This window comes from Nonomuraea sp. NPDC001636 (assembly GCF_040298265.1).
GTDB lineage: Bacteria > Actinomycetota > Actinomycetes > Streptosporangiales > Streptosporangiaceae > Nonomuraea.
This window is the reverse complement of sequence record NZ_JBEOZT010000010.1, coordinates 216169-270947: the sequence shown is the minus strand read 5'-3', so window position 1 is coordinate 270947 and position 54779 is coordinate 216169. Positions and strand designations below refer to the sequence as shown.

General features: G+C 71.3%; 57 protein-coding genes and 2 tRNA genes (2 of these 59 only partly in view). 36 read left to right on the top strand and 23 right to left on the bottom strand.

From position 1 onward, the window contains the following. A protein-coding gene (locus tag ABT158_RS21515; protein ID WP_352355841.1) for an immunity 53 family protein crosses the window boundary here: on the bottom strand, positions 1–105 show its 5' end (the start). 207 nt of this gene lie to the left of the window's left edge; only the first 105 of its 312 coding nucleotides appear in the window; it begins with the start codon at positions 103–105; its stop codon lies beyond the left edge, outside the window. A 283-nt stretch (positions 106–388) separates the two neighbouring features. Then, positions 389–1168, bottom strand: coding sequence for a hypothetical protein (locus ABT158_RS21510; RefSeq protein ID WP_352355840.1), 780 nt, complete (start codon positions 1166–1168; stop codon positions 389–391). A gap of 164 nt (positions 1169–1332) precedes the next feature. On the opposite strand from ABT158_RS21510, the gene ABT158_RS21505 reads away from it, so the two are divergent. Then, entirely contained in the window at positions 1333–1713 is a 381-nt protein-coding gene (locus ABT158_RS21505) for a hypothetical protein (protein WP_352355838.1), read from the top strand. Positions 1714–1916: 203 nt separating this feature from the next. Here the strand turns inward: ABT158_RS21505 and ABT158_RS21500 are convergent, their stop codons facing one another. Continuing rightward, complete coding sequence (locus ABT158_RS21500) at positions 1917–3107, bottom strand: serine hydrolase domain-containing protein (protein WP_352355836.1); 1191 nt, start codon at positions 3105–3107, stop codon at positions 1917–1919. A gap of 34 nt (positions 3108–3141) precedes the next feature. Next, positions 3142–4659, bottom strand: a complete 1518-nt coding sequence (locus tag ABT158_RS21495; protein ID WP_352355834.1) for a serine hydrolase domain-containing protein — start codon at positions 4657–4659, stop codon at positions 3142–3144. 237 nt (positions 4660–4896) lie between these two features. Between ABT158_RS21495 and ABT158_RS21490 the strand changes: the two genes are divergently transcribed. After that, positions 4897–6099, top strand: coding sequence for a helix-turn-helix domain-containing protein (locus tag ABT158_RS21490; protein ID WP_352355832.1), 1203 nt, complete (start codon positions 4897–4899; stop codon positions 6097–6099). 293 nt (positions 6100–6392) lie between these two features. Then, a complete protein-coding gene (locus ABT158_RS21485) occupies positions 6393–6989 on the top strand; it encodes a hypothetical protein (RefSeq protein WP_352355830.1) in 597 nt (198 codons plus the stop codon). 1000 nt (positions 6990–7989) lie between these two features. Here the strand turns inward: ABT158_RS21485 and ABT158_RS21480 are convergent. Further along, positions 7990–8694, bottom strand: coding sequence for a VOC family protein (locus ABT158_RS21480; RefSeq protein WP_352355828.1), 705 nt, complete (start codon positions 8692–8694; stop codon positions 7990–7992). Between the two features lie 1103 nt (positions 8695–9797). On the opposite strand from ABT158_RS21480, the gene ABT158_RS21475 reads away from it, so the two are divergent. Beyond that, the gene (locus tag ABT158_RS21475; RefSeq protein WP_352355826.1) at positions 9798–10097 is read left to right on the top strand and encodes a hypothetical protein; all 300 of its coding nucleotides are present in this window, start codon (positions 9798–9800) and stop codon (positions 10095–10097) included. Here ABT158_RS21475 and ABT158_RS21470 read toward each other — a convergent pair. Both ABT158_RS21470 and ABT158_RS21465 read right to left on the bottom strand, forming a co-directional pair. Then, positions 10031–11239, bottom strand: coding sequence for a DUF6461 domain-containing protein (locus tag ABT158_RS21470; protein ID WP_352355824.1), 1209 nt, complete (start codon positions 11237–11239; stop codon positions 10031–10033). The two genes, ABT158_RS21475 and ABT158_RS21470, sit on opposite strands and share 67 nt — an antisense overlap. A gap of 159 nt (positions 11240–11398) precedes the next feature. Then, positions 11399–11953 carry a DUF6461 domain-containing protein gene (locus ABT158_RS21465; RefSeq protein ID WP_352355822.1) on the bottom strand — a complete coding sequence of 185 codons (555 nt, stop codon included), beginning with the start codon at positions 11951–11953 and terminating at the stop codon, positions 11399–11401. 621 nt (positions 11954–12574) lie between these two features. Between ABT158_RS21465 and ABT158_RS21460 the strand changes: the two genes are divergently transcribed. Then, positions 12575–14842, top strand: a complete 2268-nt coding sequence (locus ABT158_RS21460) for an SCO7613 C-terminal domain-containing membrane protein (protein WP_352355820.1) — start codon at positions 12575–12577, stop codon at positions 14840–14842. A gap of 200 nt (positions 14843–15042) precedes the next feature. Next, the gene (locus ABT158_RS21455) at positions 15043–15705 is read left to right on the top strand and encodes a DUF4097 family beta strand repeat-containing protein (protein WP_352355818.1); all 663 of its coding nucleotides are present in this window, start codon (positions 15043–15045) and stop codon (positions 15703–15705) included. Positions 15706–15904: 199 nt separating this feature from the next. Here ABT158_RS21455 and ABT158_RS21450 read toward each other — a convergent pair whose 3' ends face one another. Both ABT158_RS21450 and ABT158_RS21445 read right to left on the bottom strand, forming a co-directional pair. Next, entirely contained in the window at positions 15905–16249 is a 345-nt protein-coding gene (locus tag ABT158_RS21450) for an ester cyclase (protein WP_352355817.1), read from the bottom strand. Then, a complete protein-coding gene (locus ABT158_RS21445; protein WP_352355815.1) occupies positions 16246–16683 on the bottom strand; it encodes a MarR family winged helix-turn-helix transcriptional regulator in 438 nt (145 codons plus the stop codon). Before ABT158_RS21445 ends, ABT158_RS21450 begins: the two co-directional genes overlap by 4 nt. Before the next feature lie 48 nt (positions 16684–16731). Between ABT158_RS21445 and ABT158_RS21440 the strand changes: the two genes are divergently transcribed. From ABT158_RS21440 to ABT158_RS21390, 11 genes are all read left to right on the top strand, one after another. Beyond that, the gene (locus ABT158_RS21440) at positions 16732–16974 is read left to right on the top strand and encodes a hypothetical protein (protein WP_352355813.1); all 243 of its coding nucleotides are present in this window, start codon (positions 16732–16734) and stop codon (positions 16972–16974) included. Between the two features lie 591 nt (positions 16975–17565). Then, positions 17566–18117 carry a hypothetical protein gene (locus ABT158_RS21435; protein WP_352355811.1) on the top strand — a complete coding sequence of 184 codons (552 nt, stop codon included), beginning with the start codon at positions 17566–17568 and terminating at the stop codon, positions 18115–18117. A 5-nt stretch (positions 18118–18122) separates the two neighbouring features. Continuing rightward, positions 18123–19571 (top strand): SRPBCC family protein, encoded by a 1449-nt coding sequence (locus ABT158_RS21430; protein ID WP_352355809.1) that lies wholly within the window; start codon positions 18123–18125, stop codon positions 19569–19571. Positions 19572–19627: 56 nt separating this feature from the next. Then, positions 19628–20047: a gas vesicle protein GvpJ gene (gene gvpJ, locus ABT158_RS51300; protein ID WP_452425652.1), complete on the top strand. Its 420-nt coding sequence runs from the start codon at positions 19628–19630 to the stop codon at positions 20045–20047. A 1-nt stretch (position 20048) separates the two neighbouring features. Beyond that, on the top strand, positions 20049–20852 hold the full coding sequence (locus tag ABT158_RS21420) for a GvpL/GvpF family gas vesicle protein (RefSeq protein WP_352355807.1): 804 nt from the start codon (positions 20049–20051) through the stop codon (positions 20850–20852). Positions 20853–20950: 98 nt separating this feature from the next. Next, positions 20951–21175 carry a gas vesicle protein GvpG gene (locus ABT158_RS21415; protein WP_397154368.1) on the top strand — a complete coding sequence of 75 codons (225 nt, stop codon included), beginning with the start codon at positions 20951–20953 and terminating at the stop codon, positions 21173–21175. Positions 21176–21219: 44 nt separating this feature from the next. Next, positions 21220–21582, top strand: coding sequence for a gas vesicle protein GvpO (locus ABT158_RS21410; protein WP_352355803.1), 363 nt, complete (start codon positions 21220–21222; stop codon positions 21580–21582). Between the two features lie 26 nt (positions 21583–21608). Further along, entirely contained in the window at positions 21609–21986 is a 378-nt protein-coding gene (gene gvpJ / locus ABT158_RS21405) for a gas vesicle protein GvpJ (protein ID WP_352355870.1), read from the top strand. Beyond that, positions 21976–22818, top strand: a complete 843-nt coding sequence (locus ABT158_RS21400) for a GvpL/GvpF family gas vesicle protein (protein WP_352355801.1) — start codon at positions 21976–21978, stop codon at positions 22816–22818. Before gvpJ (ABT158_RS21405) ends, ABT158_RS21400 begins: the two co-directional genes overlap by 11 nt. Then, positions 22805–23044: a gas vesicle protein gene (locus tag ABT158_RS21395; protein ID WP_352355799.1), complete on the top strand. Its 240-nt coding sequence runs from the start codon at positions 22805–22807 to the stop codon at positions 23042–23044. The genes ABT158_RS21400 and ABT158_RS21395 overlap by 14 nt, the downstream gene beginning before the upstream one ends. Then, positions 23028–23339, top strand: a complete 312-nt coding sequence (locus ABT158_RS21390) for a gas vesicle protein K (protein ID WP_352355797.1) — start codon at positions 23028–23030, stop codon at positions 23337–23339. Before ABT158_RS21395 ends, ABT158_RS21390 begins: the two co-directional genes overlap by 17 nt. Before the next feature lie 51 nt (positions 23340–23390). On the opposite strand, the gene ABT158_RS21385 is transcribed toward ABT158_RS21390, so the two are convergent. The 3 genes from ABT158_RS21385 to gad all read right to left on the bottom strand — a co-directional run bounded on the left by ABT158_RS21385 (position 23391) and on the right by gad (position 28011). Further along, a complete protein-coding gene (locus ABT158_RS21385) occupies positions 23391–25703 on the bottom strand; it encodes an FtsX-like permease family protein (RefSeq protein WP_352355868.1) in 2313 nt (770 codons plus the stop codon). Next, complete coding sequence (locus tag ABT158_RS21380; RefSeq protein WP_352355795.1) at positions 25700–26434, bottom strand: ABC transporter ATP-binding protein; 735 nt, start codon at positions 26432–26434, stop codon at positions 25700–25702. The genes ABT158_RS21385 and ABT158_RS21380 overlap by 4 nt, the downstream gene beginning before the upstream one ends. Before the next feature lie 179 nt (positions 26435–26613). After that, positions 26614–28011: a glutamate decarboxylase gene (gene gad, locus ABT158_RS21375; protein ID WP_352355793.1), complete on the bottom strand. Its 1398-nt coding sequence runs from the start codon at positions 28009–28011 to the stop codon at positions 26614–26616. A gap of 118 nt (positions 28012–28129) precedes the next feature. Between gad and ABT158_RS21370 the strand changes: the two genes are divergently transcribed. Then, a complete protein-coding gene (locus ABT158_RS21370) occupies positions 28130–28729 on the top strand; it encodes an FAD-dependent monooxygenase (protein ID WP_352355791.1) in 600 nt (199 codons plus the stop codon). On the opposite strand, the gene ABT158_RS21365 is transcribed toward ABT158_RS21370, so the two are convergent. Then, positions 28615–29184 carry a DinB family protein gene (locus tag ABT158_RS21365; RefSeq protein ID WP_352355789.1) on the bottom strand — a complete coding sequence of 190 codons (570 nt, stop codon included), beginning with the start codon at positions 29182–29184 and terminating at the stop codon, positions 28615–28617. The genes ABT158_RS21370 and ABT158_RS21365 overlap by 115 nt on opposite strands. 59 nt (positions 29185–29243) lie before the next feature. Here ABT158_RS21365 and ABT158_RS21360 point away from each other — a divergent pair, with 59 nt between their 5' ends. Continuing rightward, on the top strand, positions 29244–30224 hold the full coding sequence (locus tag ABT158_RS21360; protein ID WP_352355787.1) for a helix-turn-helix transcriptional regulator: 981 nt from the start codon (positions 29244–29246) through the stop codon (positions 30222–30224). Here ABT158_RS21360 and ABT158_RS21355 read toward each other — a convergent pair. Both ABT158_RS21355 and ABT158_RS21350 read right to left on the bottom strand, forming a co-directional pair. Further along, the gene (locus tag ABT158_RS21355) at positions 30208–32700 is read right to left on the bottom strand and encodes a bifunctional copper resistance protein CopD/cytochrome c oxidase assembly protein (protein ID WP_352355785.1); all 2493 of its coding nucleotides are present in this window, start codon (positions 32698–32700) and stop codon (positions 30208–30210) included. The two genes, ABT158_RS21360 and ABT158_RS21355, sit on opposite strands and share 17 nt — an antisense overlap. Positions 32701–32887: 187 nt before the next feature. Next, on the bottom strand, positions 32888–34504 hold the full coding sequence (locus ABT158_RS21350) for an AMP-binding protein (protein WP_352355783.1): 1617 nt from the start codon (positions 34502–34504) through the stop codon (positions 32888–32890). An 86-nt stretch (positions 34505–34590) separates the two neighbouring features. On the opposite strand from ABT158_RS21350, the gene ABT158_RS21345 reads away from it, so the two are divergent. The 3 genes from ABT158_RS21345 to ABT158_RS21335 all read left to right on the top strand — a co-directional run bounded on the left by ABT158_RS21345 (position 34591) and on the right by ABT158_RS21335 (position 36648). Continuing rightward, complete coding sequence (locus ABT158_RS21345; protein ID WP_352355781.1) at positions 34591–35466, top strand: LuxR C-terminal-related transcriptional regulator; 876 nt, start codon at positions 34591–34593, stop codon at positions 35464–35466. Positions 35467–35536: 70 nt separating this feature from the next. Beyond that, entirely contained in the window at positions 35537–35914 is a 378-nt protein-coding gene (locus ABT158_RS21340) for a DUF2255 family protein (RefSeq protein ID WP_352355779.1), read from the top strand. Positions 35915–35982: 68 nt separating this feature from the next. Next, entirely contained in the window at positions 35983–36648 is a 666-nt protein-coding gene (locus tag ABT158_RS21335) for a flavin reductase family protein (RefSeq protein WP_352355777.1), read from the top strand. Here ABT158_RS21335 and ABT158_RS21330 read toward each other — a convergent pair. The 3 genes from ABT158_RS21330 to ABT158_RS21320 are packed head-to-tail and all read right to left on the bottom strand — an operon-like array spanning position 36645 to position 38826. Continuing rightward, complete coding sequence (locus ABT158_RS21330; RefSeq protein ID WP_352355775.1) at positions 36645–37151, bottom strand: NUDIX hydrolase; 507 nt, start codon at positions 37149–37151, stop codon at positions 36645–36647. The two genes, ABT158_RS21335 and ABT158_RS21330, sit on opposite strands and share 4 nt — an antisense overlap. 9 nt (positions 37152–37160) lie before the next feature. Further along, positions 37161–37904 carry an ABC transporter permease gene (locus tag ABT158_RS21325; protein ID WP_352355773.1) on the bottom strand — a complete coding sequence of 248 codons (744 nt, stop codon included), beginning with the start codon at positions 37902–37904 and terminating at the stop codon, positions 37161–37163. Beyond that, the gene (locus ABT158_RS21320) at positions 37885–38826 is read right to left on the bottom strand and encodes an ATP-binding cassette domain-containing protein (RefSeq protein ID WP_352355771.1); all 942 of its coding nucleotides are present in this window, start codon (positions 38824–38826) and stop codon (positions 37885–37887) included. Before ABT158_RS21320 ends, ABT158_RS21325 begins: the two co-directional genes overlap by 20 nt. A 305-nt stretch (positions 38827–39131) precedes the next feature. On the opposite strand from ABT158_RS21320, the gene ABT158_RS21315 reads away from it, so the two are divergent. From ABT158_RS21315 to ABT158_RS21305, 3 genes are read left to right on the top strand one after another with little or no spacing between them, the layout of a single operon-like run. Further along, positions 39132–40088, top strand: coding sequence for a lysozyme (locus tag ABT158_RS21315; protein WP_352355769.1), 957 nt, complete (start codon positions 39132–39134; stop codon positions 40086–40088). Positions 40089–40141: 53 nt separating this feature from the next. Beyond that, positions 40142–40672: a C40 family peptidase gene (locus ABT158_RS21310; RefSeq protein WP_352355767.1), complete on the top strand. Its 531-nt coding sequence runs from the start codon at positions 40142–40144 to the stop codon at positions 40670–40672. 34 nt (positions 40673–40706) lie between these two features. Continuing rightward, the gene (locus ABT158_RS21305) at positions 40707–43916 is read left to right on the top strand and encodes an ATP-binding protein (RefSeq protein WP_352355765.1); all 3210 of its coding nucleotides are present in this window, start codon (positions 40707–40709) and stop codon (positions 43914–43916) included. Positions 43917–43931: 15 nt separating this feature from the next. On the opposite strand, the gene ABT158_RS21300 is transcribed toward ABT158_RS21305, so the two are convergent. Beyond that, the gene (locus tag ABT158_RS21300) at positions 43932–44567 is read right to left on the bottom strand and encodes a hemerythrin domain-containing protein (protein WP_352355763.1); all 636 of its coding nucleotides are present in this window, start codon (positions 44565–44567) and stop codon (positions 43932–43934) included. 133 nt (positions 44568–44700) lie between these two features. Between ABT158_RS21300 and ABT158_RS21295 the strand changes: the two genes are divergently transcribed. The 3 genes from ABT158_RS21295 to ABT158_RS21285 all read left to right on the top strand — a co-directional run bounded on the left by ABT158_RS21295 (position 44701) and on the right by ABT158_RS21285 (position 45363). Beyond that, positions 44701–44931, top strand: a complete 231-nt coding sequence (locus ABT158_RS21295) for a transposase (protein ID WP_352355761.1) — start codon at positions 44701–44703, stop codon at positions 44929–44931. A 40-nt stretch (positions 44932–44971) separates the two neighbouring features. Then, positions 44972–45044: transfer RNA gene (locus tag ABT158_RS21290), tRNA-Thr, on the top strand. A 139-nt stretch (positions 45045–45183) separates the two neighbouring features. Further along, positions 45184–45363, top strand: a complete 180-nt coding sequence (locus ABT158_RS21285) for a hypothetical protein (protein WP_352355759.1) — start codon at positions 45184–45186, stop codon at positions 45361–45363. Between the two features lie 64 nt (positions 45364–45427). On the opposite strand, the gene ABT158_RS21280 is transcribed toward ABT158_RS21285, so the two are convergent. Then, positions 45428–45640: a hypothetical protein gene (locus ABT158_RS21280; RefSeq protein WP_352355757.1), complete on the bottom strand. Its 213-nt coding sequence runs from the start codon at positions 45638–45640 to the stop codon at positions 45428–45430. A 193-nt stretch (positions 45641–45833) separates the two neighbouring features. Then, positions 45834–46361 (bottom strand): hypothetical protein, encoded by a 528-nt coding sequence (locus tag ABT158_RS21275; RefSeq protein WP_352355755.1) that lies wholly within the window; start codon positions 46359–46361, stop codon positions 45834–45836. 1642 nt (positions 46362–48003) lie between these two features. On the opposite strand from ABT158_RS21275, the gene ABT158_RS21270 reads away from it, so the two are divergent. From ABT158_RS21270 to ABT158_RS21235, 8 genes are all read left to right on the top strand, one after another. Then, a complete protein-coding gene (locus ABT158_RS21270; protein ID WP_352355753.1) occupies positions 48004–48324 on the top strand; it encodes a hypothetical protein in 321 nt (106 codons plus the stop codon). Positions 48325–49205: 881 nt separating this feature from the next. Beyond that, positions 49206–49279 (top strand) — tRNA-Met (locus ABT158_RS21265). Positions 49280–49350: 71 nt separating this feature from the next. Continuing rightward, on the top strand, positions 49351–49515 hold the full coding sequence (rpmG, locus tag ABT158_RS21260; protein ID WP_019632658.1) for a 50S ribosomal protein L33: 165 nt from the start codon (positions 49351–49353) through the stop codon (positions 49513–49515). A gap of 198 nt (positions 49516–49713) precedes the next feature. Beyond that, positions 49714–50163 carry a MaoC family dehydratase N-terminal domain-containing protein gene (locus tag ABT158_RS21255; protein ID WP_352320994.1) on the top strand — a complete coding sequence of 150 codons (450 nt, stop codon included), beginning with the start codon at positions 49714–49716 and terminating at the stop codon, positions 50161–50163. A gap of 1 nt (position 50164) precedes the next feature. Next, the gene (locus ABT158_RS21250; RefSeq protein WP_352355751.1) at positions 50165–50593 is read left to right on the top strand and encodes a MaoC family dehydratase; all 429 of its coding nucleotides are present in this window, start codon (positions 50165–50167) and stop codon (positions 50591–50593) included. 150 nt (positions 50594–50743) lie between these two features. Then, the gene (locus ABT158_RS21245) at positions 50744–51595 is read left to right on the top strand and encodes a hypothetical protein (RefSeq protein WP_352355749.1); all 852 of its coding nucleotides are present in this window, start codon (positions 50744–50746) and stop codon (positions 51593–51595) included. A gap of 189 nt (positions 51596–51784) precedes the next feature. Then, positions 51785–52933: a UDP-N-acetylmuramate dehydrogenase gene (locus ABT158_RS21240; RefSeq protein WP_352355747.1), complete on the top strand. Its 1149-nt coding sequence runs from the start codon at positions 51785–51787 to the stop codon at positions 52931–52933. A gap of 226 nt (positions 52934–53159) precedes the next feature. After that, positions 53160–53726 carry a TMEM165/GDT1 family protein gene (locus tag ABT158_RS21235; RefSeq protein WP_352355745.1) on the top strand — a complete coding sequence of 189 codons (567 nt, stop codon included), beginning with the start codon at positions 53160–53162 and terminating at the stop codon, positions 53724–53726. On the opposite strand, the gene ABT158_RS21230 is transcribed toward ABT158_RS21235, so the two are convergent. Together ABT158_RS21230 and deoC are read right to left on the bottom strand one after the other, a co-directional pair. After that, complete coding sequence (locus ABT158_RS21230) at positions 53723–54388, bottom strand: hypothetical protein (protein WP_352355743.1); 666 nt, start codon at positions 54386–54388, stop codon at positions 53723–53725. The two genes, ABT158_RS21235 and ABT158_RS21230, sit on opposite strands and share 4 nt — an antisense overlap. 29 nt (positions 54389–54417) lie before the next feature. Then, positions 54418–54779: the final stretch of a deoxyribose-phosphate aldolase gene (deoC, locus tag ABT158_RS21225; RefSeq protein WP_352355741.1), read on the bottom strand. 568 nt of this gene lie beyond the right edge of the window; the window shows 362 of its 930 coding nt (coding positions 569–930); its start codon lies off the right edge, out of view; it ends in the stop codon at positions 54418–54420.

Here is a 54779-nt window from a genome sequence, read left to right as displayed (position 1 = left end):
CGGATTGTCCAGGGTGTCGATGGTCACGCCGTAACTGTGTTCCCAGTCGTCATTGCAGCAGGAGGCGTACCAAGACTGGAGGAAGATGAACGCATCGGTGATCACGTGGTGAGTCTGACACCTGTGCCCGTCGCATGTCCGATGGGGCGGGAGGCGAGGGGAACGGCGGGGAGTGACAGGGGACGCGATCAGTGCCGTTGCGCGCGTCTTCGCTGGTGGAGCGAGATCGGTGTGCGGCTTTGCAAGCAGGATGTCAGGAGTTCGAATCTTCCTGGGGTCCACTCGTGCAAGCCCAGGTCATCGTCCTAGGCTTTTGATCTTCAGTGGGCCTTGTTCCGGGGTGCCCATAGCGTCGGGAAGCGACCAAGCGGCCGGCGTGACGTTCGGGTCAGTCATCCAACTCCTCCGACGAAACCGTCTCATCCGCGGGCGGGGGCTGTATGTCCGCCTGCATCCCCCAGTTCGACAACCGGAGATCCTCTTCGAAGGCGTAGTACGGGTTCTCCGTGGCGGACTTGTCGCGGCTGTCGTTCGGGTCGTGCCACGCGCTCCATGCTCTGCGGACGAGTTGGTCACCGCCGATCCACAACCGCCAGGACACCTTCCAGGAGGCGTACTTGCCGGTGGGCTTGCTGCGGAAGCCGATGCGCATGGCCGGGTTCACCTTGTGGAGTTGCGCGAAGGTGATGGTGCCCTCGTAGAGGGTGGTGCGCACACCGTCGTAGACTCCGGCGGGCCGCTTGCGCGCGGTGGTGGCCAACACTGCTCTGAGGGTGGCCGGGTCGCTGAGGCTGACATGGTGGCCGGACTTCAGAACGAGCCGGCACGGCCACTCGTACGTGACCCAACTCTTGCCCGGCGGCAGCGGCCGATCGGGGTCGGGCTTGGCGTACAACTGGTAGCCACGCTTTCCGATGCAGATGTTGCGGGTCCCGTGGCGTCCAATGTTGAAGTTCGTCAGGTCTGTGGCCACGATCTTGCCCTTGCCGAACCCCACGACGCCGCGCACCGGCTTGTGGGTGGACCAACTGCCGAACCAGTTCGCCCGGGTACGCTGGACGATCTTCACTCCATGGCCCGGTACGAGCTGGCGCTGAATGGCTTCGGCCGGATCCAATACGGCATCGGCCCGCACGACCGGCCCTGCGGTCACCGTGAATGCGGTCACCAGGAGAACCACCAGGGCCATTCGTCGCCTCATGAGCCAGGGATCTTCGCAGCGGCAGATCTCATCATGATCACGCCTTTTCGGTGGGTTGGTTCTCACACACCTGCACACGAACCTGGCTCCTGGACATCGATCTGTCCGCCCCGATCCGTGACAATCACTCTGTGCGTCTCTTGTTGAAGTCGGCCTTGGCAGGGTCGGCGGTAGGGTTCTTACTGCTGCTCCTCCTCCACTGGCCGACTCGCGATTCGGATTCCGAGGTCGAGCTGGCATTGGCATTCGCGCTGGCGCCCTTCCCGCTCAGCATGGTGGCCGCGCTGCTTGCTCGCCTGCCTGCCTGGCCGGCCGTTGGGCTGCTGGCACCCTTCGCCATGCTGGCGGTCGTCTTCCTCCAGCCGGACTATGACTCCTGGGTGTCTGATGGGAATCTCTCGCTCTACCTCTTCATCGCGGTCCCTGCGGTGACCGGCTTCACGCTCACGGCCATGCTGTGTGCTCTGCTCCTATCGAAGGCCGCGGGCTCTCCAGGAGTGGACGCAGCGTAGACCACGTGTACAAGGCCGGCCGCCGTGTTCGGCTGCCCTGTGCCACACCAGCGGGAAGAGGCCCGTCACCACCGGAAGCGCGGTGATGGGCCTCTTGCGTTGTGTGCGGATGTCTACGGCGCTCGCCGGCTTTCCACGACACTTCGCCGCCGACGTCGCCTTCCCCGATGCCCCTGTGGTCACTCGCTTCTCAGGAGGCAGAATCAGGCATGTCCGGGCGGTGTGTCGCAGAACTCCTGCTTGACGAGGGCGTCCACGAGCGTCAGGAAGTCCTTCGCCGAACCTCTGGTGGCCGAGTCCAGCCAGGTCACCGAGGCGGTCAGGGTCTTGCTGCCGTCGGGGGAGCTGTACATCAGTGCCCCGTAGCCGTGTGGCGGGCTGCCGTTGTGCTGGTAGACGGTGCCGCAGCCGGGGCCCAGGTCCTGTGCCCATATGCCGAGGCCGTAGTCCTGCTTGGGGATTGACGTGGGGATCGCCGTGCGCATCTCGGCCAGCAGCGGGGCGGGCAGGAGCTTGCCGCCGTTCAGTGCGGAGAAGAACGTGGCCAGGTCCTGGGTGGTCGAGATCAGGTCACCGGCGCCGGTCAGCAGGGACACGTTCTGGTGGGAAAGGTCGATCACGCGGTCCTTGTACTGGTAGTAGCCGTGGGCGTGCGGCCCGGGCAGTGCCGTCGTGCGGTTGCCCGCGGCGAGGGTGCCCCGCAGGCCGAGGGGGCCGGTGATGCGCCGTTTCAGCTCGGTGGCGTAGGAGTGGCCGGTGACGTTCTCGATCAGCAGCAGCGCCACGGTGTAGTTGGTGTTGGAGTAGCTCCATCGCGTCCCGGGTTCGAATCGTGGCTTCTTGGACAGCGCCAGACGTGCCAGTTCCTCGGGCTCGTAGCTCTTGAACCGGTTGGGGACCCATTCGTCGCCGTTGGCGGGGATCCCCGGTTCGTCCATCGTCCCGTCGGGGTTGTACTCGCCGGTGTAGTTGAAGATCCCGCTGGTGTGCCGCAGCAGCATCCGTACGGTGATCCGCTCGTCCAGCCCGTAGCCGGGCAGGTAGTCGGCGGCGGGGCGGTCCAGCTCGATCCTGCCCTCGGCCGCCAGTTGCAGCACCATGGTCGCGGTGAAGGTCTTGGTGATGCTGCCCGCCCAGAAGCTCCCGTCGGTCGGGGGCTTGGCGGCCGATCCCAGCTTGCGCACCCCGGCGCCGGCGGCCCAGTCGCCCTGCTGATCGCGCACGCGTAGCTGGATCCCGGTGAAGCCGGCGTCGACGAAGGCGTTCATCGCCTTGCGCAGCTCCGGGCGATCCTGCGCGGTGGAGGAGGTGGCCATGGCGGGGGTGGCGGCCCCCGTCAGCACCGCCGTTGCGAGCGCCGCGACGGCCATGCGCCGGCTGATCGTCGTGTTCATGATGTCCTCGTCTCTGGGGGCTTGGTCGCTGTTGTCAGTTCGCGGGCCGGGCGTCGCCGAACACCGCATCGATGAGCCGCTGTGTGGCCTGCTGGAACGCCGCCGCCTTGGACAGGGCGGCGTCGTCCACGTAGGTCACGGAGGCCGTCATCGTCTTGGTGCCGTCGGGCGTGCTGTACATCAGGGCCGCGGAGCCGGCCATGCCGCCGTTGTGGTGGTAGACGGTGCCGCCGTTCTCGCCCAGGTCCTGCTCGAAGATCCCCAGGCCGTAGCCGATCTTCGGGTCGGGCTTGCGCATCTCGGTCAGCAGTTCGGCGGGCAGCAGCCGGCCGCCGTTCAGGGCGGAGAAGAACGTGTGCAGGTCCTGGGTGGTGGAGATCATGTCGCCGCCGGCGGAGATCCAGGAGGGATTCTGGCTGGTGACGTCCACCGTGTGCTCCTGGCCGCCGTCCTCGTACCGGTAGTAGCTGTGGGCGTGCGGTCCGGTGATCTCGGTCGAGGTGCCCGGCGCCTCGGTGCCCGTCAGCCCCAGCGGGCCCAGGATCAGCCGCCGCAGTTCCTCGGCGAACGAGCGGCCCGTGACCCGCTCGATCAGTAGCCTGGCCAGCACGTAGTTGGTGTTGGAGTAGCTCCAGTCGGCGCCCGGCTCGAAGCGGGCCGGCTTGGACAGCGCCAGCTGGACCAGTTCCTCGGGCTGGTAGGTGTGGAACCGGCCGTCCACCCATTCCTTGCCCGACCACGGGATTCCCGGCGCGAACGTGCCGTCCTCGTAGTACTCGCCGGTGTGGTTGAAGATCCCGCTGGTGTGCTGGAGCAGCATCCGTACGGTGATCCGCCCGTCCAGCGCGAACTCGGGCAGGTAGCCGTCCACCGGGCTGTCCAGCCCGATCCTGCCCTCGGCCACGAGCTGCAGCACCACGGTCGCGACGAACGTCTTGGTGGAGCTGCCGACCCGGAACCGTCCGTCCGCCGACGGCTTCTCCGACGAGCCCAGCTCGCGCACCCCGGCGGTGCCGACCCACTCGCCGCGCTCGTCGTTCACCCGCAGTTGCATTCCGGTGGCCACCCCGGAGTCGACGTACGCCTGCATGGCCTTGTGCAGTTCCGGGCGATCCTGCGTGGCGACGGTGCTCGCCGCGCGCACCTCGGGCGTGGCCGGAGCGGCGTCGAGGGCTGCGCTGATCTTGCGGGCCATCTCGGTCATGGTGGGGCTGGGCCTCCCGTGGGTGGCCGCTTCGACGGCGACCAGGACGGTGCGGCGGAAGTTGTCGGCCTCGGCCGGGGCCGACTTCGCGAGCAGGCTCATGGAGGCGTTCAGGGCAGGCAGCACCTGGTCGGCGAGTTCGGCCACGGTCCTGCCGTACTTCACGCCCTTGGGCGCCTTGGCCAGCACGTGCCCGACCAGGCCGGTCGCGGACGTCAGGGCGACGGAGCCCTCGGCCGCGGCCTTGTGGGCCGAGCCGGCGGCACCGGCGGCGGACATCAGCGAGACGGCGCCCCAGGCGGCGGTGCGCAGGGTGAGCTGGTCCTGGTCGGTGAGGGCGAGGGACATGGCGGTGCTCCTTCAGGCTGCTTCTGGCTTGCCGGTGACGAGGTCCGTTGGCGACGACAGGAACGCTACGGCTGTTGCCATAGCTTTGGCAAGTAGTTGCCAAGACGAATTGCCAAAGCGGTAAGGCGGTGGCATCTCCGTCAGGCAAGAACTTGTCCGAAGGAAGGCAAGTGAGCTAGCCTCTGGCGTGACCCTCCGGACGTCGGACGACGTCAACCGCTACCCGGGAGTTCGGACATGCTCGAACAACCACTCTTCGGCCGCCGACTGAGGCAACTGAGGACCGAACGCGGCCTGACGCTCGCAGCCCTCGCGGGCGAGGGCATGTCCACCGGATACCTGTCCCGGCTGGAATCAGGGGCGCGTCAGCCCACCGAACGGGCCATCACGCACCTGGCCACCCAACTCGGCATCAGCCCTGCCGTACTCACCCAGTCCACCGCCACCTCCCTGGCCGAGAGCCTGACCCTGGCCACCGGCCTGAGCCAGGACGAAGGCGGCCAGACCCTCAGCAACGCCCTGAAAACCTCCCGCGGGGAGGACCCCCTGCTGCGCTGGCAGGCCCTCTGGCAGGTCGCCGAATGGCGTCAGTGGCGTCAGGAGTACGCCGAGCAGCGCACATGCCTCGACGAGCTGGTGGCGCTCAGCGCGCAGATCGGGCTGCCCGAACTGCAGTCCAGAGTGCTGGCCGCACTGTCGCGCTGCATGCGCAGCACCGGAGAGATCGTCGGCGCCGTCGATGCCGCGACACACGCCTACGAGCTGGCCGAACGCGAAGCGCTGCCCGCCCGCGTACGGGCCTCCACGCTGCTGGCCCTGGTGTCGGCGCTGGCGGAGGCCGGGCGACTTCCCGACGCCGCCCGGCATGCCGACGAACTGCTCACGCTGGCGGACCAGGTCTCGGGAGCGCTGCGGGCCCAAGCCGTGTGGACGGTCGCCAACATCCGGGTCCGCCAGGGCGACCTCGACACCGGCGCGCAGCTGATGAACCAGGCCATCGACGGCTTCGACGGCCGTGACGACCTGACGCTCTGGACGCGCCTGCGTCTCGGCGCGGCCCGGCTCGACCTCAGGGCCGATCCGCCTAGAACGGAGTCCGCCCGGCGGCGTGTCACCGAAGTCCAGGCCGCGATGCCGTTCGCGGGCGTCCCCGCCATCGAGCAGCAACTGCTGGCCGTGCGCGCCCGGATCGCCGTCCTCGCCGGCGACCTCGACGAGGCCCGCACGGTCCTGGACCGGCTGACCGGCTTCGACGACCTGCTCACCTACCAGGAGCGGATGCGGCTCGACGTCCTGCGCAACCGCGTCCTGCTCCTGGAGGGCGAGCAGGACACGGCGCTCGCCGGGCTGCGCAAGCTCGCCGAGCAGGCCCAGCAGAGCGGCAACATGGACCTGGCCGCGGACATCTGGCGACTCGTCGCCGAATCCCTGACCAAGTAGGACACTGTTCCAACCCGGCCGGCGGCGAGCCGCCACTCAGTTGATCAGTGGGTACGGTGGCGCTGGTCGCGATTCGACGACTGCGATGCCCAGCCACCCCCGGCAGCGCAGGCCGCAGTGTTGGTCCGGCCTCCCGCCGCTGCCCGGGAAGCTCGCCCCGACGTACCGGGATCAGCTGGAGGCCAGGGCTACGTGCGAGGGGCAATGTCGGGCTGCCAAGGTGTCGGCTCCTCGCCGCAGTTTGGAGGAGACGAGGTTGTTTCGCTCTTGTCAGCTTCCGCGACAATCATCACATGATCGATCACTACCGCAATCTTTTCAGCCAACAGCAGTACTTTGAGGAGGCCCTCTGCTGGACCGTCGTGCAACCCCTCCGCGATGAGATCACGGTGGACGATCTCCTGTGGCGGCTGAACGGAGGCCGTGATCCCGAGGAACGCATCATGGAGTACCCCAGAGAGGAGGCCGGGGAGGAGGGCATGCCCGTGCTCTTCGTCTACCAGGGCGAAGGAGCCTGGGGTTTCCTCGAGTTCTCCCAGGGTTTCGCCACGCCCGATCACATCCTCACTGAACTCAGCAAGGAATCACGCGTGTGGATGACGACCTGGCACTTCAACGGGGGATACACGATCCTCTATGCGGCCGACGGCAAGGTCCGGGCACAGATGCGCGACTTCATCTTCGACGAGCACACGGTCCAAGAGGGGGATCAGAGCATCCTGGCCGAGTTCCGCTCCATGCTCGACAGCCTGGACTCGGAGGACTATCGGGGCAAGCGCAGCGCGGCGTTGGCCTTCATCGAGGCGTCCACTGGCATGGGTATCGAAAGCGAGTGGCTGGATGTGGAAGAAGCGTCCGTCGTCATTCTCGACAACTGGAACGAGGCCTGAAGCGCAGGCTCGACTCCAGCGCTGGTGAGCGTGGAGCCCATCCTCCGGCAGGGGTACTTCGGTTCCGGCGTGATCAGGTGGCGAAGAGGTTAAACGACCGCCCCAGAACCGCCTTTGCGGCCCTTTGGGCGCTGCAGATGGCCTACGGATTTCGGTATGAGGTAGCAGGTCATGGCGGCCAGCACCCACGCGACTCCCAGGGCTATACCAATCCATGAGATCACCAGCGGTGTCAGGAAGGATGCGTTCGCTTCCGACGGCTCGACCACCCTCGCCCGCATCCACTTTTCCTGTACCCCCCACTGCATGAGGATGCTGGGAAGGAGGATCGCTAGCCCGATCCCCATCAACACCCGACTACATGCCCTTAAAATCACTTGCTCCCCGTTCCGGTCAAGAGTCGCATCAGAGTAAGCGCTCCCAATGCGTGATCGATAGTAGGGCGATTGCGGGGTTGGGTGCTATGAGCGCCAAATTCATCCTCCTTTGGCTGAGGGAGTCCGTGGGGCGCTCGGGGCAGGACATGTAGGGCGATCCAGCGTCCTGAACTTTCGGAGAGGCATAAAAGGGTGGGCGATGAACGCTTTTCGATGGGAGCCCAACGATTGCCGCTCTCAATGTCCAGTTTCCGGCTCGCAATGGTCAGCAGGTGTGCCATCTCGCGATTCGCGCCGGATCCTGGACCCGTTCATCCAGCCTCCGGCCTTGCTCCCTGGAGCAACTGGCCTCGGCATGAGGTGGCAGTCGGCACGCATCTGCGGGGGCTGTGTTCGTGGCCGGCCGACGCCCTCCCCGCCTCCGAGCGCGGCTGTCGACGTTGGCCCCCTCGCCGAGTGCGGTCAGCTGAAGATCAGCCCGGCCCGCACTGGGCCGGTTGGGCTCCGCACCACCTGCGGCATCGGGCGCCGCCTGGCGCAGCACGGTCCGTACGACCGGCAGCTGGCAACTGGCACGAAAAGTGCGATGCATCGAAACACAGGACTGGTCGGGCAGGGCCGCGCTATCGGGGGCTGCGTACGGAGAATTCGTTGCCATCCGGGTCGAACATCAGGATCTGGCTGCCATCGCCCTCGCTGGCACGCGTCGCCCCGAGCGAGAGCAGGCGATCGACCTCCGCCTCCCAGTCGGCGTCGGCGGGCGTCGCGAGCTCGAAGCACAACCTGTTCGTGCCCGTCTTCGGCGCCACCGGAGGACCACCCCACGTGATCTTCGTACCGCCGTTCGGCGACTGGATCGCGGTCTCCTGGTCCTGGTCCCAGACCAGTGGCCACCGCAGCGCCTCGCTCCAGAAGTAGCCGACCTCCTGGGTGCCGTCGCAGGCTAGCGCACCGATGACGCCGGTGTCGGCGAGGAACTTGTTGCCCGCCTCGATGACGCAGAACTCGTTGCCCTCCGGGTCGGCGAGCACCACGTGTCCCTCTTCCGGGAGTTGGCCCACGTCGATGTGCTTCCCGCCGAGTCTCAGCGCTCTGGCCACCGTCTGCTGCTGATCGTCCGGGGAGGTGCTCGTCAGGTCGAAGTGCGCCCGGTTCTGGCCGATCTTCGGTTCCAGGCTCGGCAGGAAACGGACGCGGAAGCCGGCAGGGTCGGGCGGCAGGATCGCGACGTCGTCGTCAGGGCCGTCGGCCATCTCCCAGCCCAGAACCCCCGACCAGAACCGCGCCAGGTCCGAGGGACGGATCGCATTGAAGCAGATCGCGAACAATTGACTCGTCATACCTCACGCATCCCCTATTCGCCATGCTTGATACAAGGCCGGCTCCGCCAGCACAGCCTAAAGGCCTCCACGCGACGCCGCACCTGAGTTTCGCGGCAGGCGGTCCGGACGGGGGACGCGACCGGTACACCGCTTGCTCCCGCGAGCGGCTATGACAGCGAGGACGCGGAGGCGAGGGGGGACATCACCGCGGCCTGCCTCGCCGTGGTGGAGGTGGAAAGCGGCGTTCGCCTGGACGGAGCCCTGATGGACCCCCTGCTCGGCACTGCCGGTCCCTCTGTGACACAGCTCGCCGCCGTGATCGCCACCCCCTGCGGGGTGACGATGGCGGCGATCATTCTGGGACGGGCTGATTGCGAAATTCATGCGGGATCAGCAGCCTCCGGGCGAACAGTTCTCGTCGTCCACGCCGACGGAGTCGTCCGCGACGACAGCCGGATGGAGGCCTTCCAGGCAGACCACGGCGCCAGCCGACGAGGACCGCCTGCCCGGCTCCGACCGGGATGCCGGTGGTTTCCGGGCCGAGATCCGCAATGTCGTCGTACTGGTTGCCGCTGAACCCGCGCCAGGCGCCGTGCAGTGAAGCGTCGACAGCGAGAAACGGATCGCCGTTCGTCCATGGCCGGCCCAGATGCGCCCACGGTTCTCGCATTGGCCCATTGTGGATGCAGGTTCAGCGAGAGCTGCACGGAGAGGGCGTTCCCCGTTGCCGTGAAGGGCGCCTGCTGACATACGTGCGGGAAATGATCTAGGCTGGGCGCCCTTTACTGCGATCAGATGGCGGCTGTCTTGCTTCCGTTATCGGCGATTCCCTCGCGCTGGGGAGTGCCTTTGTTGGCGTTGGCGGCTTTGGCCGCTCCCGCTCTGCGTACCCTGCAGCGGCGCCTTTCTGGCGGGCCGAGCCACTCGGCGCGCGGTTATGCCTGCCCCTTGAGTGCCGAGCCGTGGAAACCCGGGAAGTTCGATTGGCTGATCGTGATCAACTGGGGGACCGTCTCCGCGGAGTTGTCCGGCTGGCCCACCGGGGTGATGGCGCTGGGGCTGTGTGCGACTCTCGCCCTTCGTGGCGGGTGGGGGCGTTCGCCGCATGGGTGACGGTTGCGCTGTTCGTGGTCTTCGCCGGGGTGTTCAGCCTTCCCTACGCTGTTCGGGTCATCATGGACGGTTGCCGGGACACGCTTGAGTTCGGCGGCTTGGACATCGTCAGGTTCGGGCCGATGCTGCACTATTCGGCGGGCGCGGTGCTGGTCACGTTCCTGGCGCTGGTCCGGCGTGCGGAGACGGGCGGCGGCGTCCGGTTTCCTGATCGGCAGATCGACGTCCGCTACGTCGAGGAAGCGCGCAGCGTCGCGGCGACGGACGTCGCGTGGTCGCGGTCGGCCATGAGCTGACCCTGGTGAACCAGCAGGTAGTGGGTGTTGTAGGCGGCCATCCTGGGGTCGGGGGACAGCGCGTGGCGTGCCGACGAGGACGCCTGCCAGCGCGGCCGGATCGCCTCCCGCTCCGCTTCGCCCGGACGGCGATGCCACCGGCAACTCGGGCAGGCCGGCATGCCGGTCGCGTTGTCGAGGGCGAAGATGTTGCGCCTCTCGGCCGGGAAGCGGTGCGGGTTCGCGGACGGGCCGGTCATCCACTCGCCGGTGGCCTCGTCGATCGGATGGCCGGTCAGCTCCGATTCGTGATGGCGGATGAGCTCGGCGAGCGGGGAGTCGTGCTCGACCGGCCCCGTCTCGCCCCGTTCGGCCGACGCCAGCGCGGCGGCCAGCACCGGGTGGTCGGCCACGCCGGCCAGCGCACACTGGCGGCGGGCCTCGGCGATCGCGGCCCGGCGCTGGAGGCCGGGGGAGGCGTGGTCGATGGCCTCGGCGAGCTTCCGGTCGAAGGCGCGGAGGGCGTGCGTGGCGAGCGGGTCACCTCGCGGAGGATCGTTCGGAGCGTGGTCGGTGATGACACCGCCCAGCAGGGGCGCGTCCAGCAGTTCGGGGGTGAACAGCACGCCTGAGATTCGGCTGGCCAGGGCGAGGGCCGCGGGAACGCGGCCGGAGAGGTACTGGAACTCGTCCGCCGGTTCGGGGTCGAGGCCCAGCTCGCGCATGTCCTCGTTCAGCGCGTCGGGGTGGCTGCCCCAGCGTTCCTGGGGCGTCTGCGGGCGGAATGCCGTCCGGATCCGGCCGTCCGCGGCGTGTTCGAAGTCGTGCGATGCCGCGTGATTGTGGCGCATGACGGAGACGGCCTCGCCGCCGTCGCGGGTCAGCTCGCGCAGCGTCTCGCGGCGGGTGCCTTCCCAGCCGTCGTATTCGAAGGCGACGGTCCAGTCGCCGGCCCGGGTGACCAGCACCATGTCGCAGCAGCCGTCGTTCACCATCGTGCGCTCGGCGACCTCCTCGTCGTCCACGACATGGATGTTGGCGTCGACGACGCCGAACCGCCGGAGGGTCTCGCGCTCGTCCAGGCCGCGGACGAAGGTGACGGTGTAGATCTCCAGATGCCAGTCGGCTTCCCATGCGTAATCCGCAGTCGTGATCCTGCGCACCGGCTTCTCCCTCCTGCGCGGTCACGGGGAGTGTGGCAGGCGGATCCGACATTCCCGCGGGGATCACCGGCGGGCGGTGCGCCGCACTTCGTGGTGCGGTTGACCGACGTGAAGATCGAGGAGGGGGACGGGCGGCGGTCGGCGGCGTTCTCGGCGCGGTCAACCTGCCATGAGGTGATCGGTCGAACCGGTGAGGGCCGGTCGGGCGTAGTGGGCGCGGGACAGGTGTACGCCGGTGGCGCGGGAGGCGAGGGCCAGAGCACCGGGGACGGGGTCTTCGTGGTATCCGTCCCCGTCGTCGTACAGGCCCAGTTCGCGGACATCCGCGAGCAGCCGGTCGGGATCGTCGCCCTCCCGGTAGCGGTAGCCGTACAGGCCGAACGTGGTGATCAGGCGGTCGTTCACCCTGTAGGTGAAGTCCGAGTCCTCCACATTGGCGAACACCGTGGCCACGGCCGTACCCAATGACAAGGGCTCGGCCAGGTTGCCGACGTACTTGGTGGCCCATCCCGTGTCGGCGAGGACGGTTCCGCCCCGAGCGGCGTAGGCGGCGACGTTGAAGTCGCCGCGGGTGCCTGGGGTGACCTTGATCCGTCGCAGCGCGTCGGCGGGGGACAGGTCACGGACGAACGTGATGCACAAGACGGTCGTGCCGACACCGTCGGTCCACCGGTCGCTCAACCAGACGTAGTCCGCCGAGGTCGCCCCGCCCATGCGCACTCCTGGATCGTTTCGGGTGGCCGCCAGCCTAGACCGGACCGCGAATCCGCCGCTCGATCAGCCGGACCGGTATTCGCCACGACAACCGATGACAGTGATTCGCAAGGACGTCGCAGTGCAATATGGGTCATCTCGTCGGGCTCAAACGGAGTGTCGGTGCAGGCAAATACGAAGTGTCCGGACTGCGGGGTGACGTTGTCCGGGGCCGGGCCTCAGGAGCCGGTCTCCAGATGCCCGGGGTGTGCGCTGCCTCTGCAGGGGCCCGTCGCGCATGAGCTCTGGCAGGTGGACCAGGCTCTCGCCAGGTTGGGGGACCAGCTCGCCGGGCTGCAGGCCCGCCGTACGGAACTGCTCGGCGCCTTACGTGCCGAAGCGGCGAGCGCCGGTGCGGCGAGTGCCGGTGCGGCGAGTCCCTCAGAGGCGAGCGCGGGCGCCACGGGTCAGCCAGAGGCAGGCGCGGGCGCGGCGAGGCAGGGTTTCGCGGGGGCGGCGCCTCCCCACGCGGGCGCGGTGCCGCCGTATCCAGGTGCGGTGTCTCCCCACGCGGGCGCGGTGCCGCCGCACCCAGGTGCGGTGTCTCCACACGCGGGTGCCTTGCCGTCGTATCCAGGGCCGGTGCCTCCCTACGCGGGGGCGGTGCCGCCGTATTCAGGGGTGACGGCCGGATCCGGGATTGCGGGCCCCGGCGCAGCGGGGGCGGAGGTCTCCGCGGGCACTGCGAAGAACGTCCTGCTCATCCTCGGGGGTCTGCTGCTGACGGTGGCGGCGGCGGTGTTCACCGTGGTGAGCTGGGGTCAGCTGGGCATAGGCGGGCGCGCGGCCGTGCTGGCCGCGTTCACCGCGCTGGTGATGCTGGCGCCGGTCGTGCTGATCCGGCGCAGGCTCACCGCGACGGCTGAGACCATGGCCGGGTTCGCGGTCGCGTTGCTGCTGCTCGACGGCTACGCGGCCAGGCGGGTGGGGCTCCTCGGGGTGGACTCCCTCGACGTGTTGCAGTACACGGCGGGCGTGTTCGGGCTCACCGCGCTGATCCTGGTGGCCTATGCCCGGGTCACCCGGCTTCGCGGGCCTGCTCCCGTCGCCGTGGTGCTGGCGCAGCCGGTCCTGGCGCTGCTGGCCGGAGAGTGGCCGGTGACCTGGCTGGTGGCCATGCTGGTGGCGACGGCGGCGCTGGACGTCGCCCTGGTCCGCCGCGGCCGGGGAGCGGTGCGGGTGACGGCCGCCTCGACCGGCAGCGGGGTCGCGCTCCTCGCTCTGCTGATCGGCGTGCCGTACGCGCTGGGATCGCCTTCCGTCGGTCAGGCGCTGGTCAGGTCGGTGCCGCTGGTCGCCTTGGTGCTGCTCGGCGGGTGGGTGACATGGCTGCTGGCCAGGCGGGGCGACGCCGAGAGGGAGGTCTGGGGCTCCGCGGTCGCCGTCGGGACCGCGCTCACGCTGATCGCCGTTCCGGCGGCGCTGGTGCAACCGATGCTGGACGGTCCGGGCATGGACTGGCGTCCCCTGGCCTACCTCGTCCCGGCGCTCGGGGTGGTGCTCGCCGCCTACCGGTTGCCCTGGCGGCGGGTACGGGCGGCGGTCATGGGCACCGGCGGGCTGGTGGCGCTGCTGACCATGCTGACGGTACTGCCTCGGCTGGTGGTCACTTTGGCGGCGCCGTTCGCCTGGCTGGACGTCCTCTGGACGGGCGCCTGGAACGGGCGGGAGTGGCCGCCCTTCGAGATGGCGTCGCCGGTGGACGTGGTGGTCCTGGCCGTGCCGGCGTCCGCCCTCCTGGCGGCGGCCGGGCGCGGCAGCGGGTGGCGGCCGATGAAGGCGAGGGCGGCCGGACGGGGAGCGACGGAGGCGGTGGCCGGGCGCGAGGCGACGGCGGTGGCCGGGCGAGGTCGCGGTGGGTGGTCGGTCAAGGTGGGGGCGGTCGGGGCGCTGGTGGCCGGGGTGCTCGCGATCGCGGTCGCCCCCCAAGCCTTCGGGATGCCCTACCCGGTCGCGACGGCGGTGCAGGCGGCGTCGGCCGTCGCACTCGCGTTGGCCGCCACCCGTGGCCGGACGCCCTGGTGGGCGGTGGCCTGCGCGCTCGTCGCCGCTCCCGCTTCCCTACGGGCGGCGGCGTACGCGTTCGGCAGCGAGCCGGCGACGCTGATCGTGCTGCCGATCCTGGCGGCCGCGGCCGCCGCGACGGCGCTGTCGGCCAGGCTGAAGGAGCTCCGGCTCTGGGGAGTCGGCTTCGCCGCCCTGTTCCTGGGCCTGGAGGCGGTGGCGGCGGGGCTCGCGCTGGGTGTGCGCGTCCTGGTCGCGGCGAGCATGGGGTTCGCCGTGGCCGGGGTGCTGGCGCTGCTCATGTCGCTGTGGGCGGGAACGGCCGGCCGGACCGGCGGGACCGGCCTCAGGTACGCCGGCGCCCTCCTGCTGCTGCTGGCGTCGTGGCTGCGGCTGGGCGCGGACGAGGTCACCGTCGTCGAGGCGTACACCGTGCCGTGCTCGCTGGTGCTGCTGGGATCCGGCTGGTGGCGGCGGCGCGGCGCGGCGGTCTCGTCGTGGGCCGCCTACGGGGCTGGCCTCTCCTGCACGATGCTGCCCAGCCTGGTGGCGGTGTACTCGGACGCCGAATGGCGGCGGTCGCTGGTGCTCGGCGTGCTGGCGCTGGCGGTGCTGCTCGCCGGGGTCCGGTTCAAGCTCCAGGCGCCCACGTCGATCGGGGCGGTCGTGGTCGCCGGGGTCGTGGTGCGGGAACTGGCTCCGTACGTGTCGGAGATGTTCCTCGAGGTGCCGCGCTGGGTGCCGATCGCCGTGGGCGGCCTGCTGCTCGTGGTGGTCGGGGCGACGTACGAGGCCCGCATGCGCGACCTGCGCCGGCTGCGCGACACCCTCGCGACGATGGGCTGAGGCCGCGAGTCCGACGAGGGGCGGCGGCGTCCTGCCGGATGTCAGCGGCCGTGTCAGGGCGGTGACGGCGCGGTATCAGAGCGGTCCGCGATGGTTGACCCATGAACGGTTCGGCGATGCGGCCCCAGGGCCGCGAACCGGGCCAAGTGCCCGTCCCTCCAGGGGCGGGCGTCGGAGACCACCACTCGCAGGAGAGCATCATGCAGCAGTTCACCACCCCCGCCCCCGTCCGCGTCGTCCTCGACATCCCCGCGGGACGCGTGCAGTTCGTGGCGGACGACCGGAGCGACACCACGGTCGAGGTCCGGCCCGCGAACGCCTCGAAGAGCCGCGACGTGCAGGCGGCGGAGCAGACCACGGTCGACTACGCCGACGGCGTCCTGCGGATCGCGAGCGCGGCGAAGAACCAGTACCTCGGCCCGTCCGGGTCGATCGAGGTGACGGTCCAGCTGCCCGCCGGCTCCCGCGTCGAGGCCAAGGCGGCCAGCGCCGAGCTGCGGACCACCGGACGTCTCGGCGACGTCGCCTTCGAAGGCGCGTACAGCCGGATCGAGATCGAGGACGCCGCGAGCCTCCGCCTCACGGCGGTCGACGGCGACGTCGAGGTCGGCCGGCTGGGCGGGCCCGCGGAGATCAGCACCGCACGCGGGGACATCCGGATCGCCGAGGCCGCGGGCGGCAAGGTCGTGCTCCGCACCCAGTCCGGCGACATCTCGATCGCCGCCGCCACCGGCGTCTCGGCGGCCCTGGACGCCGGCACCAGCCACGGCCGCGTCACCAATGCACTCAAGAACGACGGCACCGTCGAGCTCGACATCCACGCCACCACCTCCAACGGCGACATCACCGCCCGCAGCCTGTGACCCGCGGCTTCCGACGGGAGGGCGGGCCAACTCGCCGGAACCGCCCTCAGGAAGAAGTCGCAGGCCAGAGCGCTCATGTGGCGGGACTGTGAAACTGTCGGCCCAGCCTGCGCAAGCTCGGGACCTTGCGCCGGCCGCCGGTTTCAACAGCAGGTCAGAGGCCCTTCGGGGCCTCTTCTGCGTTGCAGGGGGGGCGGGCTCAGGAGTCGCGTCGCAGTGAGGACAGGCCCCACAGTTCGGCGATCCGTCCGTCGCGCACCCGCAACATCTCCAGCATGGTCGGTGGCTCCCGGTCGGGAATGCCGTGCACGCTCGTGCGGACGGCGACCGTGTCCCCCTCGACGATCAGGTCCTCGACGACCACCTGGACGTCGGGGAACGCCTCGTGGAACCGCTGCCACGCCTGGGAGACGCTGTCGGGGCCGGTCGTGCCCAGGGGGTGGCTGTGGAAGTCCGCCGCGAAGATCTCCGTCGTGGCGGCGTGGTCGCGGGCGTTGAAGGCGGCGTACATGCGGTGGGCCGCGGCGCGCGCGTCCTCGGTCATCGGCTCTCCTGTTCGGTCATGTTCGCGCGTACGCGGCGCAGGGCGTCCAGGACGAGGTCCCGCTGGTGCGGCGGGACGCCGTCGAGGAGCCGCTCCTGGTACGCCTGGTGCGCGCGGTCGAGGTCGGCGGCGCATCGTTCGCCGGCGGGGGTGAGCGCGGACAGGGTGTAGCGGTTGTCCGCCGGGTCCAGACGGCGGCCGACCAGCCCCTCGGCCTCGAACTCCTTGACCAGCCGGGTGACGCTCGCGCCGTCGATGCCGAGCGTCCGGCGCAGCTCGCTGTGGCTCGTCTCGCCGTCGCGCCGCAGGCGGATGAGCAGTTGGACCCGGTGGGGGCTCATGCCCACGTGCCGGGCGAACGCCTGCCGGAGCTCGGTGCAGGCGCCTCCCAGCTCACGGAAGAACGTGTCCTCAGCGGTCTCTTCGTGCACCATCTTTTTATATCGGCAACTCTTGATGTCATCAAGAGTCAGCGGAAGATCGTGTGGCACACCCGCGCCCGCAACCCCTCGAACCTGGCGCACGGCGAGTGGTGGTGCCTACGCCTCTTCGCGTGCTGCTGCTTCCTCGCGGTGTGCTTCGCCGTGTGCCTCGCGGTGTGCTTCGCCGCGGTCTTCGGCCGCGTGACCGGGTGGGGCGGTTGGGCGGCCGGCGGCCGGGCAGGCATGGACGAGGCCGCCTGCGGGACGGCCGCCTTCAGGACGCCCGCCGGCCCGCGCCCCTGAGCTTCCTCCTGCAGCCCACGACTGACCGTGAACCCGACGAACACGCCCGTCCCGAGCGAGAGGGCGACCGCGACGACGACGAAGACGTGGCCGAAACGCCTCCGAGGGGCGAGCGGCGATCCCCGGAAGAGCGCGGACGGCGGAAGGACGCCCTTGCCGCGTGCCGCGGACCGGGACGGTGCCGGACGGATGAACACGGAAGATGGCAGGTCGTTCATGGTCGCCTCCGAGATCACGCTCAGACGGTTGCCGTCTGGCCCGTATGACGCTCGGCGCAAGCACTCCGGTTCGGGAGTTGGCGGATCCTTGGGCAGGTCGCGCCCAGGTCCTGACACTTGCGTTCGCCTGGGCCCGGGGGCAGGCGGGGCTAAACACGCCCTGATGGGTCGGCTTGGATTCGCGCCTGCACACCAACTCCCTGTCCCGTTTTTCGCCAATTGGGTGCTTTGTCGGTTTTCCGGGTAGGTCAAGCCGCGGCGAGCAGGCGTCGGCGTGTTCGGGGTCTGTCCGCGCGCACTGGACCGCGCACTGGATCGCGCACTGGACTCCAGTGCGGGTCGAGATGGTGAGCGAGCGGAAGGAGAGCTGACCATGTCGAGCAGATTGCAGATGGCCTTTGCCGTACTCGCCGGGTACTACCTCGGCAGGCGCCACAAGTTGCGCACGGCCGCGGCACTGGCGGCGGCCGGGCTGGCGGGACGCGCCAGCTGCGGCCAGGGTGGGGCCGGCGGCCTGCTGGCGCAGGGCGTCAAGACCCTCGGCTCCAATCCCGAGATTCAGCGGATGACCGGCCGCCTTCGCGGCGAACTCATGGAAGTCGGCAAGGCGGCGGTGATCTCCGCGGCCACCAAGCAGATCGACTCCCTGACCCACAAGCTCCAGGAGCGTGGGGAGAAGTCCGGGACCGCGCAGGAAGAGGAAGCCGAGCCGCAACCCGCGAAGCGGCAGGCACCCAGGGACGAGGAAGCCGACTACGACGAGGAGGACTACGACGAACGCGACCGCTACCAGGAGGACGACGAAGAGGAACCCGAGGCACCGGAGCAGGCCAGACGCGGGCCCGAGGGGCGTGAGGGCCACGAGGGTCACAGAGGGCAGCGGCGGACACGTCCTGTCCGGCGGGTCGGCCAGTCACGGAGGTGAGTGCGGTGGCTGATGCAGCGAAGAGGACGGCGACCGGACGCGGCGGGGAAGCCCTGGGCAAGGCCGCCGGAACGGCCCGTCGAGCCGGTCAGGCCGCGACGGGCACGGCCGAGGACGTCACCGGAAAAGCAGGGGACGTGACCAGTAAGGCAGGGGACGTCACCGGCAAGGCAGGGGACGTGACCGGGAAGGCCGGGGACGTGACCGGGAAGGCCGGGGACGTCGCGGGGAAGGCCGCGGAGGCCGGCCAGGGCGTCGCCGACAGCCTGCCGATGGACCGGCTCGTGCAGTCCGCGCAGGGCCTCCTGCAGGCGGCGGGCACGCGGGTGTTGTCCTCCGCCGGGGACAAGCTCGACGGACTGACCGGCCGGCTCTCCGATTACGTCGAACACGGCGGAAAGGGCTTGATCAGCGCGGTCACGGGCTCGGACAAGCCCGGCTTCATGAGCGGAGCGCTGAAAGGCGGCCTCACGGGAGGTCTGAAGGGAGGCATCAAGGGGGGCCTCAAGGGCGGCCTCAAAGGCATCTGGCAGAAGATCACCGGCCGTGGCGGCGGGAAAGCCGGCCACGCCAAGATCACCAACATCGTCGAGTCGATCGACGTCGGCGCGCCCCGGCGCCTGGTGTACGACCAGTGGACCCAGTTCCAGGACTTCCCGACCTTCATGAAGAAGGTCGAGACCATCAACCAGGAGTCCGACGAGGAGCTGTCCTGGAAGGCCCAGGTCTTCTGGTCGCATCGGACCTGGAAGGCGCACATCATCGAGCAGATCCCCGACCAGCGGATCATCTGGCGGTCGGAGGGAGCGAAGGGGTACGTCGACGGAGCGGTGACCTTCCACGAGGTCTCGCCTGACCTGACCCGGGTCCTGGTCGTGCTGGAGTACCACCCGCAGGGCCTGTTCGAGCGCACCGGCAACCTGTGGCGCGCCCAGGGCCGGCGCGTACGCCTGGAGCTCAAGCACTTCAGACGGCACGTCATGGCGCACCTGCTGCTGAAGCCCGACGAGCTGGAGGGCTGGCGCGGCGAGATCCGCGACAGCCAGGTCGTCAAGGATCACGAGACCGCCGTCCGGGAGGAGCAGGAGCAGCGGGAAGCCGAGGAGCAGCAGCCCGAGGAGGGCGAGCGGGCGGAAGCGGAACAGCCCGAGGAGGAGCAGCCCGAGGAGGGCGAGCGGGCGGAAGCCGAAGAGCCCGAGGAGGAGTACGAGGAGGAGCCTGAGGAGGAGGAAGAGGAAGAAGAGGAGGAGCCCGAGGAAGAAGAAGGGGAGTTCGAGGAGGAAGAGGGAGAGTTCGAGGAGCCCGAAGAGGAAGAAGAAGGGGAAGAGGAGGAAGAAGAGGAAGAGGAGCGTCCCGCGGCTCCGGCCGTGGCGCGGCGTCGCGCAGGAGCGCCCACCCGCCGGTCCGCCGAGCAGGACCGCCCGGTACGCCGGCGTCGGATCCGAGCCGAGTAGCCACTCGTCAGGGCCTGTCGCCGAGGGCCCGGCCACCCAGAACCAGGGGGAACGACATGACCGTTCAGCCTGCCGGTCGCGGTACACCGGCCAGCAGCGGCACCGCGGGGACAAGTCTGGCGGACGTCATCGACACCATCCTCGACAAGGGCCTCGTCATCGACGCCTTCGTCCGGGTCTCGCTCGTCGGCATCGAGGTGCTGACGATCGACACCCGGATCGTCGTGGCCAGCGTGGACACGTACCTGCGCTTCGCGGAGGCGGCCAACCGCCTCGACCTGTCGGCCACCGAGAAGGGCCTGCCGGAGGTCGTCGAGGGCGTGACGGCGGCCAGGGCCGTCGGCCAGGCGAACCAGCCTGACGCCGGGGAGCTGGAGGCCGCCTCCGACGAGCCCGACGAGCTGCAGGAGCTCACGGGGGAGGTCGTGGACCGCGAGGAAGAGCCGCGCCGGGCGCGTCGTAGAGAGGATGACTGAGATGTCGCCACGCAGAGAGGCCGCGGAGGCCGCCGGGTCCGAGGACAGGGCGCAGCCGAGCATGAACGGCTACGCGTCCTACGTGTACGGGATCGTACCGATGGACGTCGAGGTGGAGCCCGGGACCGAGGGGGTGGGGGATCCCGGCGGGGAGGTGCGGCTGGTGCCGTTCGGCCAGATCGCCGCTCTGGTAAGCGACGTCGAGCCGGACCGCCCGCTCGGCCGCCCGCGCGACCTCCAGGCGCACCAGCGGCTGCTCGACCAGACCGCGGCGGAGGTGCCGGTGCTGCCGTTCCGGTTCGGGGCGGTGCTGACGGACTCCGAGGCCGTGGTGGAGGAGCTGCTGAAGCCGTACCACGACCAGTTCGCCGACGCCCTTCAGGAGGTGGAGGGCCGGACGCAGTACGTCGTCAACGGCCGGTACGACGAGCGCGCGATCCTCAGCGAGATCCTGCGCGAGAACGGCGAGGCCGCGAGCCTTCGCCAGCAGATCACCGGCCGCTCGGAGGACGCGACGCGCAACGAGCGCATGCGGCTCGGCGAGATCATCGAGGGCACGATCGCGGACAAGCGCGAGGCCGACACCGCGACGGTGGTGGACGAGCTCTCGGACGTCTGCGAACAGCTGGCCGTGCGCGAGCCCTCCCACGAACGGGACGCCGCGCACGTGGCCGCGCTGGTGGCGAACGACCGGCGGGCCGAGTTCGAACAGGCCGTGGACGAGCTGGCCCGCCGCTGGTCGGGACGCGTCGAGCTGCGGCTGCTGGGGCCGATGGCGCCGTACGACTTCGTCGGCACAAGCTGACCGTACGACTTCGTCAGCACGAGCCGACCGTACGACTTCGTCGGCACGAGCCGACCCGCGCCGGCACGGACGCGGGCGCCCGGGAGGAGTGAACATCCTTGGGACTGGGGACGTTGCTTTTTGGCTGGCCGCTCATGCCGCTCTACGCGGTCGTCAAGCTCGGCGAGCTCATGCGCGACCAGGTCGAGCGCGAGCTGCACGACCCGGCCGTGGTCCGGCGCCGCCTGGAGGCGGTGGAGCAGGCCAGGGCCGACGGCCGGATCTCCGCGGAGGAGGAGGACCGGGCGGTGGAGGAGATCTTGCGGGGGATGGTCGGCTGGTGAGGCGCTAGCGGGGGGCCGCACCAGGGGAGTACGGGGGTGATGTGGTGCCTGCCAGGCAGGAGACCGAGCACAAGCGCGTGCCGGGGACAAGGCATGCGGAAACCGGCGGCGAGGGGCCGCCTCGCACGCGTCCGGCGGACATGCCGGCCGCCGAGGTGGCCGGGGTCGGGTTGCGGATGATGACCGAGCTGACCGGCAAGGAGGCCGAGAGCGTCACGCGGGTCGAGCCGGCCGAGGACGGATGGCTGGTCGGCGTGGAGATCGTGGAGGACCGCCGGATCCCGTCCTCCGGTGACACCCTGGCCCTGTACGAGCTGGAGCTCGACATGTCGGGCGGCCTGCTGTCCTACCGACGGGTGCGCCGGTACAAGCGCGGCAGCGGCGACCTCGCCGAGGGCTCGCGGTGAGCGCCAACGTGCGGTCGAGCCCGTACATGCCAGGGGCGTCGTACCAGCCGGCCTCCGGCGGCCGCGAGTCGGCCAATCTCGGCGACATCCTGGAACGGGTGCTCGACCGGGGCGTGGTGATCGCCGGGGACATCCAGGTGAACCTGCTCGATATCGAGCTGCTGACGATCAAGCTGCGCCTGCTCATCGCCTCGGTCGACACGGCCCGCGAGATGGGCATCGACTGGTGGGAGCACGACCCGTGGCTCACCGGCGACACCCAGGAGCTGGCGAAGGAGAACCGCAAGCTGCGCCGCCGTCTGGCGGCCCTTGAGGAGATGGTGTCCGCCCGGGTGGTGGAAGGCGGCGCCGCGACCGGGCACGCGCCCGGCCACGTGCCTGAGGCGGTCGAGCGTGGCCACTGACCAGGGCGTCTACCTCTACGCGGTGACCCGCGACGAGGGCGAGGAGCCCGACGGCCTGACGGGGGTGGCCGGCGCGCCGGTGCGCCGTCTGACGCACCGGGGTCTGGCCGCGTTCCTCAGTACGGTCTCGCTGGCGGAGTTCGGCGAGGAGGCGCTGCGCCGCTCGATGGAGGACCTCGCCTGGCTGGAGGAGACCGCGCGCACCCATCACCGGGTGGTGGAGGCCGTCGCCGCCCTCCGGCCCACGGCGCCGGTGCGGCTGGTCACCGTCTACACGGGAGAGGCGCAGGTCCGGGAGCTTCTCGACGAGCGGCACGAGCAGTTCGACGCGGTGCTGGCGCGGGTGGCCGGCCGACGGGAGTGGGGCGTCAAGGCGTACGCCGTTCCCGGCGGGGCGGAGCCGGCAGCCGACCCGCAGGGCGCGACGCCGGGCGCGACACAGGGCGCGGCACAGGGCGCGACACAGGGCGCGACACAGGGCGCGACGCCGGGGGCGGCCTACCTGAACCGCCGCCGGGCCGCCCTGCGCAGCCGGGAGGCCGACTGGCGCCGGGCCGCCGAGCAGGCCCGAGCCGTGCACGAGGCGCTGATGGACGTCGCCGTCAGCGGCAGATGCCACCGCGCCCAGGACCCGCAGCTGTCCGGACGGCGGGAGCAGATGGTCCTCAACGGCGCCTACCTGGTGGACGACGCACGCGCCGCCGAGTTCGCGCGGGTGATCGAGGACGTCGCCGACCGGGGGGTCACCGTGGAGCTCGTCGGCCCGTGGGCGCCCTACTCCTTCGCCGCCCTCGACCAGGACGGTGAGGCGGCGTACGGTGACGCTTCCTGAGCCGAGAGGAGCCCGGCTCGCCGCCCAGGGCCGCCTGCCCGAGCAGCGGGTGGCGCTCGTCGACCTGCTCGACCGCCTGCTGGCGGGCGGAGCGGTAGTTACCGGCGACCTCGTGCTGTCCATCTCCGGCATCGACCTGGTACGGATCTCGCTGAGGGCCCTGCTGGTCAGCGTGCGCGAGGGCGACGCGGTCGAAGGAGGGATGCGACATGACGAGCCCGACTGACCGGCGGGCGGCCAGGCCCGGCGAGTGGCGGCTGGAGACGGACGCCGACTCGGTGCAGCACGACCTGAGCCGTCTGGTGCTGACGCTGGTCGAGCTGATCCGCCAGCTGGTGGAGCGCCAGTGCGTCCGGCGGATGGACAACGGCGACCTGACCGGGGAGCAGCTGGAGGCGGTGGGGCTGACCCTCATGCGGCTGGAGGAGGCCATGGCCGAGTTGTGCGACCGGTTCGGGCTGACGCCCGCCGACCTCAACCTCGACCTCGGCCCCCTCGGTACCCTGCTCCCGGCGGACTGACCGCCCCGGGCTTCTTGGGCACCCCGCGCGCCCGGCGGACTGACCGTCCGCTCACGCCGCCGAGCGCATCGTGAGCCGGGCAGGCAGGACGGTGGCCGCCAGGGCCAGCACGGCCGCCGCCCCGACCACCGCCGCGTACGTCCCCACCGGCACGTACGGCACCGCGGACCCGGTCATCCCCGCCCCGAACGCGGCCAGCGTCACCAGCGCGGCCCCGGTGCCCAGCACGACGGCGGTGACCACCGCGCCCAGCGTCTCCAGCCGCAGCATGAGCAGCACCTGCCGCCGCGTCGTGCCGGCCAGCCGCAGCGCGCGCATCTCACCCGAGCGGGCCGAGGTGGCCATGGCCAGCGTGTTCACCACGGCGATCGCGGTGAAGGCGATGATCAGGCCCAGCGCCACGAACGTGGCCTGCGGGTTCGACGCGCTCACCTCGGCGGCCCGCGCCCGGTCCAGCACCGAGGCCCCGGGCAGCGCCCCGGCCAGGGCGTCCACGCTCAGCCCCGGCGCCTTGACCAGCAGGGACGCCGCGGGGTCGTCCACGTGGCCCGCCACCAGGTCGTACGGCAACGTCAGGTCGCCGAAGCCCAGCCCGCGGGTGTACACCGCGCTGACCGTCACCGTCGCGGGGGTGCCGTCGCCCAGCGTCAGCTTCAGCGGGTCGCCCACCCCGACGCCCAGCCGCTCGGCGGCGGTCGAGCTGACGGCCACGTCCTTCATCGAGCCGGCGACGATGCCCAGGTCCATCGTGCGGTCGTCGTAGGTGACCGCCTGCGCGCCGTACTTGTCCAGGCCCGACCGGACGGTTGTGCGCAGCACCCGGCTGACGGCCTCGACGCCGGGGACCTTGGCCGCCTCGGCGGCGGAGACGCCGGCCACGACGTACTCGGCGCGGGTGCCCGCGTCGGCCTGCTCCTGCGCGGCGTGGCCCATCGTGGTCTGGACGAAGAGGATCGTGCAGGTCATCGCGATCATGAGGGTCAGCGGCGACAACACCGAGGCCAGCGACCCCGAGTTGGCGCGCAGGTTGCGCGCGGCCAGGAAGCCGCCCACCCGGGAGGCCCGCAGCGGGACCGACAGCACCGCCGCGGCCACCCGTGCGACCAGCGGGCCGAGCAGCGTCAGTGCGATCGTCCAGACCAGCGCGGTCAGCATCGTCACGGGTGTGGCCGCCGCCTCGGTACGCAGGTTCGACAGGACCACCGTCAGCGTCGCCGCGCCGGCCACGGCCAGCGGCCCGGCCACCAGCCGCCACCGGGCCACCCTGCCGCTGTCCAGGACCGCCTCGCCCAGCGCCTCCACCGGCCGGATCCTGGTCAGCCGGCGGGCCGACACGCGGGCCGCGACCCAGGCGGCGCCGACCGTGGCCAGCAGCGCGGCCAGCGGCGGGAACGGGCTGACCACCAGGCCGAGGTTCGCGGGAACCGACCCGAGCGAGACGAACTGGGCGCGCAGCCAGAACCCGACGCCGATGCCCGCCGCCGCGCCCAGCACCCCGGCCGCCCCGGCGACCAGCAGCGCCTCGCCGCCCACCAGCTTGCGCACCTGCCGGGGGGTGGCCGCCACGGCGCGCAGCAGGGCCAGCTCGCGCTGCCGCTGCTGGATGGACAGCGCGAACGTGCCCACCACGACCAGGATCGCGACCAGCAGCGACGTGCCGGCCAGCGCGCCGCCCATGCTGATCAGCTTGACCCGCGCCTGCTCGGCGTCCAGGAACTCCAGCCTGCCGCGCTCGTCGCCCGTGTAGACCACCGTGCCCTCGGGCGCCCGGTCCAGGCCGGGGAACACGCCGACCGCGCTGACCCGGCCGGGGTGACCGGCCAGGCGGCGGGCCTCGGCGGTGCTGAAGAACACGGTGTCCTGGCTCGGCAGCGCCTGCGCGGTGACGCCCACCACGCGGTGTCCGCGCAGCTCGGCGCCCACGTCGAGGCCGGCGCGCGCGTCGACGACGATCTCGCCCGCCGATCTCGGCTCGCGTCCCTTCGCGATGGTGAACGGGGTGAGCGCGGCCGACTCCCAGCCGTGCCCGGTGAAGCCGCCGAAGGGGAACGTCACCTCGGGGACCACCCTGTCGGCCCGGATCGCCGCCACGACGGACTCGGGCAGCCAGGCGCGTTCCGTCAGGGGCTTGGCCTTGGTCTTGCTCTTGCCGTCGCCCTTGTCGACGGTCTGGCGCACGTACTGGTCGGCGGCCACGATCGCGGGGGTGCCGGCGTACCGCTCGGGGGCGACGCCGCCGCGCAGACCGGTCTCCAGCAACATCAGGCAGGCGCACACCAGGGCGGCGGCGCACAGCAGCGCGAAGAACGCGCCGGCGAACGCGGCCTTCCGGTGCCGCAACGTCCTCAACGCCAAGGTGATCATCGCGTCCACGCTCCCAGCCTGGTCATGCGCTCGGCCACCTTGTCGGCGGTCGGCGCGGTCATCGCGTCCACGATCCGGCCGTCGGCCAGGAACAGCACGGTGTCGGCGTACGAGGCGGCCACCGGGTCGTGCGTCACCATCACCACCGTCTGGCCCAGGCCGTCCACCACCTCGCGCAGCAGCCGCAGCACGTCGCGGGCGGTCATCGTGTCCAGGGCGCCCGTCGGCTCGTCGCCGAAGACCACCTGCGGCCTGGTGACCAGCGCCCTGGCGATGGCCACCCGCTGCTGCTGGCCGCCCGAGAGCTGCGCGGGCCGGTGCCCGGTCCGGCCCTCCAGGCCGACCCGGCGCAGGATCTCCGCCAGCCAGTCGCGGTCCACGCGGGCCTTGGCCAGGCGCAGGGGGAGCGTGATGTTCTCGACGACGTCCAGCGCCGGGATCAGGTTGAACGCCTGGAACACGAACCCGATCCGCTGCCTGCGCAGCTCGGTCAGGCCGGTCTCGTCCATGCCCGACAGTTCCGTGCCGCCGAGCCGCACCGAGCCGGACGACGGCACGTCCAGCCCGGCCGCGCAGTGCAGGAACGTGCTCTTGCCCGACCCCGAGGGGCCCATCACGGCGGTGAACGACCCTTGCGGGATACCCACCGACACCTCACGCAGGGCCGCCACCGCGCCCTGGCCCTTGCCGTACACCTTGCTCACGGCGTCCAACCGCACCACGTCCGTCATGGGTACAAGCCTGCTGGCCTGCGCGTACGCCGACCAGAGACGCGATCACCGATCACTCATGACGTCTTCATGATCCGGACATATGGCCATATTTCCCCCGGGCCCTGGGCGGCTCGCATGCGTCCGACGAAAAGGGCGACCCCCAGACCTGGGGATCGCCCTTCAGCGGGACCGCCGGCTCACCTTCCGGTCGGCACGCCCGGCTGCTCGGCGGACGTCCGCGGCCGCGGAACCCGGTTGTCACGCAGGTACTCGACCTCCGTGCGCAGGTTCGCCAGCAGCTTGGCCGCGATGTCCTGGCTGAAGCCGTTGCGGATGACGAAGCGGATGACGGCGATGTGCTCCAGGTTGGGCGGCAGGTAGTACGTCGGGGCCTGCCAGCCGTGCATCTTCAGCCGCTCGGCCAGGTCGAAGACGGTGAAGCCGTCGAAACCGGGGGCCGTCCGGACGGCGAGCACCGGCAGTTCGGAGCCGTCGGCGATGAGCGAGAGCTCGGGCAGCTTCGCGATCTCGTCGCCGAGGTAGGTCGCCACGTCCCGGCAGGTCTGCTGGACGGCGCGGTAGCCCTCGAAGCCGAGCCGCAGGAAGTTGTAGTACTGGGCGACGACCGGCGCCCCGGAGCGGGAGAAGTTGAGTGTGAAGGTGTCGATGTTGCCGCCGAGCAGGTCGCAGGAGAGCACCAGGTCTTCGGGCAGCGCGTCGGGCTCCTGCCAGACGATCCAGCCGACGCCCGGGTACACCAGGCCGAACTTGTGCCCCGAGGTGTTGATCGACTGCACCCGGGGGAGCCGGAAGTCCCACACCCGGTCGGGCTCAAGGAACGGGGTGATGAAACCGCCCACGGCGGCGTCGACGTGCAGCGGGATCTTCAGGCCGCGCTCGGCCTCCAGCCGGTCGAGCTCGGCCGACATCTGCTCGATCGGGTCGTACTTGCCGCACTGCGTGGAGCCGAGCACGCCGACGACGCCGATGGTGTTCTCGTCGCAGAACTCCCTGAGCCGGGAGGCGGACAGCGTGTAGGCCGGCTCCTCGATCGGGATCCAGCGCGGCTCGACGTCCCAGTACTGGCAGAACTTCGGCCAGCAGGTGTGGACGGCGGTGCCCATCACGAGGTTGGGCCGGTCGATGGGCCGCCCGGCCGCCCGGCGCCGCTCGCGCCACTGGAACTTCATCGCCAGCGCGCCGAGCATGGCCGCCTCGCTGGAGCCGCCCGTGGAACAGCCGACGCTGACGCCGTTTGGATCGTTCCACAGATGGTCGAGCATGTTGACGCAGCGCGCCTCGATGTCGGCCGTCTGCGGGTACTGGTCGTGGTCGACGATGTTGCGGTCGAGGGTTTCGGCGATGAGCTCGCGGGCCTGCGGCTCCATCCAGGTGGTGCAGAACGTGGCAAGGTTGAGCCGGGCGTTGCCGTCGAGAAGGAGCTCGTCACGGATGAGAGCCTGGGCCGCGCTGGGGTTCATCGGGCTGGCCGGCATCTTGAAGCGGGGCACGCCGCCCTCGGGCACCAGCCCGTTGTAGAGGGGGTTGACATCGAGCGCTTCCTGCCACCGGTCGGATTCGACTCGTCTGAGCATGAGCTTCACCTTCTCGATGAGTTCTGTGATGTCGAGCACTCACAGTAGGCAGATTTTTACTGTCAGTCAACGCCTGTTTTACCGAGAGCCAGTGGGCCGCACACCGAGGAGAGACACGTTGACGGCAGAGCCGGAGCCGGTGTTCGTGAGGTTCCAGAGTCCCGCGCCGAACGGCCGCGGGACGTACCCAGGGGTGTTCGGGCTGGTCAACAGCCTTGCCGCGCAGGGTCTGCTGTCGGACGAGGAGGAGGCGTTCAGGCGCGCGAACAACGCGTGGTACGAGGCCAACTTCACCGACCCGACGACCGTGACCCCCGACGTCTACCGCCGCGACGTCAACCCGATGGCGGCGGCCTGGTTCAAGGCGTCGGCCACTCGGCTCGTCGAGCGGGTGCCGGGGTATCTGGCGATCCTCGCCGCGCACGGCGTGGAGTGTGGACGGCTGCTGGAGGAGCGCGCCGGCGAGCTCGGCGTCGACCTGCGCCGCGGCCACGAGGTGGTCGGGGCGAGCCAGGACGACACCGCGGCGACCCTGGACGTACGCGGACCGGACGGCCCCTGCCAGGTGGCCGCCCGGTACGTGGTGGGGAGCGGCGCCTCCCGTCAGGGGCGGTTCATGTGGAGGTGCAGGTCGCGCAGCAGGCAGACCTCCGACAGGTGGTGGATGAGCTCGCGGTGGACGTGCAGGACCAGGTCGGCCATGGGGGCCTCCGGGTAGGGCTCACGTTCGCCCATGGGCGCGCGCAGGCCGGCCTCGCCGAGGTCGCGCACGCCCGCCAGCCACCGCTCGGCCTGCGTGTCGAGCTGGTCGAGCGCCGCTGCCGCGCCGCCGGCGTACTCCCAGGTCTCGTACGAGGCCGGCGGCGCCCCGAAGTGCACCGCGTTGCGGACGGCCAGCACGCCGACGATGACGTGGCCGAGCCGCCAGGCGATCGTGGTGAAGGGCGGCGGCGCCGGCTGGGGGAAGGCGAAGTCGATCGTGTGGCTCCCCGCCCCGGCCTGGACGGGCGCCGTGGAGGTGCCGCGCGGCCGGACGCTCCAGGCGTCCGGCACCGGCGACCAGAGGTACTCCTCGTCGGTCAGGCCGTCGAGCCGGGCCCGGAGCTGGTGGTTCCAGTGGAACTCCCACTGCTCGCGCAACGTGCGGTTCCAGTCGAGGGTGTGTGCGTCCATGGAGACACGATCACCCCACCGGCGGACAGGATCGGTCCGCTTTCTGGCAAGGTGGCGGCATGGACGAGACGGGCGGCGCCGAACGGGGCACGACCGAGCGGGTGCTGACCCTGCTCGGCCTGTTGCAGCAGCGTCAGGTCTGGACCGGCCCCGAGCTGGCCGAGCGGCTCGGCGTCACGTCGCGCACGGTCCGCCGTGACGTGGAGCGGCTGCGCGCGCTCGGCTACCAGGTGCACGCCGGCCAGGGCATCGGCGGCGGCTACCGGCTCGGGCCGGGCCAGGACCTGCCACCGCTGCTGCTCGACGACGAGGAGGCCATCGCCACCGCCGTGTCGCTGCTCGCCGGGGCGGACAGCGCGGTCGCGGGCGCCGGCGACGCCGCGATCCGGGCGCTGGCCAAGCTCGACACGGTGCTGCCCGCCCGGCTCCGGCACGAGGTGCGCGCGCTGTCCGGGGCGGTGGAGTCGTTCGGCGGCGGGCGCGTGCCGGTCGATCCCGAGGTGCTCATGACGCTGGCCAGGGCCTGCCGGGACGAGGTCGAGGCCGGCTTCGACTACCCGTCAGGAGGGCAGGTGGGACGGCGGCGGGTGGAGCCGTACCGGCTGGTGACCTCCGACCGGCGCTGGTACCTGCTCGCCTACGACCTCGACCGGGACGGCTGGCGCAGCTTCCGGGTGGACCGGATGGCCGAAGTGGCCGCGCGCACCTTCCGGTTCCGGCCGCGCCCGGCGCCGGACGCGGCGGCGTACGTGCAGGAGGGCGTGGCGAGCCGGGTCTACCCGCACCAGGCGCGTTTCCTCCTGCACGCCCCGGCCGCCACGGTACGCGCGCAGGTCCCCGCGTCGGCGGCCGTCGTGCGGGAGCGGGGGAGCGACCGGTGCGAGCTGGTCAGCGGCGCGGGCAGCCTCGACTACGTGCTCATGCACGTGGTCGCGCTGGGCCACGACTTCGACGTGCTCGACCCGCCGGAGCTGGGGGAACGCTGCCGGGAGCTGGCCCGCAGGCTGGCCTTCGCCGGGGCGGTCAGGCCGTCGGGGTGACGGGGGCGGTGTCGAGGGTGAAGGTCTCGACGATCTCGGTGCAGGTGCCGTGCTCGCCCATCACGCACAGCGCGAGGGCCTGGTAGGTGGCGGTGAAGGCCGACGGCGCGGCGAGGAGGTCCAGGTCGAGCGGGTGGTCCCGCTGCTGGAGCCGGGTGAGGGTGATGTGCGGGCGGAACAGGTCGCCGATCTCGTCGTAGCCGTAGAGGTCGAGGTTGGCGCGGGCGGTGGACGGCGCGGTGAGCCGGTGGTCGGCCAGCACGCGGCCGACCGGGTCGCGGTGGCGCAGGCCGGTGCGCAACGGGTTGAGCGCGGCGACGACGTCCTCCTGGAGCCGGGTGATCGCGTCCGTCTTCCGGAAGAACAGCTCGACCATGCCGTGCTCGTTGGCGGCGAAGGACTCGCCTTCCAGGAGCGTCGCGGAGGTGCGGCCGCTGAGGTCGCGCAGCAGCGCGACGGCCTTTTCGAGCTGGTCGGGGGTGAAATTCGCCATGTAGAGCGAGATGTGCGGGTAGAGGCCGTCCTCGCGCAGGACGAACTCGGTCGCGGTGGCCTCCGCGCAACGCCGGCTCAGGCGCACGGCCTCGGCGTTGACGTCGTGCGGCGGCAGCAGGACAACGTCGTAGACCGGGAGATCGTCCATAGGGGACGAGTGTAGGACGGACCGGGGGCGGTGCGCGCGGGCGGCCTGCCGTCGCAGGGCCAGGCGTACGGCCGGGAACGCGTACGCGGCCAGCGGCGCCAGCAGGAACACCGCCCCGGCCGCGCGCTGGTCGGCCAGCGGGTCGGGCACCCCGGGCGGGGCCGCCAGGGCGAACCACTCCGCCGCGACGGCCGGGCCTGCCAGCAGGTACGTCCCCAGCCCCAGGTAGGCGACGGCGGCCACGGCCAGCAGCCGGACCCGCGCGGCCCACGGGAACGGCCTGGGCAGCGGGTCGAGGTCGAGCACCACCCAGGCGACCAGCAGGCCGGCCCCGGCGGACACGGCCATGGTGACCAGGTGGGGCGCGTACCCGGCGAGCGACCAGGGCAGCCACGGCGTGCCGTACAGCAGCAGGAGCAGCACCGGGACGGCGGCCGTCACCAACGCGGGACGGGTGAGACGCCGCCCGAGGGCGCGGTCGCCGAGCGGGCCGTACTGGGAGCCGGGGCCGGTGGCCCGCGCGGCCAGGGTGAGCGGCGCGCCCGCGCACAGCAGGAGCGGCGCGACGACGGCGAGCACGACGTGCTGCACGGCCTGGGCCGACGACATCGCCCGCGCGTACCCGCCCACGCCGCCGAACAGCGCGACCGCGGCCAGGGCCAGCCCGGCGTGCCAGGAGAGCGTGCGCAGGACCGGCCAGCCGGGCACCCGGCGCAGACCGGCCAGGTAACCGGCGGCGGGCAACGCCAGCAGCAGCAGGACGAGCGGGTCGAAGCGCACCTCACCGAGGAGGGCGCCGGGCGAGAAGGGCGCGAGCGCGTACTCAAGGACGGGATGGTCGTGCCCGCCACCCGCGCCGGGCGGCGGCGGGGTGCGCGAGAGGCCGACGGCCAGCCCGGTCGCCGCCACCATCACGATCATCTCGCCCGCGGCCAGCCGGACGAACGTACGCCGCACCCCCCGGTCGGCCACGCCGGCCACGGTACGCAGACGGTGCCGCCGGCCGAACCAGGCCAGCACCGCCAGGGCGGCGACCTTGGCCAGCAGCAGCAGGCCGTACCGGCTCAGCCACAGGTCGGACAGGCGGTCGAGCCGCACCCAGCCGCTGACCACGCCGGACAGCGCGACGGCGGCGAAGCAGCACAGCGCGATCGTGCTGAACCGGGGCAGCACGACCCGCAGGTCGGCCGAGCGCCGGAAGTGCACCAGCACCGCGGCCAGGCCGCCCACCCACACCGACACCCCCAGCAGGTGGGCCATCAGCGCGGAGACGGCGATGTCGTGGTCGGCCGCCGAGGCGGCATGGCCCACGTAGGCGGGCGGCAGCAGCCCGAACGCCGCCACGGCCAGCGGCACCCAGGCGGGCAGCCGGCGCACGAGCGTGGCCACCGCCACCGCGAACGTCGTGACCAGCACCACCAGGAGCGCCTGCGTCTGCGGGAGCGAGGTGCCGAAGTCGAGCATGCCGGGCTCGGCGAGCAGGTACTGCACCGGCATCGGGATGAAGCTGGACAGGGTGAACAGGTAACCGGCCAGGGCGGCGACCGCCCACCCCAGCGCCCACCAGCCCGCCGCGCGCAGGCACCGCGCCGACTCCGGCGAGCCGGCCGGGGCCAGCACGGACGCCGCCAGCAACGTCCCCACGCACGCCACCGCGCACAGGTCGAGGGCGAGACGGGCCAGCGGCAGCCCCCAGTCGGTGACCGGACCGGCGGTGGGCAGCCCGAAGACCTCCACCGTGCCGGCGCCGCCGCCGAAGCGCAGCACCGCGACCAGCACCAGGACGCCCACGCCGACCGCGAACACGGCGTACGTCCGGGCAGAAGCTCTCATAGCCGACCCGCCAGGTTGTCGGAGGCCAGGAACCCGGCCGCGCCGCCCGGGGCGGGCGCGACCCCCACATGCTCCCACGGGGTCCCAGGCCGGGCCAGGCGCGAGCGAGGTCTGCTTCCGGCGCACACGCGGATGCTTCCAGCGCACACGCGGAGATACGCGCCCCCGCCGCCCGCGGTTCAGCAGGTCAGGGGTGGAGCCCCAGAAGGGTGACGGCCTGCTCGCGCATCTCGACCTTGCGGATCTTGCCCGTGACCGTCATCGGGAAGCCGTTGACCAGGTGCACGTAGCGGGGGACCTTGTAGTGGGCCAGGCGGCCGGCGCAGAAGTCCCTGATCGCCTCGGAGGTCAGCGGCTCGGTGCCGGGGCGCATGACGATCCAGGCCATCAGCTCCTCGCCGTACTTCTCGTCCGGCACGCCGATCACCTGGACGTCGGCGATGTCGGGATGCGTGTAGAGGTACTCCTCGACCTCGCGCGGATAGACGTTCTCGCCGCCGCGGATGACCATGTCCTTGATCCGGCCGACGATGTTGACGTAGCCCTCGGCGTCCATGGTGGCCAGGTCGCCGGTGTGCATCCAGCGGGCCTCGTCGATGGACTCGGCCGTCTTGTCCGGCTCGTTCCAGTAGCCGAGCATCACCGAGTAGCCGCGGGTGCACAGCTCGCCCGGCTCGCCCCGGGGCACCGCGAGCCCGGTCTCCGGGTGCACGATCTTCACCTCCAGGTGCGGCATCACCTGGCCGACCGTCTCGGTGCGCCGTACCAGCCCGTCGTCGCGGCGGGTCATCGTCGACACGGGGGAGGTCTCGGTCATGCCGTAGCAGATCGCCACCTCGCTCATGTGCATCTCACCGATCACCCGCTTCATCACCTCGACCGGGCACGGCGAGCCCGCCATGATGCCGGTGCGCAGCGACGACAGGTCGAAGTCGGCGAAGCGCGGATGGCCCAGCTCGGCGATGAACATCGTCGGCACGCCGTACAGCGAGGTGCACCGCTCGGCCTCCACGGCCCGCAGCGTGGCCTCGGCGTCGAAGCCGGGCGCGGGCAGCACCACGCAGGCGCCGTGCGAGGTCGCGCCCAGGTTGCCCATGACCATGCCGAAGCAGTGGTAGAGCGGCACCGGCAGGCAGACCCGGTCGTCCTCGGTGTAGCCGACGCCCTCGCCGACGAAGTAGCCGTTGTTGAGGATGTTGTGGTGCGACAGCGTCGCGCCCTTGGGGAAGCCGGTCGTGCCCGAGGTGTACTGGATGTTGATCGGGTCGTCGAAGGACAGCGTGGCCGCCCGTACGCGCAGCGCGGCGGGGTCGGCACGGCGGCCGGTCTCGGCCAGCTCGTCCCAGCCGGGCTCGCCGATGAACACCACCTGCGTGAAGCCGATCTCGGCGAGCATCGCGCGGTAGTCGCTCGTCTTGTGCTCGACGGCGCTGACCAGCAGCCGCATGCCCGACTGGCGGACCACGTAGTCCAGCTCGTGGGCGCGGTAGGCCGGGTTGATGTTGACCAGGATCGCGCCGATCTTGGCGGTGGCGTACTGCGTCAGCACCCATTCGGCGCAGTTGGGGGCCCAGATGCCGACCCGGTCGCCCTTGGCGATGCCCCTGGCCAGCAGGCCGAGCGCCACCTCGTTCACCGCTGCGTCGAACTCGGCGTACGTCCAGCGCCGCCCGCTCGCCATCTCGACCAGCGCCTCGCGGCCGGCGTACCGGGCCGCGGCGCGTTCCAGGTTCTCCCCGATCGTCTCGCCCAGCAGAGGGAGCGCGGAGACGCCGGACGCGTAGGAGAGCAGTGAGTCACCCATGCCCGAAGCATCCGCCAGGGCGGTGCGGCACGCTACCCCCGTTCAGGGGTAGCCGCGGGGCGGCGGCCGCGTGCCATGCTGGGGACATGGCGGTGACACATCTTCCGTCGAGTGCCCTGGCCCCGCAGGCCGCCGTGCTCCTGCGGGCCGCCCTCACCCGGATGCGGCACGTCGTCGGGCTGCCCGTCCTGTTCGGCGGCGCGGTCTCGGCCCCGGGCGGCGCCGTGCGGCTCACCGAGCTGACGGGGGTCCGCACGGACGTGCTGCGCGGGCTCGCCATCCACACCGGCAGCGGCCTGGGCGGCCGGGTCCTGGTCACCGCCCGGCCGGGCAGCGTCGAGGACTACGTCACCGACTCCCGCATCAGCCACGAATACGACAGACCGGTGGCGGCGGAGGGCCTGCGGGCGATCGCGGCCGTCCCCGTCGTGGTGGGCGAGACGGTCTACGGGCTGCTCTACGGCGGCGTCCGCGAGCCGCTGCCGCTCGGCACCCGCGTCCTCGACGGCATGCACCAGATCGCCGCCCGGCTCGGCGTCGAGCTGGCCGTACGCGCGGAGGTGGAGCGGCGGGTGGCCGCGCTGGAGACGGCCGCGATCACCGGCGCCGCCCGCGAACGGCCCGCCGGCCCCGAATGGGAGCAGCTGCGCGAGGCGCACGCCGAGCTGCGCTCGATCGCCCAGGAGGTCGCCGACCCGGTCCTGCGCGAGCGGCTGCAGGGCGTCTGCGACCGGCTGACCTCGCCGAACGGCGGCCCCGTCCCGGCCAACCCGCTCTCCCCCCGGGAGCTCGACGTGCTCTCCCTGGTCGCCGTCGGCTGCGGCAACGCCGAGGTCGGCCGGCGGCTCGACCTGAAGCCGGAGACGGTCAAGAGCTACCTGCGCAGCGCGATGCGCAAGCTCGGCACCCACACCCGCATGGAGAGCGTGGTCTCGGCCAGGCGCGCCGGCTACCTCCCCTGACACCGGCGGATTTACCAACTACGGACGATGACCGCCGGCGCCGCCGACCGGTTCCGGGTAGGCCCCCACCATGACTGCGTGGACGAACGACGAACTCGACCGGATCGCCGCCGCCGAGGAGCTGCAGATCGCGTCCCTGCGCGGCGACGGCGAGCTGCGCCGCCCGGTGACGATCTGGGTCGTCCGCCTCGGCGACGACCTGTACGTCCGGGCCGTGAACGGGCGGGACGGCGCCTGGTTCCGCGGCGCCCAGGAGCGCGGACGCGGCCGGATCCAGGCCGGGGGCGTCGACAAGGGCGTCACGTTCGCCGACGCCGACCAGGAGCTCAACGACCGGATCGACGCCGCGTACCGGGCCAAGTACCGCCACTACCCGGAGAGCATCGTGGACTCGGTGGTCAGCGGGCAGGCGCGGGCCGCCACGCTCAGGCTCGTGCCGCGCTCCTGACCGGCCCGGCAACGAGAGGTCCGAAGGTCGCCAGCACCCGGCCCGCACCGGCGGCGACAGTGGGACGCATGAACACTGTCGTGGATCAGCATGTCCGCATTGAACCCAACATCCTCTACTTCGGCACCCCGGTCGTCCTGATCTCCACCGTGAACGAGGACGGCACCCCCAACCTCGCCCCCATGTCGTCGGCCTTCTGGCTGGGCTGGCGCGGCATGCTGGGCCTGGGGGCCAGGTCGAAGACGTCCCAGAACCTGGTGCGGACCGGCGAGGGCGTGCTCAACCTGCCGTCCGACGCGCTCGCCCCGCAGGTGGACCGGCTGGCGCTGACCACCGGGAGCGACCCGGTGCCCGAGCGCAAGCACCAGCGCGGCTACCGGTTCGTGCCGGACAAGTTCCAGCGGGCCGGGCTGACCGCCGTCCCGTCGGAGACGGTGGCCGCGCCCCGGGTGGCCGAGTGCCCGGTCGCCATGGAGGTCGTGGTGGAGGAGACGCACCCGGTCGGCGACGGCGGGGTGCTCGCGTTCGAGGTGCGGGTGCAGCGGGTCTGGGTGCACGAGGACATCCGGATGAAGGGCACCGACGACCACATCGACCCCGACGCCTGGCGTCCGCTCATCATGAGCTTCCAGAAGCTGTACGGCCTGGGGCCGCAGGTGCACCCGTCCACACTGGCGAGCATCCCGGAGCGGCACTACCGCAGCGCCGACCTCGAACGCGCGCGCACCCTCTAGAGGCACTCCAGCAGCGGCAGCCAGGTGCGGTGGGCGCACAACTCCATGATCCGCTCCCGGGGCAGCCACTCCGCGCCGGTGCTCTCCGACCCGGCCGGCGGCGCGGTCGCGGCGCCGGGCGCCGCCAGCCGCGCCCGGAACATCACCATGTACGTCAGCGGCCCGTAGCGGTAACCGGCCGGAGCCGGGCGCAGCAGCTCGACGCGCTGCCACGCGAACACCGACAGGGCCGGCGGCTCCAGGAGCAGGCCGGTCTCCTCCTGGAGCTCCCGGACCGCGGCCTCGGTGGCGCTCTCCCCGGCCTCCAGGTGGCCGCCCGGCACGTCCCAGCCGCGTCCGGGCCGGTCGACGCAGGTCAGCAGGGTCCTGCCGAGGCTGTCGGTGACGAACGCGAACGCCGAGGTCGTGCCGTCGGCGGGCGGGAGGTCCGGGGAGAGGATCACGTCGAGGCGGTGCTCGACGGGGATCCACGGCACGGTGCGGGAGGCCATCACACGGGTCATGCCTCCATTTCACACGCCCTTGCGCATGGCCCGGTTGCCCAGGTACAGGCCGATCGCGGCGACCAGGCAGGCCGACGCGGTGCCGTACAGGACGGAGGGGTTCGCCAGGTCGCCGGAGAACAGCGCGCGCTGGCCTTCGACGATGTACGTGACCGGGTTCGCCGCGCCGACGGCGCGCAGCCACCCGGGCGCGGTGTCCAGGGGCAGCAGCACGCCCGACAGCAGCAGCAGGGGGAACAGGATGGACTGGCTGACGACGTAGAACAGCGTCCCGCCGGGCGCCGACCGGATGGCCAGGACGAACGAGAACGCCCCCAGCCCCACCCCGAACACGGTGAGCTGCGCCAGCCCCGCCAGGACGCCCGCCGGATACAGCTCGAACCCCAGCGGGACGGCCAGCACGATGATCAGCACGGCCTGGGCCAGCAGGACCACCATCGCCTTCATCGCCCGGCCCACCAGCATCGCCGTCCGGTTCAGCGGGGTGACCAGCATGCGTTCCAGCGAGCCGCCGATCAGCTCGACCAGCAGGGTGTACCCGGCCGACATCGGCCCGGTCAGGCACATCATGACCAGGATGCCCGGCACGAACCACTGCCACGACGAGCCCACCGCGCCGTCCAGCAGCGCGCCGAACAGGAACAGGAACAGCAGCGGCTGGCCCATCTCGAACAGCAGCGCGACCGGCTCGCGCAGGACCGGCCGGAACTCGCGGGTGAAGACGGTGGCGGTGTCACGCAGGAAGGTCGTCATCGGTGAGGCTTCTCCCGGTGAGAGTGAGGAACACATCGTCAAGGGTGGGGCGCGCGGTCTCGGCGGCGGTCACCTTGATCCCGGCGGCGTCGAGCGCCCGCAGGCAGCCGGGGAGCGCGGCGGGCGCGTTCGCCACCCGCACCCGCACGGTGACGCCCTCGGCTTGGCCGCCGGTCAGCTCGGCGGCCCTGGCGGCGTCCTGGGCGGTCTCCGTGGTGACCGTGACGGTGTCGCCGGCCAGGTCGTTCTTGAGCTGCTCGGCCGTGCCGTCGGCGATGATCGAGCCGTTGTCGATGATCAGCACCCGTTCGGCCATGTTGTCGGCCTCCTCCAGGTAGTGGGTGGTGAGGAAGATCGTGGTGCCGTACGCCTCGCGCAGGCGCAGGATGTGCCGCCAGATGTCGGCGCGGCTCTTCGGGTCGAGGCCGGTCGAGGGCTCGTCGAGGAAGAGCAGGTCGGGGCGGTGGATCAGGCCGAGCGCGATGTCCAGGCGGCGGCGCTGGCCGCCGGACAGCGTGCCCGGCCTGCGGCCCGCCAGGTCTTCCAGGTCGAGCAGGCGCATCAGCTCGCCGGCCCGCGCGACGGCCTCGGAGACCGTCAGGCCGTAGCAGCGGCCCTGCGTGACGAGCTCGTCCCGGACGCGGAAGCTCTCGCCCGCGCTGTTCCTCTGGCCGACGTAGCCGATGCGGGAGCGCACGCCGGCCGGGTCGCGGGTGACGTCGTGGCCGGCGACGACGGCGGTGCCGGAGGTGGGCGGGAGCAGGGTCGTGAGCAGGCGGAGGGTGGTGGACTTGCCGGCGCCGTTGGGGCCGAGGAAGGCGACGAGCCGGCCGGGTTCGACGTCGAGGTCGATGCCGCGTACGGCTTCGACGGTCTCCTTCTTCATCGTGAACACTCGGGTGAGGGCCCGGGTGTGGATCATGGGTGGTGCCTCCTGGGCATGGCGAAGAAGCCCCTGGTCAGGGGCCCTTTCGGGGATCGGTTCAGTTTGAGCCGGGTGGTATCGATTTGGCAAACGCGAATGTGACGTTCATATACGGCTCTGACCTGCGGAAACGACGTCCGGAGAGGTCGGCGCCGAACGCCGATTTCTGGGCCTCGACATGGGGTTTCGCGCTTTTTCACGGAAAGACGTGATATTTCCGTGCTTGCGGCGTTAGTGGTGGCTCCGCGATGATCTCGGGCGTGAAACGCTTGTGGTTAATTGCGGTAATTGCCGCTGTCGGCATGACAGGGGTCGCGGAGGCGGCCGACGGTGTTCCCGGTGTCGACGTCAGCAACTGGACGGGCGACGTGGACTGGGCGAGCGTGGCCGCAGGCGGCGGCAAGTTCGCGTTCGTGCAGGCCACCGAGGGCACGAACTACCGCAACCCACGGTTCGACGCGCAGTTCGGCGGGGCCGCCACGGCCGGGCTCGTGCGTGGCGCTTATCACTTTGCGCAACCGCATGAATCCGACGGGACAGCGCAGGCCGACTATTTCCTGCAGAACGGCGGAAACTGGACCAGCGACGGTCAAACACTGCCCGGTGTGCTCGATATCGAGGACAACCCGTACAAGGACAAGAACGGCAAGAACAACTGTTACGACCTGTCCGCCGAGGACATGGTCACCTGGCTCAAGGACTTCACCAAGAAGTACCGGCAGCAGACCGGCCGGGACGCGATCATCTACACCACCACGAGCTGGTGGCAGACCTGCACGGGCAACTCCGGCGCGTTCAAGGCCAACCCGCTCTGGCTGGCCCGCTGGGGGAGCGACCCCGGCGAGCTGCCGAAGAGCTGGAAGCGGCACACGTTCTGGCAGTCGGCGGAGAAGGGCTCGCTGGCCGGCGGCCAGAACTCCTTCAACGGCTCGGAGTCCCAGCTGCGGTCGCTGGCCAACCCGCCCGCCCGGGTGTCGGTCTCCGGCCTGGTCAAGGGCAGGAAGCTGTACCGGGTCACGATCACGAACACCGGCCCGCACCCCGTCGAGGACATCGTGGTCTCCGGGCGCGCGTACGGCGGCCAGAAGGTGGTCAAGGCCCCCGGCTGCAAGTTCAGCGGCACGGCGGTGCGCTGCGTGGTCGGCAAGCTGGAGCGGGGCCAGAAGGCCGCTTTCACCTTCACCACCAAGCCGAAGCCGAAGGGCAGGGTCGGGATGGTCGTCGAGGTAGGAACGGTCACACTTGACCTCAAAAGCTGAAATATCGCGATAGGTAGGATAAAACCCGGGATCTCGGCTTAAGGGAGAAACGGGTGGCGCGGCGGCGGCTGGTCCTGGCGGTGACCACTCTGGTCGTCCTGCTGGCGGGTGCGGCGTCCATGCCGTTGTCGACGTTCGTGCCGTCCAGGATCGTGCGCATCGCGTACGAGATCGAGCGGTACGACATCACGTACTCGTGGGGCGGCGGCCACGGCGAGCGGCCCGGCCCCACGAAGGGCACCTGCCTGGGCTACAGCGGCCGGATCAAGCCCTGCCCGGCCGCGCGCACCCGCGGCCTCGACTGCTCCGGCCTGGCCCGATGGGTGTACGCCCTGGCCAACGGAAGGGACGTGCTCGGCCCCGGCAACACCGACGATCACGTACGCAGGATGCGGTCCGTCGAGCGGGGCCTGCCGGGCGACTTAGTCTTCTTCGGAAAAATCACGAAAAATAAGATCAAGACGCATCATGTGGGCATCTATCTGGGTCATGGGAAGATGATGAACGCACCTGAGACGGGGGCCTCGGTGCGTATTGACGATATCGGGCGAAGGTCTGACTTCGCGGGCTTCTACCGGTACTGAAAGCGGGCTGCTACCGGTACGGAAAAAGGGTGCCATGCTCCAGTTACACCTCCTTGGACCGCTCCACGCCACCCTCGACGGCCGCCGGCTCGACCTCGGCTCCGCCAGGCAGCGCGCCGTGCTCGCCCGCCTGGTCGCCGCCGACGGCCAGGTCGTCTCGACCGACCGGTTCATCGAGGACCTGTGGCAGGGGCAGCCGCCGCCCAAGGCCCTGGCCGCGCTCCAGGTCTACGTCTCGAACCTGCGCCGCGTCCTCGAACCCGACCGGCCGCCGCGCGCCCCCGCCGGAGTGATCGTCAGCGCCCCGCCCGGCTACCGGCTCTGCCTGCCCGACGAGGCCGTGGACGCCTGGCGGCTGCCCGGCCTCATCGACGCGGCCGGCGCGGCGCTCAAGCGGGGCGCGGGCGCCGTCGCCCACGACCTGCTCGACCAAGCGCTCGGCCTGTGGACGGGGGCCGCCTACGCCGAGTTCACCGAGGAGTGGGCCGCGCCCGAGGCGGCCAGGATGGCCGAGCTCAGGCTGGTCGCCGTCGAGTACCGCGCCGAGGCCGCGCTGCTGATGGGCCGCCACGCCGAGGCCGTGCCGGAGCTGCGCGGCCACGCCGACGCCCACCCCCTGCGCGAGAACGCCGTCCGACTGCTGGCCCTGGCCCTCTACCGGGCCGGCAGCCAGGCCGAGGCGCTGGCCGTGCTGCGCCAGGCCCGCGAGAACCTGGCCGAGGAGCTCGGCGTCGATCCAGGCCCGGCCCTGCGCGCGCTCGAACAGGACATCCTCCGCCAATCCGAGTCCCTGCACGCGCCCGAGGTCGTCGAACACGTCCAGGAACGGCCCGTGGCCGCGCAGGAGTCCTCGATCGTGGGCCGGGCCCGCGAGCTGGCCGCGCTGCGGGAGGAGGCCGTGCGGCCGTTCCGGCGCACGGTCTGGCTGGGCGGCGAGCCGGGCGCGGGCAAGAGCGCGCTGGCCGAGGCGTTCGCGGCCGAGCTGGCCGGGCGCGGGTGGCGGGTCGCGTTCGGACGCTGCCCCGAGATCGACGGTGACGCGCCGCCCGCCTGGGCGTGGAGCGAGATCGTCCGGCAGCTCGCCGCCGTACGGCCGCCCGCCGCCGCCGATGCGGCCCGCCTGGCCCCCCTCCTGAACGACGGCGTCGCCATCCAGAACCAGTTCCAGCTCGCCAGGGCCGTGGCCGGCTACCTGGCGGGCTGCGCGCCGCTGCTCGTGGTGCTCGAAGACGTCCACCGTGCCGACGGCGAGACCCTGCACCTGCTGCGGCACCTGGACCACGCCGCCCGGATCCTGGTCGTGGCCACCTACCGCCCGGCCGAGACCACCGAGGACCTGTCCGCCACCCTGGCCGCGCTCGCCACCGGCAGCAGGCACGTCGAGCTCGCCGGGCTCGACGAGGCCGCCGTCGCCACGCTGCTCGAACGCCACTCCCAGCGCTCTGGCCTCGATCCCGCCACCGTCCGCACGGTCCTGGACCGCACGCTCGGCAACCCGCTGTTCGTCTGCGAGATCGCCCGCCTGCTGGCCTCCGAGGGGCCGCAGGCCGCCGAGGCGCTGCCGCCCGGCGTGCGCGACCTCATCCGCCGCCGCATCACCCGCCTGCCCGCGACCGCCCAGACCGTGCTGCGCAACGCCGCCGTCGTCGGCAGGGACGCCGACGTGGACGTGCTGATCGCGCTGCACGACGGCGACGAGGACACCGTCTTCGACGGCCTGGAGGCCGGCGTCATGACCGGCCTGCTGGCCGAGCCGGGGCCGGGCCGCGTCAGGTTCACGCACGTCCTGGTCAGGCAGGCGCTGTACGAGGACACCGCGCGGATCCGCCGGACCAGGCTGCACGGGCGCGTGGTGTCGGTGCTGGAGCGGCTGCGGCCCAACGACGTGGCGGCCCTGGCCCACCACGCGCTGGAGGCCGCCGCGCCGGACGCCGTGCGGTACGCCAGGGCGGCGGCCGTCCAGGCGTCCGGCCTGCACGCGCACCGCGAGGCGGCGGCGCTGTGGCGCGCCGCGCTGGAGTTCGCCACCGACGACGAGACCCGGCTTGACCTGCTGTGCGGACTGGTGTCGTCGCTGGGCCACGCCGGCGACGTGCTGGGCGCGCTGGCCGCCAGGAGGCAAGCCGTCGAGCTGGCCGCCCCGCGCGGCGCGCTCGCCCGCGCGCTGACCTCCTACGAAGCCCCCGTGGTCTGGACGATCCAGGTGGACTCCCTCTACAACCGGGACTTCATGGAGGCCGTGGAACGCGAGCTGGCCGCCGGCCCCGACGACGAGACACGCTGCCGCCTGCTGGCCGCGCTCGTGTTCGAGCTGGAGGGGCACGACGACGACCGCGTGGACGCCGCCGGCGCCGAGGCCCTGGCCCTGGCCCGCCGCCTCGGCCGTCCCGACCTGCTCTGCCTGGCGCTCAACGCCCGCTACTTCGCCGTGCTCAGCCCCGAACGGCGGGACGAGCTGGAGGCCGTCGGCGCCGAGCTGCTGGAGCTGGGCCGCACCCACCGGCTCGTCGGCTACCTCACGCTGGGCCACTGCGCGCTGCTCATGGCCGCACTCGGACGCACCGACCTGGAGGCGGCCAGGCGGCACGCCGACAGCGGCGTGGCGGTGTCCACCAGCGGCCAGCTCGGCATGTCGCTGGCCATCCTGACGCTGTTCGGCGCGCTGCGGAAGCTGGTCGAGGGCGAGTTCGACGAGGCGGAGGCCGTCTACACCGGGCTCACCGAGCAGATGGCCGAGCGCGGCGGCGTCAACGCGCGGGCCATGGGCGCTCTGTGCAGGTTCGCCGTCCGGATGGCCCGCGGGAACGTCCGCGACTCCCTCGACGAGCTGGCCGCCATCCGGGAACGCGTGAACAGCGACACCGTGCACGAGATCTACGCCGGGGCGCTGGCGGCCGCGGGCGAGCTCGACGCGGCCCGGCGGGTGTGGCGGCCCGAGTCGTGGTTGCCGCGCAACTACTACTGGCTGATGTGGCAGGCGCTGCGCGGCCGGACCGCCGTCGCCCTGGAGGACCGCGAGGTGGCCGCACGCTCCTACCGCGTCCTGCTGCCGTGGGCGGACGAGCTGGCCGGGATGAGCAGCGGGTCGATCACGCTCGGGCCGGTCGCACTGGTGCTCGGAGACCTGGCCGAGCTGCTCGGGCTGCCGGCCGACGGCCACTACGCCCAGGCTCTGAAGGTCGCCGAGCGCGTCGGCTCGCCCCACTGGGCGCAGGCGGCCCGCCGCCGCCGGGAGCGCCGCTGAGCGGTCCCGGGAGGCTCACGGCGTGCCGAAGATCAGGCTCTGGCGGCGCCGGTGGCCGCGTCCCATGAGCGCGAGCAGCACCACGAGCACCGGCCCGGCCAGGCGCCGCAGCTCGGCCAGCTCCTCCGGCCGCGCGTACTGGGCGATCCTCGGCAGGTCGAACCGGGCGTCCCCGCCCTTCCTGACCTCGGTCTCGACCTTCTCCCAGTCCGCCTCCGAGACGTACTTGGCGACGACCGGGAAGATCAGCCGCTCCTCCTCCTCGATGTGCTCGTCCAGCAGGTCGGCGAGCGCGGCCAGGGACTTGGCCATCCGCCGGGCCGCCTGTCCGTCGGAGCCGAGCTGGGCCGCGGCCGTCGTGATCTCCTCCAGCAGCGGGTCGAGCGCCGCGTGGTCGTCGGTCAGGTCGCTCAGGTCCACCTCGGCGCCCGCCGAGCGCACGATGACCGGCCACAACACGTTGTCCTCGGCCTGGTGATGGTGGTGGATGCCCGCGCACAGCTTGGCGGTGAACGTCGCGATCGCCCGCAGCCGCTCCTGACCGGCCTGCTGCTCGTCGGCGGCGATGGCGTTCATCACCCCGGCCAGACGGCGGGTGTCCCCGCGCATGGCCCGGTGCGTGATGCGGAAGCCGAGCATGTTGGGTGCCATTTCGGTGCTCCTTCTGTCCGTTTGGCACCAGCCTGGGACGCGGCTCTTAGACACCTCTTGGTGCCGACTTGGCATGGCGGTAACGCCTGTGGCGCACGGAAATTGAGAGACCCGGCGGCTAGGGTGTGCCGCTATGGACAGGCGATGGGTCGGCCTCGACGGCGTCGAGGTCGTGCCGGCGATGCGGGCGGGCCGGCAGGTGCTCCGGGTGCGCAGGAACGGGTGGCTGGTCGCCGACTGTCGTTCGGTGGCGGAGGTGGCCGCGCACGTCGACCTGGCCGATCTGTGCGAGGTGATCGATCTCGCCGCGCGCCGCGGATCCGCCGGCGCGGTGGAGGCCCGTACGAGTTCGCATCATGGCTGAGTGCCGTGTATGGTTACACCTGTCCGCAGCGAGCGGACAGGCCCCTATAGCTCAGTCGGCAGAGCGTCTCCATGGTAAGGAGAAGGTCAACGGTTCGATTCCGTTTGGGGGCTCTTGTAATGAGCAGATACGACGCCCGGCCAAGGTGACTTGGAGCCGGGCGTTTTTCGTTGTGCGGCTTGGGTGGCGCTTGTCCCGGGGCTTCAGCCGGCCCCAAGAAGGCGCCAAGCACCGGCGTGTTCCATGACGGTCATGAGAAACATTTTCGCCGCCCGTGGTGTGCGCCGGGCGCTGGCTCTGATCCTGCTCTCCGTCTCGACCGTGCTGACGATCAGCGTGGCGAGCAGTCCCGCCTACGCGTGGAACCCGGCGAACGACGGCTGGCACAAATGCCTGATCGACGGCAAGTGGATGTGGTGCAAGGACCTGTAGGTCCTGTGGGCGAGCCGCTCTTCCCGTACGGGGAGGGCGGCTTTTCCCGTGTCGTACGGCTCTCTCATGCTCTGGCCTTCCGGGACGCGAAGGCGGGGAGGTCGATCACCTCGACCAGGTCGGCGAGGTCCACGTGGTGGACGATCTGGGCGATGGTGCCGTAGTAGCCGAGGAGGTAGCGGCGGCCGTTCACGGTCTGGGTGACCTTGATGCGTTGCCTCGGGCCGAGGGTGATGACCTCGACGAGGATGCCGCGGGGGCCGTGCCAGCATGTCACGCCACAACTCTACGCAAAACGGACAAAAGCATAGAATGTGGACCGTCGGGCAGTAGGCCGGTGAGGGTTGGTTGCCCACAACCGAAAGCTCCGGACGCGGGGAAGCGTCCGGAGCTTTCGCGTGCCCGGCGTTGGGGTGTTCCGCGGGTTCGCTGCCTGGCATCGGGGCGTTACGCGGGTTCGCCGCCCGGCGTCAGGCGGTCTCGTCGAGGGGCGGGTAGGCGAAGTGGCGGGTGTCGGCGAAGGTCTGCGGGCCGGTGAGCCGGTAGCCGTGGGCGGCCTCGCTGGTGGTGTGGTACGGCCCCACGTCCACGGTGTCGGCGATCGACCAGACACCCCTCACCTGCTGCTTGACGACGTAGAGGAACTCGTTGAAGTCGAGGGAGGAGGAGACGAAGGTGTTGACCACGGTCAGCGAGCGGCGTCCCGCGGTCAGCGCCAGCGGCAGGTCCACGGACTGGTCACGCCAGCGGTAGGTGTTCTCGACAGGCAGCGGGTGCCACACGCCGGCGGGGGCGCCGTTCACGGTGATGGCGGCCTGCTGCATGGAGATACCGGCGTCCAGACGGCGGATCAGGCGTACGCCGGTGTTGGCCGGGTCAACGGTCACCGTGAACCGGCTCGACCCTCCGTGGCCGAACGCGCGCCCGTCGTCCGAGACCGGGCGGCCGAGCGCGAAGGGCTGCACATGCCGCGGCGCCACCCACAACCCGACCACCACCCCAACCCCAACCGCCCCCACCACCACCAAAGCCCCAACCCCAACCCCCCGCCACCGCCCCCACCTCCCACGCGCAGGGGCCTCCATCCCGCTCGCCGGAGCCGCCGCCCCACTTGCCGGCACGCCTGAACCCCCGCCGACCGGGGAAGCAACACCGGCGGGAAGACCATCGGCCAGGGAAGCAACACCGGCGGGAAGTCCGCTGACGGCGGGAACACCACTTACGGGCAGGGCGGCCCCGAACTCGCCCGCAGGCGGCCCACCACCAGAACTCCCCTCACCGGGAAGCCGGTCGGCTGGAAGCGCGCCACCGGAGGGAGCGCCTATAGGGGAAGCGCCGAAGGCGACAACCCCGCTGGACGGACCATCGGAAACCCCGTCTCCCGCACTCTCATCGACGGGAATCCCTCTCGCCCAAAGCCCACCTCCCGGAGCCTCACCCACTGGAGACCCCTCGCCCGCCCGACTCCCGCCCAGCAGACCCTCGCCCGGGAGGCCCCGAGCCAGTAGACCTCCGCCGGGCAGTCCTCCATCGGGCAAACCCTCGCCGGGCAGCACTCCGCCGGGCAGACCTCCGCCCGGGAGATCGCCCACCGGAAGTGCGCTGCCCGGAAGTGCGCCAGTTGGGAAACCGTCGGCCGGAAGTGCGGCGACCGGGGGGCCTGCGACTGGGGAGTCCTTGACCAGGGGGCCTTCGACGGGGAGAGTGCTGCCGGCGGAAGGGGCGACGGGCGTGGCCGCTGGGGCTGCGGCCGGGGCAGATGCCGCAGGTGCCCCACTTGTGGCCATCTGAGCGCCTGTCGAGCCCTCTGCCCCTTCGTGAGGCCCAGCGAATCCCGGAAGCGTAGCTCCATGGCCGGGGTCTCCAGCAAGAGGTGCAGCCCCTTGGCCAGGGCTTCCAAGCGGCGCCGTGCCGAGCTCGGCGCGGCTGTCGACGGGCACGGCGTCCGGCTGGCTCAGCCCCGCGAGAGGCGCGGCATCCGGCTGAGCCAGCCCCCCGAGGGGACCGGTGTGCGGATGGACGGAGGCGACGTCACAGATCCCGGAATACTCGAAGGGCGGAACGCCGGGGGACAGCGCCGTCCGGGCGAGCTGGAATCCGGACGGCGGCATGCGGTTGATCCGCACACGCTCCCAGGCCCGTTCCCACTCCGGCACCCGATGCTCGGGCACCCCGCAAGCCCGCAGGAACGTCACCATCACCGCCTTCTTCGGAAACCGCCGTCCGGCCAGCATGTCCGCACAGGTCGCCCGGGGAAGCCGGGGCCCGCCCGCCCTGTCCGCCCGCGCCTGGAGCTCCCGCAACGACACGTCCGCCCGCGCGAACTGCTCGGCGAGGAGCCTCACCAGACCCTCGTGACAGCTCACCGACTCCACGCCGGGTTCCGCGCCTTCCTGGTCCTCGCCCATCGCCCCTCTCCCCGACCGGCCTTCTTCTGTCCGACAGTGTACGAACGATGACCGTACGTGTCCGGGGGGATTTCAGGGACGTCCGAGTCAGGCTCGCGCGTGGACGACTCCGGACGAGTCTGTCCGCCCTGCTGTTGGACACCGGCGCTCGGTCGCTTTCCTGGCATTCGAGCGCAGACCAGCGCCGAAACCCCGAGCAGCACAAGCAGAACGAGCAGAAGAGGAAGACGACATGAACAGGAAACTGGCACTGGCAGCCGGTGTCGCCGCCGTCCTTTCCGGGCTTGTCATCCCGTCCGCGCCCGCCTCGGCCGGCAGCCTCCAGTGCAACAGCGGCCGGGCCCCGGAGGACGGCTACGTCGGCCGCGCCGACTGCCACAACCCGACCGGCCAGACCTGGGTCTACCGCGCCGTGATCACGTGCGGCTGGAGCCCGGACGTCGTCGGCCCGTGGGTCACGCTCGGGCCTGGCGCCTCGGGCCGGTCCGAGGGCAAATGCGCGAGCTGGGGCAGCGGCGTCGGCGCTGTAGGCGTCGACGAACGCCAGGCCTGAGACCCCGCCCGGCCCCGCCCAGTCCGGGCCCCCCGGGGTCCGAGGTGCGGGGCTGACAGGGCTCAAATGCGCCCTCGGATCCGAGGCGTGGGCGGGTGGGGCGCGGCTCGTCGTTGAGGAGCCGGGGCGCGGTCGGGGTGGGCGGCACCTCGCCGGGCATCCGTGCGGCACGCGCTCCCCTTACGCGGTCGCACGGGTGTCCACCGCGCTCCCTCGTGCCCACCCGGGCACGAGCTCCCGTTGCAGGGTCGCGCGGGTGTCCACCGCACTCCCTTGCGTCCCCCCGGGGCCGTCCGCCCGGGGTCGTCCGCCCGGGGTCGTCCGCTCGGGGCCGTCCGCTCGGGGCCGTCCGCTCGGGGCCGTCCGCCCGGGGCCGTCCGCCCAGGGTCGTCCGCCTCTGTCCACTTCGCCACTGCGCCGGCATCGACTGCGCGACCCCTTCGGGTGAGCGCAGGCGTCCGTTGCGGGCCCTCTCCGCCGCTGCGTCGGCGTTCGCCGCGGACACCCCTCCGTCACCCCGCGCGGGTCCGTTCACCGTGTGGAGGCGCGCCGCCGGCGTTCGCCGGGGGCACGCCCGTTCGCCGTACGGACGGGCGTCGCCGGCGGCCGCCGGAGGGCCCTTCCGGCCACGGCGTGGACGGGCGTCGCCGGGGCGTGTTTGTTGCTGCGTGCCTGGTCCGGAGGTTCGCGTCGGTACAGGGGGGCTGCTAGTGTGGCGATGGCCTCCGTGGGTGATTCCCCAGGCGAGACCCAGGTGGCATGATCTGATTTCGGTTGTCGGAGGTTCCTGGGGCATACTGGTAGCACCCCACCCGATCAGGTGAGTTACTAATGTGCTCCCAGCTTCGGGTATCCTCTACGGGCCGGGAGTTTCCGGCCAAGGCGGAGTAGCTCAGTCAGGCAGAGCAAACGGCTCATAATCGTTGTGTCGCCGGTTCAAGTCCGGCCTCCGCTACTACCCAATCCCAGGTCGGTCGGCCTGGGTACGGGTGTGTCCATGTCCCGAACGTAGAAAGGCACTCCCAAGTGGCTGCCACCGACGTTAGGCCGAAGATCACGCTGGCCTGCCAGGAGTGCAAGCACCGCAACTACATCACGCGGAAGAACCGGCGCAACGACCCGGATCGGCTTGAGCTGAAGAAGTACTGCCCGAACTGCCGCTGCCACCGCGCGCACCGCGAAACCCGCTAGCGGTACTTCTGCCTCCATATCGCACAACCGGCGTCCCGGACGGGGCGCCGGTTTGTCGTGTTTTCACTGCTTTGAGACGCCTTTCTAGGCGCTGACCCGGGCCCCGGCAAAAAGCACGCCATGAGCGGCGACAGCCGAACCTTGTTCTGTTACCGTCTGCCTCAGCAGCGCTCGTTGAAGACATACGAGGGAGCACTGATGGCCTTGAACCGTGACTTCGTGGGCAGGACCTATCCATCCGCCGCCCCGTACGAGGTCAGCCGGGTGAAGATCAAGGAGTTCGCGGCGGCGATCGGCGACAACAACCCGGTCTACCGCGACAGGGAGGCCGCCAGGGCCGCCGGATACCCCGACGTGATCGCGCCGCCCACGTTCCCCATCGTGTTCAGCCTGCAGGCGGGCGGCGAGGCGCTGGTCGATCCCGAACTGGGCCTGAACCTGGCGATGGTGGTCCACGGCGAGCAGCGGTTCGAGTACGTCAGGCCCGTCTGCGCAGGCGACGAGCTGGTCACCACCGCGACGATCACCGACATCAGGAGCGCCGGACGCAACGAGCTGCTGACGATCAGGAGCGACGTGACGACGGTCGCCGGAGAGCCGGTCTGCACGACCTACAACACGATCGTCGAGCGCGGAGGGGCGGGCTGAGATGGCGGCCACGGTGAGGTACGACGAGGTCGAGGTCGGGCAGGAGCTCCCGGTCGTGGGCTACAACGTCCGGCGGCTGAACCTCGTCATGTACGCCGGCGCCTCCGGCGACTTCAACCAGATCCACTGGAACGAGCGCTTCGCCCGGACGGTCGGGCTGCCCGACGTGATCGCGCACGGCATGTTCACGATGGCGCAGGCGGGCCGGTTCGTCACGGACTGGGCGGGCGATCCGGGCGCCGTGCTGGACTTCGGCGTGCGGTTCTCGTCGATGGTGATCGTGCCCGACGACGACCAGGGCGCGACGATCTCGGTGAGCGGGGTCGTCGAGGAGAAGCTGGAGGACAAGCGGGTGGTCGTCGGGCTGACGGCCAAGGCGGGCGACGCGAGGGTCCTGTCGAAGGCGCGTGCGGTGGTACAGCTCTCCTGATCCCGTGATACGTCGGGCGGGTCGCGGGTAGCCCGTGTTGTTATGAGTGAAGTTGCGCGACAGGTCTGGCCCACCGTCCGTTCCATCCCCGTGTCGTCCGTGACCGATGCCAAGCCTCCTGCTCACCTGCGTCCCGCGTCCCCTGAACAGGTGGGGGGCAGCAGCGGCACCGGACGGGACACCACGGGCGGTTCGGCCACCGGCGTCGGCACGGGCCGCGCCCGGCCCAGGGGGGCGGGCGCGCACGGGAACCCCGCCGCCGCGCTGGGCTTCTCCGGCGACCCCGGCCAGCACGGCGACCCCGACGACACGATGCTGCACGCCCAGCGCGTCTGGGACGGCACCCTCGCCACGAACCGCATGGACGACCTGGGCGTCAACACCGAGCGCCAGCGCGTCGAGACCAAGGACGTGACGGTCTCCGCCGGGCTGCTCGTGGACGGCCGGCCCGGGGACGTGCTGGCGTGCGTCCAGTCGGTGATCGAGCACACGCGCGCCCGGATCCTGGCCCTCGACCTGGGGAACGTCGACGGCGCGGGAGACGTCCTGGACGAGCTGGCCGAACGGTACCCGGAGCGGATCGTGGTGTGGCACGTCGCCGAGACCTCGCGGGCGGCCGGGGGCACGGCGGGGTGGGGAGAAGGGCGTACCAAGCTGTTGCGGCTGGACGAGTCCGAGGTGCACGTGCTGATGGAGACCTCGCTCGCCCTGACGGGGGACGCCTTGACGCCGCTGGTGGCGGCCATCGTGGAAGGGGCGGTGGCGGCGGGGTGGCAGGCGGCCGAGGCCGAGGAGCCCGGCAGGGTGGGGGCGTTGCGCTGCGACCTCATGGCGGTGCGCAGGTCGGCGGCGCTGGGGGCGTTCCCCGAGGGTGTGGAGCGCGGCGAGGAGGCCGACCTGGAGTTCTCCCATGCGCTGGAGGGCAGCCTGGTGGTGCCCGAAGGCCCCCTCCCGGTCCACCGCCTCGGCTCCCCCCACCATGACCAGCCCCTCCACAGCTGACCCCGCCCCCTCCCCGGGAGCCGATCGGCAGCGTCGGCGCGGGCGCGGGCGGCGGCGCAGGGGGCCGCCGGGGCAGGTGGCGGTTCGGGTCAGGGAAAGCCGTCGGGTGCGGGGTGGTCGCGGTTGTGAGGAGGTGCAGGGGTTCGGGGCGGTGTCGTGGGGGCTGGGGGGCTCATAAGCTTGGGGGCCATGGAGATGCTCGCGTCGCACACCACCCTGGGCCTGGGCGGCCCCGCCCGCGACTTCGCCGAGGCGGTCACGGCGGAGCAGCTCGTGTCCCTCGTCGCCGAGGCCGACATGAACGGGGTGCCGATCCTGGTGCTCGGCGGCGGCAGCAACGTGGTGATCGGTGACGAAGGCTTCGACGGCCTGGTCGTCAAGGTGGCCACCGAGGGCGTGACGGTCTCCAGGGACGGCGAGCAGGTGCTGCTCACTGTCGAGGCCGGCCAGGACTGGGATCCGCTGGTCGAGCGGGCCGTGGCCGAGGGGTGGTCCGGCATCGAGTGCATGTCCGGCATCCCGGGCCTGGTGGGCTCCACGCCGATCCAGAACGTCGGCGCGTACGGCCAGGAGGTGGCGCAGACCATCAGGTGCGTGCGGGCCTACGACCGGCTCACCCGGCAGGTGGTCGACCTGGAGGCGCGCCAGTGCGGGTTCTCCTACCGCGACAGCGCGTTCAAGCGGGACCTGTCGCGGCACGTGGTGCTCGCCGTGACGTACGCACTGGATGTGTCGGACATGTCCGGCCCGGTGGCCTACCAGGAGCTGGCCGGGCGGCTCGGGGTGGAGCTCGGCGGCCGCGTGCCCCTCGGGCCGGCCCGTGAAGCCGTCCTGGGGCTGCGGAGGGGCAAGGGCATGGTCTTCGATCCGGCGGCCGACCCCGACAGCCGCAGCGCGGGCTCGTTCTTCACCAACCCGATCCTGACCGCCGAGGAGGCCGCCGAGCTGGCCGTACGCGCTCCCGGCCACCCCCGCTGGGACATGCCCGACGGCCGCGTCAAGGTGCCGGCCGCCTGGCTGATCGAGCAGGCGGGCTTCCCCAAGGGCTACGAGCGCGGCCCGGTGCGCATCTCCACCAAGCACACGCTGGCCCTCACCAATCCCTCGGGCGCCGCCTCCACGGCCGACCTGCTGGGGCTGGCCGCGGAGGTGCGCGACGGGGTGCGGGAGAAGTTCGGCGTGACGCTGGTCAACGAACCGGTGCTGGTCGGCTGCACACTGACGGCCGAGCCGGTGTCCGAGCCGGTGTCCGAGCCGGTGTCCGAGCCGGTGTCCGAGCCGGTGTCCGAGCCGGTGTCCGAGCCGGTGTCCGAGCTGGGGGAACAGCCGGCGGAATGACGGCTCCACGTGGGCTGTTATGGTGTGTTGGTAATTCCGAAGGGGAGTAGTCCCAATCGTGTGATCGACATACTGGCGCGTGATCGCGCCCGGTCACACGGGCCTTGACGGGCGGACGAGACCTTCGGCCTGGCAGTCATGACACAAAGACGCTGCCGGGCCGAAAGTCGTGCCCGAAGATCCCCCGGGTGCCTGCTTCCGGTCTGGTCGCGGGGAAGAGTACCGGTTGGAAGCGTTCTGGATCAGTCTCGCGGTCATTTTCGTGGCCGAGCTCGGTGACAAGAGCCAGCTCATGGCGATGACGTTCGCCACCCGTTTCAAGCCCTGGCCCGTGCTCGCGGGCATCACCATCGCCACCACCGTCGTGCACCTGCTGAGCGTGGCCGTGGGCGGGCTGGTCGGGAAGGCCCTGCCGACGACGGCCATCTCGATCGTGGCCGGCATCGCCTTCCTCGGGTTCGCCCTGTGGACGTTGCGGGGCGACGAGCTGACCAAGGAGGAAGAGGACAAGGCCCGCAAGACGACCAGGAACGTCCTGGTCGCGGTGACCGTGGCGTTCTTCCTGAGCGAGCTGGGCGACAAGACGATGCTCGCCACGATCACCCTGGCCACGCAGCACGGCTGGGTCGGCACGTGGATCGGCTCCACCGTGGGCATGGTCGCCGCCGACGCCCTGGCCATCCTGGTGGGCCGCCTGCTCGGCAAGCACCTCCCCGAGAAGGTCATCCGGTACGGCGCCGCCGCCGCGTTCGCGGTGTTCGGCGTCATCCTGCTGGTCGAGGCGCTGATCTAAGAGCGCGGCAGCCGTTCGTGGACGTCGGCGAGCAGGCCGAGCACGGGCTCGCGGCTCTCCCGGGCGAAGGCGGCCTCCACCGCCCTGGCCGCGGGCCCGTCGCCGAGCCAGGCGAGGACCTGGGCGTGGGCGGGGGCGTCGCGATCCCAGAAGGCGTTGGTCAGCCGCCGCCCGGACAGGCCGTCGGTGACGAAGTCGCGCAGGTGGGCGATCGCCGCCTCGCTCTCCAGCGCGGCCCAGGCGTCGAGGAAGGGCGCCAGGTCGACGCCGGTGGCGGCGACGGCGCACAACACCGCGCCGGCCGGCGGACGGGACGGACGGCGGCGCAGCGTGCCGAGCCACCACTCGTGCAGGAACGCGGTGACGGCCGCGCGTTCGCCGCCCGGCCAGCCGTGCCAGCCGGCGACGGCCAGCTTGCCGAGGACGATCTCCGGGTCGGGGTAGGAGAACGCGTCGGCCGCCGCGCATTCGAGCAGGCGCGGCAGGAAGTAGCGGAAGGCGGGGACGTCCCCCCACGTGGTGAGCGCCTTGGCCGCGTAACGGGCCAGCGAGCCCGCCTCGATCGCCGAGACCGGGCCGGACAGCAGGCACGCCTGCTCGCCCGGCTCGACGCAGTGGGGGCAGCCGGGCACGCTCGCGGGCCTCGCGACGGCTCCGAACACCTCGTAGAGCCGCCCGAGGGCGGTCGCCGTCAGTCGAGGGTGAAGTAGTCGGGGCCCGCGTAACGGCCGGTGGCGAGCTTCTGGCGCTGCATGAGCAGGTCGTTGAGCAGCGAGGACGCGCCCAGCCTGAACCAGTCGGGGGAGAGCCAGTCGTCGCCCGCCGTCTCGTTGACCAGCACCAGGTTCTTGATGGCGTCCTTGGTCGTGCGGATGCCGCCGGCCGGCTTCACGCCCACCTGGCGGCCGGTGGTGTCGCGGAAGTCGCGCACCGCCTCCAGCATGATCAGGGTCACCGGCAGCGTGGCCGCGGGGGACACCTTGCCGGTGGAGGTCTTGATGAAGTCGGCGCCCGCGATCATGGCCAGCCAGGACGCCCGGCGCACGTTGTCGT

What these genes read in the sequence shown, in the direction of transcription:
- ABT158_RS21330 (WP_352355775.1), bottom strand. Translation starts at nt 37,151, where the DNA reads ATGACCCGTGTGATGGCCTCCCGCACCGTGCCGTGGATCCCCGTCGAG.
- ABT158_RS21350 (WP_352355783.1), bottom strand. Translation starts at nt 34,504, where the DNA reads ATGGGTGACTCACTGCTCTCCTACGCGTCCGGCGTCTCCGCGCTCCCT.
- ABT158_RS21435 (WP_352355811.1), top strand. Translation starts at nt 17,566, where the DNA reads ATGTCGAGCAGATTGCAGATGGCCTTTGCCGTACTCGCCGGGTACTAC.
- ABT158_RS21485 (WP_352355830.1), top strand. Translation starts at nt 6,393, where the DNA reads ATGATCGATCACTACCGCAATCTTTTCAGCCAACAGCAGTACTTTGAG.
- ABT158_RS21255 (WP_352320994.1), top strand. Translation starts at nt 49,714, where the DNA reads ATGGCCTTGAACCGTGACTTCGTGGGCAGGACCTATCCATCCGCCGCC.
- ABT158_RS21250 (WP_352355751.1), top strand. Translation starts at nt 50,165, where the DNA reads ATGGCGGCCACGGTGAGGTACGACGAGGTCGAGGTCGGGCAGGAGCTC.
- ABT158_RS21270 (WP_352355753.1), top strand. Translation starts at nt 48,004, where the DNA reads ATGAACAGGAAACTGGCACTGGCAGCCGGTGTCGCCGCCGTCCTTTCC.
- ABT158_RS21320 (WP_352355771.1), bottom strand. Translation starts at nt 38,826, where the DNA reads ATGATCCACACCCGGGCCCTCACCCGAGTGTTCACGATGAAGAAGGAG.
- ABT158_RS21365 (WP_352355789.1), bottom strand. Translation starts at nt 29,184, where the DNA reads ATGGACGCACACACCCTCGACTGGAACCGCACGTTGCGCGAGCAGTGG.
- ABT158_RS21325 (WP_352355773.1), bottom strand. Translation starts at nt 37,904, where the DNA reads ATGACGACCTTCCTGCGTGACACCGCCACCGTCTTCACCCGCGAGTTC.
- ABT158_RS21500 (WP_352355836.1), bottom strand. Translation starts at nt 3,107, where the DNA reads ATGAACACGACGATCAGCCGGCGCATGGCCGTCGCGGCGCTCGCAACG.
- ABT158_RS21295 (WP_352355761.1), top strand. Translation starts at nt 44,701, where the DNA reads ATGGACAGGCGATGGGTCGGCCTCGACGGCGTCGAGGTCGTGCCGGCG.
- ABT158_RS21355 (WP_352355785.1), bottom strand. Translation starts at nt 32,700, where the DNA reads ATGAGAGCTTCTGCCCGGACGTACGCCGTGTTCGCGGTCGGCGTGGGC.
- ABT158_RS21385 (WP_352355868.1), bottom strand. Translation starts at nt 25,703, where the DNA reads ATGATCACCTTGGCGTTGAGGACGTTGCGGCACCGGAAGGCCGCGTTC.
- ABT158_RS21360 (WP_352355787.1), top strand. Translation starts at nt 29,244, where the DNA reads ATGGACGAGACGGGCGGCGCCGAACGGGGCACGACCGAGCGGGTGCTG.
- ABT158_RS21300 (WP_352355763.1), bottom strand. Translation starts at nt 44,567, where the DNA reads ATGGCACCCAACATGCTCGGCTTCCGCATCACGCACCGGGCCATGCGC.
- ABT158_RS21335 (WP_352355777.1), top strand. Translation starts at nt 35,983, where the DNA reads ATGAACACTGTCGTGGATCAGCATGTCCGCATTGAACCCAACATCCTC.
- ABT158_RS21305 (WP_352355765.1), top strand. Translation starts at nt 40,707, where the DNA reads ATGCTCCAGTTACACCTCCTTGGACCGCTCCACGCCACCCTCGACGGC.
- ABT158_RS21490 (WP_352355832.1), top strand. Translation starts at nt 4,897, where the DNA reads ATGCTCGAACAACCACTCTTCGGCCGCCGACTGAGGCAACTGAGGACC.
- ABT158_RS21315 (WP_352355769.1), top strand. Translation starts at nt 39,132, where the DNA reads ATGACAGGGGTCGCGGAGGCGGCCGACGGTGTTCCCGGTGTCGACGTC.
- gvpJ (WP_452425652.1), top strand. Translation starts at nt 19,628, where the DNA reads ATGACCGTTCAGCCTGCCGGTCGCGGTACACCGGCCAGCAGCGGCACC.
- ABT158_RS21455 (WP_352355818.1), top strand. Translation starts at nt 15,043, where the DNA reads ATGCAGCAGTTCACCACCCCCGCCCCCGTCCGCGTCGTCCTCGACATC.
- ABT158_RS21445 (WP_352355815.1), bottom strand. Translation starts at nt 16,683, where the DNA reads ATGGTGCACGAAGAGACCGCTGAGGACACGTTCTTCCGTGAGCTGGGA.
- gvpJ (WP_352355870.1), top strand. Translation starts at nt 21,609, where the DNA reads ATGCCAGGGGCGTCGTACCAGCCGGCCTCCGGCGGCCGCGAGTCGGCC.
- ABT158_RS21345 (WP_352355781.1), top strand. Translation starts at nt 34,591, where the DNA reads ATGGCGGTGACACATCTTCCGTCGAGTGCCCTGGCCCCGCAGGCCGCC.
- ABT158_RS21450 (WP_352355817.1), bottom strand. Translation starts at nt 16,249, where the DNA reads ATGACCGAGGACGCGCGCGCCGCGGCCCACCGCATGTACGCCGCCTTC.
- ABT158_RS21495 (WP_352355834.1), bottom strand. Translation starts at nt 4,659, where the DNA reads ATGTCCCTCGCCCTCACCGACCAGGACCAGCTCACCCTGCGCACCGCC.
- ABT158_RS21340 (WP_352355779.1), top strand. Translation starts at nt 35,537, where the DNA reads ATGACTGCGTGGACGAACGACGAACTCGACCGGATCGCCGCCGCCGAG.
- ABT158_RS21380 (WP_352355795.1), bottom strand. Translation starts at nt 26,434, where the DNA reads ATGACGGACGTGGTGCGGTTGGACGCCGTGAGCAAGGTGTACGGCAAG.
- ABT158_RS21465 (WP_352355822.1), bottom strand. Translation starts at nt 11,953, where the DNA reads ATGGGCGGGGCGACCTCGGCGGACTACGTCTGGTTGAGCGACCGGTGG.
- ABT158_RS21390 (WP_352355797.1), top strand. Translation starts at nt 23,028, where the DNA reads ATGACGAGCCCGACTGACCGGCGGGCGGCCAGGCCCGGCGAGTGGCGG.
- ABT158_RS21240 (WP_352355747.1), top strand. Translation starts at nt 51,785, where the DNA reads ATGGAGATGCTCGCGTCGCACACCACCCTGGGCCTGGGCGGCCCCGCC.
- gad (WP_352355793.1), bottom strand. Translation starts at nt 28,011, where the DNA reads ATGCTCAGACGAGTCGAATCCGACCGGTGGCAGGAAGCGCTCGATGTC.
- ABT158_RS21285 (WP_352355759.1), top strand. Translation starts at nt 45,184, where the DNA reads ATGAGAAACATTTTCGCCGCCCGTGGTGTGCGCCGGGCGCTGGCTCTG.
- ABT158_RS21420 (WP_352355807.1), top strand. Translation starts at nt 20,049, where the DNA reads ATGTCGCCACGCAGAGAGGCCGCGGAGGCCGCCGGGTCCGAGGACAGG.